Origin of the sequence: Polaribacter marinus (assembly GCF_022662535.1) — a bacterium.
GTDB lineage: Bacteria > Bacteroidota > Bacteroidia > Flavobacteriales > Flavobacteriaceae > Polaribacter > Polaribacter marinus.
In genome coordinates this window covers 230687-288357 of sequence record NZ_JAKQYM010000003.1, presented here as the reverse complement: position 1 = coordinate 288357, position 57671 = coordinate 230687, and the positions used below count along the sequence as shown (strand labels likewise).

Sequence of the window (57671 nt, the reverse complement as noted above, 5' to 3'; positions counted from 1 at the left end):
CACGTAACAGTTTTAGAAATTGATGGAAATGCATTAGAGCACAATCTAAATTATTTTAAACAAAAATTACAAACAGAAACTAAAATTTTAGCGGTAGTAAAAGCTGAAGGTTATGGAAGTGATGCTGTTAAAATTGCAAAATTTTTAGAAAATAGAGTAGATTATTTTGCAGTTGCTTATACACACGAAGGTGTTGCTTTACGAAAAGCAGAAATAAAAACTCCTATTCTTGTTTTACATCCTTTAACACAAAACTTACAAGCTATTGTAGATTATCGTTTAGAACCTAACTTATATAGTTTTAAGATCTTTGAAGCCTTTTTAAAATTAGCGGATGAAATTCCATTGATGAATTATCCAATTCATTTAAAATTTAATACAGGTTTAAATAGACTTGGTTTTTGGCATACAGACATTCCACAAATATTAAGTACACTAAAAGAAACTACTCATGTAAAAGTACATTCTTTATTTTCTCATTTAGCCGCAAGTGAAGATGCTGAAGAACAAGAATTTACACTTCATCAAATACATAATTTCGCCTATATTTCTCAACAGTTCTATAAATACTTAGACTACAAACCAATGTTGCATGTTTTAAATACTTCTGGTATTTTAAATTTTCCAGAAGCACAATTTGATATGGTTAGAATTGGTATAGGCTTATATGGTTTTGGAAATGATGAACAAGAGACATCTCAACTTAAAAATACACATAATTTAAAATCCATTATCTCTCAAATTCATTTCATAGAGCCCGGAGAAACAGTTGGCTACAATAGAGCTTTTATTGCGAAAACTAGAACAAAAACAGCTACAATTCCTATTGGTCATGCAGATGGATTGTCTAGAAAAATAGGGAATAAAAAATGTTTTGTACTTATTAATAACCAAAAAGCTCCCATTATTGGCAATGTTTGCATGGACATGATTATGGTAGATATTACAAAAATCAATTGTGACGAAGGAGATGAAGTTATTATCTTTAATAGTCAAGAAATGATAAAACAAATCTCTAATTCTGCAGAGACAATTCCCTACGAAACTTTAACCGCAATATCACATCGTGTTAAGAAAATGTTAAAATGAATTAATTTTTAGTACTTTTGTATCTTAACAAATTATTAAAAATAAAGAAAAATGGGAATGCTTAAAGAATTTAAAGACTTTGCAATGAAGGGAAACCTTATAGATATTGCTGTAGGTTTTGTTATGGGTGCGGCTTTTAAACAAGTTGTAACTTCTTTTACAGGAGGAATTGTTTCTCCATTAATAGGTTTGATATTTAACACAGATCTAAAAGATTTAAAATGGATCGTTAAAGATGGTATCGCAGACGAAGCCGGTAAAATTACCGGAGAAGTTGCTGTTTTATACGGAGATTTCTTAACTAATGTTATCGATTTTATTATTGTAGCATTTGTAATGTTTATTATTGTAAAAGGTGTAAATGCTACTAAAAAGAAAGAAGAACCAGCTCCAGAAGCTCCAAAAGGACCTAGTCAAGAAGATTTATTAGCTGAAATTAGAGATTTATTAGCTAAAAAATAATATTATAATATTTACAATTATCTTAAATCCCGAGTATTTACTCGGGATTTTTTTGTTTTAAAACAACTCCTATTGTTTTAAGATTATTAAAAATTCCTCTCGAGAAATTTCTTTAGCACCTAAACTTGCCAAATGTTCATTATAAATTTGACAATCAATCAATTTATATTCTTTACTCTTTGCTAAATAAATAAAAGCCAATTTAGACGCATTAGAAACTTTGCTGAACATACTTTCTCCGCAAAAAACATTGTTTATCTCCAATCCATACAAACCGCCAACTAGCTCCTTATTTAACCAAATCTCAATAGATTTAGCAACTCCTTTTTCATATAGATTGATATACGCTTCTTCCATATCATCTGTGATCCAAGTTCCAAAACCATCTTTTCTATCAATATTTTTACAATTATAAATAACCTCTTCGAATGCGTTATTTTCTGTAATTGTAAACTCCTTTTTATTGATGATTTTTCGCATTGATTTAGAGACTTTAATATCACTAGGAAACAGCACCATCCTTTCATGCGGACAATACCAAACAATAGGATCTCCTTTAGAAAACCATGGAAAAATTCCATTCTTATAAGCAAAGATTAATCGTTCTACAGATAAATCTCCTCCCAAGGCAATAACACCATCATCTGTAGTAAGTTTGTAAGATGGAAATTCTATTTTATCTGTAAGCCAAATCATTCTATTTTCTTTGTTGCTAAATTACGGAATTCATAAAAAAACAGGAATCTAAATTATTGTTTCCTTTTATAAAAATTAAGTCCTTATTTTTGTAAACTCTTTTAAAGAAAACTAACAGTCTAAAAATGGCAAAGAAAAAAAGAAAAAAAACAAAAACACATAGAGCTAAGTTAATGCACAGTTACTATCATAGAACAGGATTCTACATGTTTATATGGGAAAGTTTAAAAAAAGCATTCTGGCCAATTGTTGCTGTTGTTATAGGTTTAATTTTATTTAATAGATATGTCTATAATATTAATGATGGTTTACATCATTTTACAGAAACTTTTTCTAGGTTTGCCGTTTTAACAACTTTCTTTATTTCTGAAACTTTACTAGGATTAATTCCGCCAGAAATGTTTATTGCTTGGACAAAAAAAACAGCAGAACCCATTTTAAACTTATCAATCTTAGCAACGTTATCTTATGCAGGTGGTTTGATTTCTTATTTTATTGGAAAAACTGCATTAAAGATAAAATCGGTTAAAGAATATTTAGAGGTAAAAATGGCAAAAAACTTAAAAAACACTCGTAAATGGGGTGGTATTTTAATTTTAGTTGGAGCATTACTACCTTTACCTTTTTCTATTGCTTGTGTTGCGGCAGGAATGATAAAATATCCGTTTAAAAAAGTGGTAGTTTTTGGTTTATTTCGTTTTGCTAGATTTGCAATATATGCTTGGGCAATTTTTCAAGTAGTAGATTAAAAATAATTATATTTGTTCTATGGGATTAACAAACAACGACATTTTAAAGAAATTACGTGTAGCTCATAAATTACGCGACACAGATATTGTAGAAATTTGTGCTTTGGTAGATTTTAAAGTAAGCAAAGCAGAATTAGGAGCTTTATTTAGGAGTGAAGATCATCCAAAATATGTAGAATGCCAAGACCAAATTTTACGTAACTTTTTAAATGGATTGGTTATACATCTGCGTGGACCAATGCCAAAAAAAGAAGATAAAAAGAAATAAAAATTAGTGTCATAAAAAAAGAGAGTTCAATATGAACTCTCTTTTTTATAATCTGTTTTAGAAATATCTATTTCTTAAAATGGTAAATCATCTGGTTCTGCATCAGAAACATTTGACGCTGGTTGAAATTGATCTACAGGAGGTAAATTTCCTTGATTTGGAGCAGATTGCGCTAAACTTTCTATTCTCCATCCTTGAATTGAGTTAAAATATTTTGCTTCTCCTTGTGGATTAATCCACTCTCTTCCTCTTAAATTGATAGATACTTTTACATCTTGACCAACTGAATAGTTGTTTAATAAATCACATTTATCTTGTACAAATTCCACCATAATCATTTGTGGGTATTGCTCATCTGTAGTAACTACTAATTCTCTTTTTCTAAATCCGTTAGATCCAAAAGTTTGAACCTCTCCTATTAATTTAATTTTACCTATAACTTCCATAATATAAATCTTAACTATTTAATTAAAAGCACTTTCCAAGCACTTTCTACATCATTCTTATTTAAAAAATCTTGAGCAAATGTATGTTTTTTTGTGGTTTCTAACCCAATAAAATGTGGATGTTCTTTTGCAAAGTTATTAACAGTTTCTGCTGTTGGCAGTTGTTCTACGTTTCCTAACATCCCTAAATTATTTCCTGTTAAAACATTACTGTTTCTAATTTTAACCGGAATTGCATCTACTCCAATTCCTAAAGTTGATACAGGTTTCGGAATTTCGAAAAAACCATCTCTTGCTCTAGAATAATAACTCCCTCCTGCTCTAGCAACCAAATCTATTTTATGTTGATCTATTGCACCGTTTTCATCTAAAACATCTTTAGAAATATGAATCTTTACAACTTCACAAATTATTAAATTCCCTGCTCCTCCTTCACTTCCAGTAAAAATAACATCATTTACTTTACATTCAAACTGTACAGGAGATTCTGCAACTCTAAACGGTTTTATTATATCTGATTTCAGCATGGTAAACCCTACTTTTTCAAACTCATTTACTCCTTTAGGGTATTCTGTACTACTCAAAGACATTTGCTGAACGATATCATAATTTACCATATTAATCACCACTTCTTTCGTTGCCAAAACATTTTCTAAAGTGTGTTTTGTTGTATTTCCTCTAACTCTTCTTGCTGGAGAAAAAATTAAAATTGGCGGATTTGCACCAAATACATTAAAAAAACTAAAAGGAGATAAATTTGGATTTCCATTTTCATCAATTGTACTAGCAAAAGCAATTGGCCTTGGTGCAACTGCCCCTAATAAATAACCATGTAATTTTGATGTTGGTATTTCTTTTGGATCTATAGAAAGCATACTGAAAAAATTTAGTGTTGTAAAGATACTATCAAATCTTGAAATGAGTTATACAAAGGAAACCTTTATATTTGTTTTAATGAATTTTACAAATAACACTCTTCTATTTAAACGAATTGCTATTTTAGTATCGTTTATAATTGTTTCCTTAATTCTTTGGAACACCTATATTTTCTTTCAAAAATTTAAACACGAAGAACGTGTTAAAATGGAAATTTTAGCCGCGGCACAGAAAGAATTAGCAACGAATACCGATTTAGATGCCAATGTAGATTTGCCTTTAAAAATAATTGAAACCAACAATAATATTCCTTCAATTTTAGTTGATGAAAATGGTAAAATAGAATCGTTTCAAAATTTAGACCCTATTAAATCTTTAAGCCCAAAGTATGTAAAAGATCAACTAGTGAAAATGCAAGCAGAAAATAAGCCTATAGAGATTAGTTATAAAGGGAAAAATAAAAAGCTGATTTATTATCGAAATTCTGATTTATTAAATAGATTAACTTATTATCCGTTAGCATTAATTTTAATATTATTTCTTTTTCTAACAGTAATTTATCTTTTTTACAGTTCTAATAAAGCTGCCGAAACTAATAAACTTTGGACCGGAATGGCAAAGGAAACTGCACATCAAATTGGCACACCGCTGTCTTCTTTATTGGGATGGATTGCCATTTTAAAAATGGAAAAAATTGATGATAAATATGTAGAAGAAATTGAAAAAGATGTCAGTAGACTAAATACAATTGCCAATCGGTTTTCTAAAATTGGCTCTACACCAGAATTGAAAAAACAAAATGTTGTTATCATTACAAAACAAGCTTTCGATTATTTAGAATCTAGAAGTTCTAAACAAATTTCTTTCTTTTTTACTTCTTCTGATGATGAAATATTTACAAATTTAAATACCGAATTATTTGGTTGGGTTATAGAAAATTTGATTAAAAATGCTATTGATGCAATGCTTGGTAAAGGCGAATTGCTATTAAAAATAGAAAACAGTTCTAAAAAAGTAAAAATTACAGTTTCTGATACAGGAAAAGGAATGCCTAAAAAATTATTTAAGCAAATATTTAAACCCGGTTTTACTACAAAAAAACGTGGTTGGGGGTTAGGCTTATCACTTTCTAAACGTATTGTTGAAGATTACCATAAAGGTAAAATATTTGTACAAAAATCTGAAATTGGAAAAGGAACTACTTTTGAAATTTTGTTAAATAAATTTTAGTTTTTTTTATTTACAAATTTTGTCATAATATACCCCATTGCAATCCCTATAAAAGACCAAAAAACAGCACCTATTAATACACTTTTTAAGGTAATTTTCTCGCCAGTAATTAACGGCCAAAAAAATGTCATCATTACAAACATCCAAACAGCCCAACCAAAACCATTTTTAACCCAATCTTTCATTTAATCAAAGTTACTAGAAATACTTCTAGCCAATTCAACAAATTCATCATTTGACAATTTTACTTTTTCTATAAATTGCATGTCGGCCATTCTATTAATAGGAATTAAATGCACGTGTACATGAGGCACCTCTAAACCAACAACACTCATTCCGATTCGTTTGCAAGAAACTGATTTCTCTAAAGCCTTTGCAACTCTGTAAGAGAAAGACATTAATTCTTGATATTCATTTTTAGGCAAATCAAAAATTTTGTTTTCTTCTTTTTTAGGAACTACTAAAGTGTGTCCTTTTGCATTTGGATTGATATCTAAAAAAGCAATAAAACTATCATTTTCAGCAACTTTATAACTTGGCAATTCTCCTGTAATTATTTTTGTAAAAACACTCATAAATTTCGATTTTATGTAAAAATAAAAAACGCTTTTCAATGAAAAGCGTTTTTATAAATTATTCTTGTAAAAAAATTATCTACTAATTTCTACAATTTCAAATTTCATAATTCCGTTTGGAACTTGAATTTCTGCAATATCGCCAACTTTTTTCCCCAATAAACCTTTTCCTATCGGAGAGTTAACAGAAAGTTTTCCATTTCTAACATCTGTTTCAGAATCTGCAACTAATGTGTATCCAAACTCCATTCCATTAGTCATGTTTTTTATTTTTACTTTGGAATGAATTAAAATTTTTGAAGTATCTAGCTGAGATTCATCAAGAATTCGAGCATTAGAAATTACATTTTTTAATTTCGCTATTTTAAATTCTAAATGAGATTGTTCTTCTTTTGCTGCATGATATTCTGCATTTTCACTTAAATCTCCTTTGTCTCTTGCATCTGCAATTTCTGTAGTTACTCTTGGGCGCTCAACTTGCTCTAGATGCACCAATTCATCTTTCAATTTCTTTAATCCTTCTGGCGAATAATAAGATATGTTACTCATAGTTACTTAAATTTAAAAATCCCATTACCTAAACAGGAATGAGATTGTATTACAAATGTACAAAATATTTGTAAATTGCAATCGTTTTAAAAGAAACGAAATACCACTATGTTAAAAAATACATTTATAATTTTAAGTTTCATCGCTTTTTTAAGTTGTACTGGCAATGATAATTTAACCAATTGCATACAAACCTTACCCTTAAGCTTAAATACCGATTTAAACAATCCTCAGTTAATAAATGCACAAACTCCTGGAGGATATGCAGAAATTTCTGGTGGAAATAAAGGTATTTTACTATTTAATAAAAATGGATCTGAATTTGTTGCTTTTGATAAATTATGCCCACGAAACGATTGCAACACTCCTATGACTTTTGAAAACCGATTATTAAAATGTACATGTCATGATAGTTATTACAGTGTAGATTTTGGTGGAAAACCACAAACAGAAGGCTTTGAATGCCCTGCAATAGAATATAAAGTAACAAAAAACGGAACCACAATTCGAATCAGTAATTTTTAATAGTTTTCTAAAGTTTAGATGTTTATTTTTGCTGAAACACAACAATATTGAACGTGAAAAATTACTTTTCTTCAGATTTTAAACTAGGTATTCTTGGTGGAGGCCAATTAGGAAGAATGCTTTTAGCAGAAACTCAAAAATTAGACATTCACACATCTATTTTAGAGAGTAATAAAAATGCCCCTTGTGCTGAAATTTGCAACCGTTTTGTTATAGGAAATTTACTAGATTTTGATGCTGTTTATAATTTCGGAAAAACCGTTGATCTATTAACAATTGAAATAGAAAATGTTAATCTGGATGCATTAGATCAACTAGAAGAAGAAGGCCTAACTATTTATCCAAAACCTAAAGATTTACGCATTATACAAAGTAAAGCTCGTCAGAAAAACTTTTATATAGATCACCAAATACCAACTGCAGCGTTTTCTCATTATGCATATTTAGAAGAATTAAAACATTCATATGAAAATAGTATTGTTGATTTCCCTTTTGTTTGGAAAGCAGCTCGTTTTGGTTATGACGGAACTGGCGTAAAAATTGTTAGAAATTTTGCAGATTTAGAATCTTTACCCAATGTTGAATGTATTACAGAAAAATTAATTCCATTTAAAAATGAATTGGCTGTAATTGTTGCAAGAAATGCAGATGGTAAAGTAAAAACATATCCCGTTGTAGAAATGGAATTTCATCCAGAAGCTAACCAAGTAGAATACGTTATTTGTCCTGCAAGAATTGATTTTAAAACAGCCGAAAAAGCCAAAGAAATTGCTTTAAAAGTTGTGAGCGATTTAGATTTTGTAGGTTTATTGGCTGTTGAAATGTTTCAAACTGTAGATGATAAAATTCTAGTGAATGAAGTTGCTCCAAGACCACACAATTCTGGACACTATTCTATTGAAGCAAGTTACACCAATCAGTTTGAACAACATATAAGAAGTATCTTAAATCTTCCTTTAGGAAATACCGATAGTAAAGTTGCCGGAATCATGGTAAACCTTGTTGGTGAAGAAGGATATTCTGGAGATGTTATTTATGAAAATATAGAAGAAATTTTACAAATAGATGGAGTTACGCCTCACATTTACGGTAAAAAAGAAACGCGTCCTTTTCGAAAAATGGGACATGTTACTATTGTAAATTCAGACATGACTAAAGCAAGAGAAATAGCACAAAAAGTAAAAGAAACAATTAAGGTTATTAGTAAATAATACGTCATTACGAGTATAAACGAAGTAATCTCTGAAATAAAAAATAGATTGCTTCGTCATAAACTCCTCGCAATGACAGTACAAAACAAAAATATGGTAGGAATAATAATGGGAAGCGATTCTGATCTTCCAGTAATGCAAGAAGCGATTGATATTTTAGAGAGTTTTAATATTCAAATAGAAGTAGATATTGTTTCTGCTCACAGAACTCCAGAAAAATTAGTTGATTATTCTAAAAATGCACATAAAAGAGGCATACAAGTTATTATTGCAGGAGCTGGTGGCGCTGCGCATTTACCAGGAATGGTAGCTTCTATGAGCCCTTTACCCGTAATTGGAGTTCCAGTAAAAAGTAGAAATTCTATTGATGGATGGGATTCTATTTTATCTATTTTACAAATGCCAGGTGGTGTACCGGTTGCAACTGTTGCTTTAGATGGAGCGAAAAATGCTGGTATTTTAGCAGCTCAAATAATTGGTGCTTCAGACGAATTGATTTTAAATAAAATTATCGCTTACAAAGAAGAATTAAAGTTGAAAGTTGAACAAGCTTCTGCTAGAGTTAGAAAATAAATTTTGTCACCTCGAGCTCAGTTGAGAGGTTTTATATTTAGGTCTCGACAGCACTCGACCTGACACAAAATAAGATTATATGAACCCACTTTTACAAGATTTTACCACACCTCCTTTTTCTAAAATTTCTAATGACGATTATATTCCAGCAATTAAAAAAGGAATAGAAATCGCTAAAACAGAAATTCAAGAAATAGTTGACAATATTGATACTCCTACTTTTGAAAACACAACAGTTGCTTTAGATTTTACAGGTGAAAAACTAAATAGAATTACAAGTATATTTTTCAACTTAAACTCAGCAGAAACAAACGATGAAATTCAGAAAATTGCACAAGAAGTTTCTCCTTGGTTAAGTGAATTTAGTAATGACATCACTTTAAACGAAGATTTGTTTAAAAGAGTAAAAGCTGTTTATGATGATAGAAAAAATTTAGATTTAACGCCAGAGCAAGACATGCTATTAGACAAGCAATACAAAAGTTTTGCTAGAAATGGAGCTAATTTAAATAAAGAAGACAAAACAAAACTTAGAGAAATTGACGCTCAACTTTCTAAATTATCTTTAAAATTTGGAGAAAATGTCTTGGCAGAAACCAATGCTTTCGAAATGCATTTAACCAATGAAGAAGATGTTGCTGGTTTACCAGAAAGTGTAAAAGAAGCTGCTAAAGAAATTGCAAAATCTAAAGAAAAAGACGGATATATTTTTACCTTAGATTATCCAAGTTATATTCCTTTTTTAACCTATGCTGACAACAGAGAGTTGCGTAAAAAAATGGCTATAGCTGCGGGTCAAAAAGCATATCAAGATAACGAATTTAATAACGAAAAAGTTGTTTTAGATATTGTAAATCTTAGACACAAAAGAGCTAATTTATTAGGATATAAAACACACGCACATTTTGTTTTAGAAGAAAGAATGGCAGAAACGCCAGAAAAGGTCATTGAATTTTCGAATAATTTATTAGAGAAAGCAAAACCTGCTGCATTAAAAGAATTTGAAAATTTAGAAAAATTTGCTAAAAAATTAGACGGAATTGACCAACTTCAAAAATGGGACGGCGCTTATTATTCAGAAAAATTAAAGAAAAAATTATTCGATTTAGACCAAGAAGCTTTAAAACCTTACTTTAAATTAGAAAATGTAATTGATGGTGTTTTTGAAATTGCCAATCGTTTATATGATTTAAAGTTTGAAGAAGTTACCAACATAGATAAATACCACGAAGACGTTAAAACCTATAATGTAACTAATACAAATGGAGATTTTGTTGCTATATTTTATGCTGATTTTCACCCTAGAAAAGGAAAAAGAAATGGCGCGTGGATGACCAGTTATAAATCGCAACAAATAAAAAACGGAATTAACGAAAGACCACAAGTTTCTATTGTTTGTAATTTTACCAAACCAACCGCAACAAAACCATCACTTCTGACTTTTAACGAGGTTACCACCTTATTTCATGAATTTGGACACGCGTTGCACGGAATGTTAGCAAATACAACTTACAACAGCTTATCAGGAACTTCAGTTTCTTGGGATTTTGTAGAATTACCAAGTCAAGTTTTAGAAAATTGGTGTTATGAAAAAGAAGCTTTAGAACTCTTTGCTACACATTATGAAACAGGAGAAATTATCCCGATGGCATATGTGAAAAAAATTAAAGAATCAGCAAGTTTTCATGAAGGAATGCAAACTTTACGTCAGCTTAGTTTCGGATTGTTAGACATGCAATGGCATGGTCAAGATCCATCAGAAATAAAATCTATTAAAGAATTTGAAAACGAAGCTTTTGCCAATACAAAATTATATCCTGATGTTACAGAAAACTGTATGAGTACTGCTTTTTCTCATATTTTTCAAGGAGGATATTCTGCCGGATATTACTCTTATAAATGGGCAGAAGTTTTGGATGCTGATGCCTTTGAGTATTTCTTAGAAGAAGGAATTTTTAACAAAGAAATTGCTACAAAATTTAAAGAAAATGTACTTTCTAAAGGTGGAACAGAAAAACCGATGGTGTTATACAAACGTTTTAGAGGAAAAGAACCAAAACCAGATGCTCTATTAAAAAGAGCTGGTTTGCTTAAGAGTTAACACTAATTAACACAGATTATCATAAAATTGGTTTTTCAATGATTATTTTTATCATATGAAAAACCGATTTTTTCTTATACTACTAATTCTTATTAATGCAAATACTTCAGCTCAATTTATAATTAAGGGAAAAGTCCTTAGCTCCAAAAAAGTTCCCCTGGAAGGAGCTGCTGTATATTTTAATAATTCAATGATTGGTACAACAACAAATGCTGATGGAGAATTTTTAATAAAAACAAAAGAAGGACAATATGAATTGATAGCCTCATACTTAGGTTATAAAACAGTTATTTTTCCTTTAAATACAACAGAGATAAAAAAGTCAATTGTCTTTATTTTAAAAGAAGATGAAAATACTTTAGATGAAATAATTATTAGAAAAACAAAATATGATACCAAATGGAAATACAACCTTGAAACATTTAAAAGAGCTTTTATTGGTATTACAAAGCTATCTAAAAATTGTGAAATTTTAAACCCAAAGGTTTTACATTTTGAGTTTGATCCGTATAAGAACATTTTAACCGCTTTTGCTAAAAGACCTTTAAAGATAAAACACAAAGATCTGGGGTACTTTATTACTTATGATTTGGTATCATTTGTAAAGACAGGTAATTATGTTACTGTTACTGGATACTCTCGTTATCAAAATTTAAAAGGTAGTAAACGAAAACAAAAAGGTTGGAAAAAAAATAGACGAATCACCTATAATGGTTCAACTGTTCATTTTTTTAAATCTGTAATAAATAATAAAATTGAAGAAGAGGGCTTTATTGTTCATCAGTTTAAGCGTATTAAAAATCTCGAAAGACCTTCCGAAATTGAAATAAAAAAAGCTAGAAAATTCGTAAAATTATCTAGAGCAACAATAAATTTTTCTAAAAACTTAGAAAATCCCAAAAACGCAATTGATTCCGCTTTAGTAGTTTTAAGAAAAGTTAAATTACCCAAGTTTAAAGATTATTTATACAAATCAAAATTAAAGAGCAGTGAGCTTTTTAAAATTGATAAGGGAGTGGTTTTTCTAAATTTTAAAGACAATCTAAGTATTGTTTATACAAAAGAAAAAGAAGAAAAGGCTTACATTTTAAGAAACGCCTTCAGTAAAATAAGAGATGCCTTACCTCAAACCTCATCATTAATCCCTTTAAACATGCCTTTAGCTTTAGATAGACTTGGAGTCTTAATACATCCTTTAGATGTTTTATATGAAGGTTATTGGTCTTATGAAAAATTTGCCGATTCTCTACCTTTAGATTATGAACCGGGTAATTAGTACAGTCTTTACTTTAAATAATTTGAGCTATTCTATTGTTTTTTCAAACACATAGAATAGCTCTCTATTAATCTAATTAATCTTCTAATTTTAGTAATGCCATCTTACAAAGGCTTCCATTGCGGCATAATGAGACAAACCTAATTGATCATACAAATCAGCAGTTTCTTTGTTTCTATCTTCCGCACGTTGCCAAAACTCTCTACTATCAGCCCCTTGAAAAACAACTCCATCTTTTTGAGATTGGTGCTTAAAGATTCCTTTTCGTTTTTCTAATACTTGATCTGGCCCCATAGGGACTGCCATTTCTATTTCATCAATTCCCCACTCTTGCCACGCACCTCTGTACAACCAAACCCAACAGTCTTTCATAAACTTTTTTGGTTTCAATTCTTTTACTGCTGCAAAAATAGCATCTAAACAAACCTTATGAGTTCCATGTGGATCAGCTAAATCTCCTGCGGCAAATATTTGGTGTGGTTTAACTTTTTCTATTAAATCTTTTGTTATTTCTACATCACCAACTCCTATTGGATTCTTTTTAATAGCACCCGTTTCATAAAAAGGCAATTCCATAAAATGAATTTGAGCATCTGGCAAGCCAATAAAGTGACATGCAGATTTTGCTTCTCCCTTTCTAATTAATCCTTTAATATATCTTACTTCAGGAGTATCTATTTCACTAGCTTTTTTGTTCTTTAAAAAAGTAGCTGCTTTCTTATAAATATTTTCTGCTTCCGAATTTTCTATTCCAAATTTGTCATTAAAATCACATACAAAACTTGCAAAACGCAATGCCTCATCATCTGCAACAGCAATATTTCCTGAAGTTTGATACCCTACATGAACTTCATGACCTTGTTCGTGCAATCGTTTAAAAGTACCTCCCATACTAATAATATCATCATCTGGATGTGGACTAAAAATTAACACTCGCTTTTTTGCTGGTTCAGCTCTTTCAGGTCTTTTACTATCGTCTGCATTTGGTTTTCCTCCTGGCCAACCAGTAATTGTATTTTGAAGCTTATTAAAAATCTTAATATTAATATCATAAGCTGGACCAGAATCTGCTAATAGGTCACTCATTCCATTTTCAATATAATCGGCATCCGTTAACATTAAAATAGGTTTCTTAAGAAAGAGCGCTAAGCTTAAAACCGCTTTTCTAATCAACTTATCTGTCCAAACAATTTTCTCTACTAACCAAGGAGTATTAATTCTTGTTAGTTTAGATGCCGCTGCCTGATCTAAAATGAAGGTTGCATTGTTATGTTCTTGTAAATAAGAAGCCGGTACATGACTGGTAACTTCATCTTCTACAGATGCTTTAATAATATGAGATTTACTTTCACCCCAAGCCATTAGAATTACTCTTTTAGCTTCCATTATTTTTTTAACTCCTAAAGTAATTGCTGTTCTAGGAGTATTTTCTAAACCAGAAAAATCTCCACTGGCTGCAACTCTTGTAATATGATCTAAAGCAACCAATCTTGTTTTAGAATTTTGTAATGACCCAGACTCATTAAAACCAATATGACCATTTCCACCAATACCTAATATTTGCAAATCAATACCACCTAATGCTTCTATTTTTGCTTCATATTGACTGCAGTAATCTCTAATTTTATTTTTAGGCAAAGTACCATCTGGCACATAACAATTCTCTGGTAAAATATCTATATGATTAAATAATTGCTCTTGCATAAAACGAACATAACTATTTACAGAATCTGGTTCCATAGGATAGTATTCATCTAAATTAAAAGAAACTACATTCTTAAAACTTAATCCTTCTTCTTTATGTAAACGCACCAATTCTGCATACAATCCTTTAGGAGAAGAGCCAGTTGCCAATCCTAGTATACAAGGTTGTTTTTGAGATTGCTTAACCTTAATAAGATTTGCTATTTCTACCGCTATGGATTTTGAGGCAGAAGTTGCATCTTCATAAACTATGGTTCCAATATTTTCAAATCTTTTTTCGAAACCTGTTGCGCTATCTATACTACTCTTTAACATTCTTTTTTATATTTAAAAATAATTATTCTTCGGGGTAAAACTTTCAAATTATCTTCTTTTTCTTTTATTTAGAAACCACAAGCAATTAATATATGGTGTATTTTTCTCTAACTATCTTAAAGCCATTTATACCTTTCTGCCAAGTTGCTTTTATTTCTTTAGACGATAAACCTTGTTCTATTTGTGTTTGTAATTTTTTAGTTCCTGCTAATTTTGGAAAGAACTTATTAAAAAACTTTTCTTTATTTTCTGTATTATTATAAGATTCGATTAGCCAACTTAAGTTTAAACTACTTAATTTCTCTGTACTTCTTAGATCTCTACCTAAACACACTTTTCCTTCGTGTTTTGGATGCTTTGCTCCAAAATTAGGTTGAGGCGTAAAGCTAAAATCAAAAGAATTATTAGATACAAAAGGAGATCCAAAGATTTGAAATTGCATTTCTGTTCCTCTTCCAGCACTTACATTTGTTCCTTCAAAGAAACACAAACTTGGATATAGATTAATTGACTTTGAGTTTGGTAAATTTGGTGATGGTTTTATAGGCAAATCATATTCTGAATTATGTGTATAATTCTTTAACGGAATAACTGTTAAATCACATTGTATCCCATTTTCTAACCACTTTTCCCCATTAATCATTTTACCATACTCTCCAATTGTCATTCCATAAACAGTAGGAACAGGATGCATACCCACAAAACTTTTCACTTCTTGCTCTAACATTGGTCCATCAATATAATGTCCATTAGGATTTGGGCGATCTAAAACTATCAATGGAATATTTAGTTCTGCACAAACTTCCATTACATAATGAAGTGTAGAGATATAAGTATAAAAACGAACACCTACATCTTGAATATCAAACACCATTACTTCGATACCTTTTAACTGATTTTTTGATGGTTTTCGATTACTACCATACAAAGAAATAATAGGCAAACCTGTTTTTGCATCTATACCATCAGCAACATGCTCTCCTGCATCTGCTTTTCCTCTAAAACCATGCTCTGGAGCAAAAACTTTGACAACCTTTATATCTAAAGAAATTAAAGAATCAACAAGGTGAACATTTTTTTCTCCTTTAAAAATAACACTTGTTTGATTTGCAACAATACCAACACTTTTACCTTGAAGTAAGGATAGATATTTCTCTGTTTGATTTGCTGCAACTACAATTTTAGTTTCTATTTTCGAATCTAACAAATTAGATTTTGCTACTTGACTTTCTTTGTTCTTTTTAGAACTACAGCAAATGAAAGTGAATGAAAACAATACTATTATAAAATTTTTCATATTATACGGTTATATTGATGATTTTAGAATTTTGAATGTTTCTTGTCTCCCTGATTCATCAGTTATTTTAAAGAAGTATAGCCCATTTGATAAGTTCGAAATATCAACAGCTTCTTTTGTTACTTCAACATCTTTTATTAATTTACCTAAAATATTATACACATCTATTTTAGCTAATTTTAGATTACTTAAATTAGAAATATTAATAATTCCATTTGTTGGATTAGGGTAAAATGTAATTTTCTCTTTTAAATTGGAATCAACACTAGCTGTAGCACCAAATTTTGTGTTGATTAATTCCCACAATTCTGGTCTAGTTCCATCGTAATTTAAAGCCCAAATTCCAACACCACCTAAATTATTAGAAATTGCTAAATCATATTTTTTAGAGATACTAGTTTCATTGTCTGCCCATACTTGATTCCAATCAGCACCATCATTCCAAGTATACCAAGGAACTTCAAAATCGGCATTCCAAATCCATCCACCGTGAGTTGCTGCATCAGTAGCAGTATTTCTATATCTAGTAGATCCCATAGATGAAGTTGTTGATGATTCAGAAACATTTGTAGCTGTTTTCCAATGTTGTCCGTAATAAGGAACAGCCAAAACTAATTTTTCAGGATGATTTGCTGTTGGACCAGCATAAGTTCCTGTTTCAATGGTTTTTTTAACAAATCTTTTCCAAGAGGTGTGATGTAATAATGGCGCTACAGGTCCTGCATTTGCCGAAGAAGCAGAAGTATAATCGTAAGCCATTACAATTAAATAATCTACACTATCTACCAAATCATTCATAATCCAACCTCCCCAATTCACTGCCGGTCCATCAAAAGAAACTTCTTTTCCAGGTAATTCTGTATGAATATAAGTCGTTAATTCTGACATAAAAGTATTTAGTTCTGCTCCTCTATGAGCACTTGTCATTCCTTCAAAATCTATATTAACACCATCTAAACTATAGGTTTGTATTAGATTTTTAACATTTGCAAAAAAAGTAGTTTTTTTAGCAGCATTTGTAAATAATTCCCAAGCTACTGCATCTGCTCCGTCTGCTCCTCCAAAATTTACAACAGTCATAATAACCTTTGTACCTGCACTATGAGCAGCATTAATTTCTGTTGTCCATGGCCATCCTGCTGGTGTAGAAATAGAAGCATCTAATTGCACTCTAAAATCAAAACAAGCTATGTGTGTTAATAAATCATATTGAATATTACTGTGTGCTCCAGCACTTTGTTCCCAATAAGGCAAAAAGCCAAAAACTTTTTTTGATAATGTTTGAACTGCTCCACTTTGTAATGGAATAATATCAGACACTAATCCCCTTGCTGTATTTTGATTATTAATAGAACTCCCAAACTCTTTTGATTGTAATTCATGAATCCCTTTCTTAATAATTTCCTGTGAAAAAACAGTACTGCAAGTAAAAAATACAAATAAAGATAATAACGTGTAATGTAATGTTTGTTTCATAATCGTGGTTTTTAGTGATTTTTTTTTAAATATTTTTCGCCTTTATAAATTTAATTATTCTAGTATTTTAATTCCATGCCCCGCTTTAAATTCTTGATTCATTGAAGCTGGTAATTTTCCATTAGCTTCTTTGTTCCCAATAAGAACTTGTGCTGAAATTTTTTGAGCTATTTCAGAATTTTCATAAGATATAATAGAAGCATTTAGGTTTTTAAATGATAAATTTTCTAAAGAATATTGACTTGCAAACACATCTAAAATCACATTATTATTTAGTGCAATTGCTTCAATTATCGCTTTATCAGCATTAGATATTTTTACAGTTTTTCTACTATTTAAACGATGATAACCAATTATAACTTGATCATATTTTTTAAGTTTATTAAGTAAATCTTTATGAGGTAAGTTTGAAACTTCATCAATATTTAAGTGCAGTTTTAATTCTTTTAAAAACGCAGAAGAACTACCATCTCCTAAACCTAAAAAAGCTATTTTCTTATTTTTGTCTTTTTTTAATGGAAGAGTATTGTTTTCATTTTTTATGGCGGTTATAGCATTTATAAAAACCTCTTCATTTAAAATGTTATTTGTTTCATCATTTAAATCAGAAATAAGGTTTTGTGTCTTTATAGGTTTAAAATTATGCAATTGAACATCAAATTTAGCAGTAAGGATTTTTTTTACTGAATGTGCTAATCTTTCTTCAGTTAGCTCTTTTTTCTGATACGCTTCCATAATTTTAGAAATTCCTTTAGAGGCATCTTCTGTTAAAACCAAGATGTCATTTCCTGCCATAAAAGCGGCTAAATCTATAGCACCTGTTTCTTTATAATTAGCTGCACCTTTCATATTTAATGCATCGGTAAACACAAGTCCTTTAAAACCTAACTTTTCTTTTAAAAGATCAGAAACAATATGATGAGATAAAGAAGAAGGCACACCAGCTTCTTTTTCTAAACTAGGCACATTTAAATGCGCAACCATAACACCTGCCATGTTATTTTTAAACAATTGTTTATATGGATACATTTCTACAGAATCTATTCTTGCTTTAGAAAGTAAAACTGTAGGAAGTGTTTTATGAGAATCTTTATCCGTATCTCCATGACCTGGAAAATGTTTTGCACAAGCCAGTACATTCTGACTTTGTAATCCTTTCGTAAAAGCCAATGCTTTATTAGTTACGTTATATTTATCTTCCGCAAAAGAACGTACTCCAATGATTGGGTTTTTAGAATTTGTATTGATATCTACTACAGGAGCAAAATTTATATGAACTCCCAAACGATTACAATGTTCACCAATTTTTTCACCAACTCTTCTTATTAAATCATTATCTTTTACTGCACCAAGAGTCATATTATAAGGAAATCTTGCTGTACTATCTAAACGCATATTTAAGCCCCATTCTGCATCCATTGCAATTAGTAAAGGAACTTTAGAAACGGACTGATATAAGTTTGTTTGTTTGGCTTGTCTTACCGGACCTCCTTGAAAAAAAACAAGTCCACCAATTCCATTTTCTTTTATTAATTTCTGAATAGAATCTGTATGTTTTTGATCTTTATTAGAATATGCCGCAATCATAAATAGTTGTCCAACTTTTTCTTTTAAAGTCATTTGATTATAAATACTATCTACCCATTTTTTTTGAGTTGAATTTTCTGATAACTGTATTGAAGTTTCCTTCTTATTACAACTAAATAAAACAGAAAACACGATGATTACTAAAGGAATTGTTTTTTTCATTTTTTTGAAAAATTAAATTTTTATAAATATTTTATTTCTATATAAGACATATACTAAACTCCAAAAAAAGAAAATATGAGCAATGGCAAAAAAGAGTGACCCATTCATATTTCCTGCAAAAGGGACAAATATATTTTGATAAATGTATTTTAATCCCGTTGTTGTTTCTCCTTGTGCATTTGTAATTTTTATGAGATAAATCATTGTTTTTACATACAAACCAGAAAACACAAAAATGAATAAAGGGTTTGTACCAAAATGAATAAAAGGTATGGACCACTTACTATATTTTTTTACATCAATAATCCATATTAACAAAGCTAAAACTACCATTGCTAAGCCTGCTGCAAAACAAACATAACTACTGGTCCAAAGAGATTTATTTATTGGAAAAACAAATCCCCAAACATACCCTAATATCATTAGACTAATTCCGTAACTTAAGAGTGTTTTAATTTTAACACTATTCTTAGATGCATTACTTAAAAAACCACCTGTTAAACTACCTATAAGAACCGTAGAAATTGATGGTAATGTTGACAATAGTCCTTCTGGATCAAAAGGAAAACCAAGACCTTTCCAGACATGATTAGAGCCAAATAAATACAAATCTATTTTACCTACTAAATTTGTTTGTGGTCCAAAAGGATTTTCTGGAACAAAGAAATATAAGATGGCCCAATACAAAACCAAAATACCTATTATGATATAGGCGAGATTTCTTTTCTTAAAAAATAAACAAAGAGATGCTCCAACACCATAAGCAATTGCAATTCTTTGTAAAATTCCAAAGTACCGAACAGTTTCAAAATTAAATTTTGGAAAGAGATTTAAGAATAACCCTATTGCAAAAATGATTATTGTTCTTTTAATTATCTTCTTTAGTGCTTTTTTATTTTCACCTGGCTTAAAATTTTTAAAAGCAAAATGTATCGAAACACCTACAATAAATAAGAAAAAAGGAAAGACAGCATCTGTTGGTGTAAAACCATGCCATTTGGCGTGTAATAAAGGCCAATAAACATAAGACCAACTACCCGGTGTATTTACCAAAATCATTGAAGCGATGGTTATTCCTCTTAGAACATCTAATGCTTTTAGTCTTTCTTTGGTTTCCATTATTTATAAGTTTAGTTCTTTAATTTCTTTTTTATATGCTTCTATCGTTTTTCTAACACTTTTATGTTTTTGTAACAAACTACTAGCCAATTCCTTATCGATTTTAAGTTCGTCCATTACCATTTTAACACCTCTTGACACTAACTTTTTATTGGAAAGTTGCATGTCTACCATTTTATTCCCTTTTACCCTACCTAATTTTATCATTACCGTGGTAGAAATCATGTTTAAAGCTAACTTTTGTGCGGTACCAGCTTTCATTCTAGTGCTTCCTGTTACAAACTCTGGCCCAACAACTAGTTCTACTGGAAAATCTGCTTCAATTGCTAACGGAGAGCCTTGGTTACAAGTTATACAACCTGTAATTATATTTTGCTCTTTTGCTTTTTGCAAACCACCAATTACATATGGAGTAGTTCCAGAAGCCGCAATACCAATTAAAACATCTTTTTCTGAAATAGTATATTCTTGTAAATTTTTCCAAGCTAATTCAGCATCATCTTCTGCATTTTCTACAGCTTTTCTAAGTGCAGAATCTCCTCCTGCAATTATTCCAATTATCCAATTATCGGAAACACCGTAAGTTGGTGGGCATTCTGAAGCATCAAGGACTCCTAATCTACCACTTGTACCTGCTCCTATATAAAACAAGCGTCCTCCTTTACTCATTTTTTCATAGATAACATCAACAAGTTTATTTATTGAAGGAATTGCTTTTTCTACAATATCTGGTACTGTTTTATCTTCTGAGTTCATGTTTGAGAGTAACTCAAACGTGCTCATTTTTTCTAAATTATTATAATCTGATGCTTGCTCAGTAGTTAGTTTGTTAATCATTTTTTTCTCGTATAAGGATTAAACATAATATTGTTAGACAAGCATTTAATAATATATTCATAAAACCTAAATCGAATGAAAACTTATCTTTAACTATGTAATTTAAATAATAGGTTAGTAATGGCATTAAGACACAGATATATGGCACAGCTGCATCTTTTATTTTTACTTTAGTAAAAATACCTAATAGATAAAGCCCCAATAAAGGTCCATAGGTATATCCTGCCACTTTAAAAATTGTTGTAATTACATCTCCTTTACTTTCTGAAAACAGCATTATAATAATGAATATTACTACAGAAAAACCAAACAAAACATAATTTTTAAGGCGTTTTTTTTCTTTTGAATTTTTATGATTGATATCTAAAAAATCGTGTGTAAAAGATGTTGTTAAAGCTGTTAAAGAAGAGTCTACACTTGAAAATGAAGCTGCGGTGATTCCTAAAATAAAACTAATTGCAGCTACGGTTCCAAAACTTCCTAATGAAAGCATAGGAAATAAATTATCTGTATTGATAAATTTACCATTCTCTATTTCTAATTGAATTCCAAATTTTTCAGCATATAAATAAAGCATCACTCCCAATCCTAAAAAAAGAAATTGGGCTAGTGCTAAAAATAAACTAAAGGTTAATATGTTACGTTGTGCTTCTTTTTGGTTTTTACAAGTTAACGTTTTTTGCATCATATTTTGATCTAAGCCAACCATTGCAACGGCAATTAAGATTCCAGAAATAAATTGTTTAAAGAAATTACTTCCAGAATTAAAATCCCAATTAAAAACCTTAAAATATTTGTGATCTGTTACAGAAGTTATTGTTTCTGAAAAACTTAAGTTTAAAGAATTTTTAATAATAAATATAGATACAATTGCAGCCATTAATAAAAAAAATGTTTGCAATGTATCTGTCCATACAATTGTTTTAATTCCGGATTTATTGGTATACATCCATATTAAAACTAATATAATGATTACCGTTAGGTAAAAAGGAACGTTAAAGGCATCAAAAACCGCATACTGTAAAATTTTCGCAGCAAGTAATAATCTTAATGCAGCTCCAAATGATTGAGATATTAAAAAAAACAAAGAGCCTGTTTTATATGCTTTTGGCCCAAATCTGGTTTCTAAATAACTATATATTGAAACTAATTTTAAGTTATAATAAATAGGAATAAGCACATATGTAATAAAAACATATCCTACTACATTACCAAAAACAAACTGTAAATAATAAAAATAATTATTACTTACCATTCCGGGTATAGATACAAATGTTACTCCCGACATTACAGCTCCAATCATTCCAAAAGCAACTACCTGCCATGGAGATTTTCTATCTCCTGTATAAAAGGAATCATCACTTGTGTTTTTTGAGGTAAAGTGTGATATTAACATTAATACCCCAAAATAAGATACTATGATTAATAAAATTATTGTTGAGTTCATTTACATTCTTAGTTTTTAATTCCTATATAAAAAAGCAAACTTCTTTGCATGTATTACTTGTAGTATTTTAATAAATTTTAATTTCATTGAGTTGTAGTTTATAATCATTTAAATTTTCAAATGACTCTAAAGCTTCAACCGAGGTATTATTTTCTACCCAAAATCTTAATTGATCTGTACCATTGATTATATCTATTGGCATTTGAGTATAATTATATTCAAAAGGAGGTTTTTTCCATTCAAAATCATCTCCTAAATGATGATATATTTCTCTTAAAATAAATTGACCAACCCGCCAAGGTTGAAATGTTTTTTTATTTGTAATGTGTATTTGAAAACCACCACATACTTCATTCGTATTTTTATCGAATGTTGGCAAAAATGTTATTGGACGAATAGCAAAACCTTTTAATTTTGATTTTTTAATACTTTCTGATAAATGGTTTTCATAAAATGAAAAAGGCTCAATTTTTGGATGCCCTACTATTTCTAAAGGTTGTGTTGTGCCTCTACCTTCACTTAATAAGGTTCCTTCAAACAAAACAATAGAAGGAAAAGTAAATGCACTCTCTGCTCTAGAAAGATTTGGAGAAGGCAATAACCATGGTAATTTTGTGTCTTCAAAATACATTTCACGTTTCCAATACTGCATTTTAATTACCTTTAGGTTGACTTTTTGGGTTGCCCAAAATTTTTGATGCATTAAAGCAACTTCTCCTATAGTCATTCCATGACGAACAGGAATAGGATGTCTGCCAATAAAAGAAGCAAACTCTATATCTAAAATATTGCCTTCAATATCAACTCCATTTATAGGGTTTGGTCTATCAAGAACAATAATTTGTATGTCTTTATTTATGCATTTTTCTAATAAAAGAGTAAGTGTATAGATATATGTGTACATTCTGCATCCTACATCTTGTAAATCAACAAATAAATGATTTATTCCTTCTAACATTTCGTCTGTAGGAATACGTGTTTCGGAATAAAGGGAATACACAGGGACTTTAAAATAGGGATGTATAAAATGATTGGTTTCAATCATATTATCTTGTGCATCTGTATTAAAACCATGTTGTGGGCCAAATAACTTTACAAACCTTGTGTCAAAAATTTCTTTAAATCTTATTGCGGCATGCTTAAAACCCGAATCAACAGAAGCATTATGACACAATAAGGCTACATTACCTTTAAATGTCTTTTGTAGTTTTACATCTGCAACTAATACATCAAGACCCGTTTTTACTTTATCCAAAATAACATTCTTAAATTTAAAATCTTTCTTAAAAAAATAAGAAGTGAGAGTAGTTTTTTATTTTCCCTCACCTCTTATCACAAATTCAAATTAAACAAAAAATTATATTATATATTTATCTATTAATTTTTATCCCACCACATTCTGGTAGTTAAAAGATCTCCTCCTTGTTGAACAATTGCTGCTTCAACATTATCTGGGTTATTTAATTTTTCAGATGCTGGATATGGGAGTCTTCTTGGAATTTCTCCTCCCGTAAGTGTTGCTGCAACATTTGCAGGAACTAGAACAGGATAACCTGATCTTTTCCAATTAGAAAAAGTCTCTAAACCATTTCCAAAAGTAGCTACCCAATATTGCTCGTTTATCATTTTTAAAGCTTGCGCAGGAACAAAAGGATTGGTGTTTAAATAATCATTGATTTGAGAAGTTGTAATGTTAACTCCATGTCCATACATAGATAAATATTGCATTGCGGCAGTTACACCAGCTTTATAATGTGATTCAACATTAGTAGAACCACCTGCTAAACCCCAACGTTCTGCAGCTTCTGCTAACATAAACTCTACTTCTGCATAAGTTTGAAAGAAAAGTGGTGCATCATAAATAACAACTCCTGATCCTCCAAAAATATTAATATTTGGTTTAGAATTTGCTGTACCTCTTGTAGCATCATTTATATCTTGACCAAATTGTAAAGCAGCAGTTGTATCTCCACTAACAGTAGAACATAAAACAGAAACCCTTGGATCTTGTCTGCTCTTCATGAAATCCATAAATGGTTTAGCTATTTTAACTTGAGTAGAAGCTCTAGAAGTAAAACTCTTTGTAAGTGGATTTACATTTGGACCTCCATCATTTGCAGAGTTTTCATATTGTAAATAAGCGATATCTGCATTACTTGTCATAACCCCTCCGTTAATAGCTTTTGTAGCCCATGCTTTTGCACTTGCGTTATCAACTTTTACCATACGCATAGCTAGACGAAGCATTAATGAGTTGGCAAATTTCTTCCATTTTCCAGTATCTCCAGAATACATTAAATCTGCAGAACCATAAGAACTTGCGCCACCAGAATTTAAAGTTGCTGCAGAAGCTTCTAATGTTTCTAACATATTTGCATAAATATCACTTTGTTTATCATATTTAGGAAAACGAATACCTTCTAAGAAACCTTTACCAGCTTCACTGTATGGAATATCTCCATAAGCATCTGTTATTCTACTAAAAATTAAAACTTTTTGAATTCTAGCAATTGCTAAATCTACAGCAGCTGTAGACTCTGTACTAGCTTCTAATTGTGCTTCTAAATCTGCAATATTCTTAACTGTTGTTTTAAATTGCTCTTCAAATAACCAATGTGTATTTCCTTCTTTATAAAGAAAAGATGCATAAGATGTATTATTTAAATGTTGTACATTTTGCATTAAGTGTATCACATTATAAAATAAATAAGCAACATAACTACTACCTCCAGTATATAATTGAATATAAGTAAGTTTTGTAGATGGATCTAGTTGAACTGGTTTTGTTGGATTTACGTTAAGCTCCTCGAAACCATCGTCACAAAAACTGAACGTAAATAGTATTACTAGTGAAATAATTATTTTTTTCATTTTTTATTTTTTAAAATTTAACGTTTATTGAAAATCCGTAACTTTTAGTTGATGGTGTTCCAAATCTTTCTATACCTTGAGAATTTAAGTTATTTAATGAAGCCTCTGGGTCTACATTATCAATTTTTCTTGAAATAAAGAATAAATTTCTACCAATAACAGATAATCTAACATTACTTATAAATATATTCTTTAACGCTTCTTCTGGAAGGTTGTAAGAAAGACTTAGCTCTCTAAACTTAATAAAATCAGTACTGTATACAAATTCTTCTGAAATACCTGAATTTTCTTCACCTATAAAACCATAATAGGTTCTTAAGTTTTCTGGAGCTACCGTCATAGTAAACGGTTGCCCAGTAGCATCATCTATACCAGAAACTACTAAACCATTTTCACGTCCTTCTAATGTTTTTTTATGAAGCCCTCTCATCATTAACTCTCTATTTGTTCCAGAATGTACACTTCCACCAAACTTAGCATCAATTAAAAAACTTAATGATAAATCTTTATATTTAAATGTATTTGAGAAACCCATTGTATAAGGAGCAACACCTTTACCTAATATTTTGTTTTCTCCTTGTATTGGTTTAGGTATAGATCCACTAATATTGTACATAATATTTCCGTTATCATCTCTTTTATAAGATGATCCCCAAATTACACCATAATTTTCTCCAACAATATGAGAAATAATTGCGGTTCTAGATCTGGTTAAACTACCATCAACATTAATTGCTGTATCCTCATCATCAGTATGAATAATCTCACTATCATTATAACCAAAGTTAAATGATGTATTCCATGAAAAATCTTCTGTTCTAATTGGAGTACCTCCTATTAAGAATTCTACCCCTTTATTTTGTAATTCACCAATATTAAGAATTGACGAAGTAAATCCAGATGATTGAGATGCTGCTGCTCTAACAATATCGTTTTGAGTTTTGTTTGAGTAATAAGCCATATCTAGATTTAATCTATTATTAAAAAATCTACCTTCAAACCCTACTTCAAATTCATTTTTTTGAAAAGGTATTAAATTGGGGTTTGGTATTGAGTTTCCATTTAATTGCCCAAAAGATTGACCTTGAAAAGAACCTGTAATTGCATAATCTAAATTTAAACTATAAGCATTTCTAGCCCCACCAGCTACTTGTGCATAACTAGCTCTTACCTTTGCATAATTAATTACCTCTGGCAAGTCAAAAGCCTGATTTAACAATAAACTCTGACTAACAGACCAGTAAAAACCATCATTAGGTGTTGTTTTTCCAGGAAAAGAAAGAGTAGAAAACCAATCATTTCTTCCAGTAAATGTTAAATAAAGGTATTTATCAAAACTTGTTTCAATAGAACCATAAATAGAATTTGTTTTTGTTTTAGAGTACCCATAACTAGGCTCTGGCAACGTTGTATTATTTAAGTCTTCTAATCCTACAACAATAAAACCTCTACCAAGCGCACTTAAAGATTCATAACTCGAACTTCTACTATTTGCACCTATTATAGAATTAATTGAAATTTTATCAGTTATATCTTTACTAATACCCACCATGAAATCTGAATTCACCAACTTATAAGTAGATTTTATTTGATAAAGCTCTCCTGCTGGTCTATAAGCTGTACCATAAGGCGTTACTCTTTTTCTAGACAAGTCATAAGTATCTATACCTACTCTTCCAGTAACATATAACCATTCATTTACATCGTATTTTAAAGTGGTTGATGCGGTGAATCTATTTTTTGTATCAGCATTATTAAAATCATTTGTTGCCCAATAAGGGTTAGAAATAAATTGACTTGGCTGAAATCTAAGTTCTGTTCCGTCTTCATTAGAACCTGGTCTTAAATCATAAATATCTAAACTACTAGGCAATACATAAGCTACAGTATTTGCATTACCAGGAGTATCTCCAATATTAATACGATTCTTAACATCTTCAATCACATATTTTGTATTAACAGTAGACGTTAACTTTGGATTAATTTTTGCAGAAGCATTTAATGATATCGATTTTCTATTTAATGTTGTATTTGGAAAAATATCTTTATTATCTAAATTAGAAAATGAAAAACGATAATTATATCCTTCTCCTCCTTTTGCAAGCGCAACAGTATTAATTGCCGTTGTACCTGTATTATAAAATTTATCTAAATTATTCCCTGTATAAGAATAAGGTCTTTTAACTCCATCCCAGTTATACACCATTGATCCATCTAAAGGCGCTCCCCAAGACTGTAAAGAACTAACATAAGAATCATCAATAGCATTAGCCTCTAAAGCTATTTCTACAGGATTTCCTGTCAAATCATACTCATAACCTGGTTTCAATCTATTATTCCCTTGGCCGTAAGTTGTTTGAAAATCTTGAAGATCAGTATTGACTTTATCAAAAGTAAAAGAACTAGAAAACTCTACTCCTAATTTTTTTTGATTTTTACCAGATTTCGTTGTAATCATTATTACACCATTAGATGCTAAAGAACCATAAAGTGCTGCAGCCGAACTCCCTTTTAAAACAGATACACTTTCAATATCATCTGGATTTAATGATGAAATATCATCTCCACCATCTCCTGTTCCGTCGTTTGTTGCTCCAACAACAGATCCATTTGTATTATTAATAACAGGAATTCCGTCTATCACATATAAAGGTTGATTATTTCCTGTTAAAGAACTCGCTCCACGAATAATAACTCTACTAGAACCCGCTGCTCCACCACTACCCGTAGAAATATTAACCCCAGCTACCCTTCCTTGCAAAGAATTAACCGCACTTAAACTTTTAACTGTAGATAACTTTTCTCCACCTACCTCAGTAAGTGAATAACCCAAAGCCTTAGACTCTCTTTTAATACCTAAAGCAGTAACAACAATTTCATCAAGGTTAGTTGCGTCTGGCTCCAAAACAACATTTATAACTTGATTTTCACCCGTTAATATTGCTGTAAAAGCCTTGTATCCTAAATAACTAAAAGTTATTTTTTTTCCTTTTAAATTTTCTGCTTTTAGAGAGTAGAGACCATCAAAATCAGTCACAGTCCCTTTATTAATTTGAGCAATAAATACGCTAACCTCAGGCAAAGGGGTTTTACTTCCCTTTTCGGTAACGACTCCTGAAATAGTCTTCAATTGAGCAAATGTACTTTGCACAACCAAAAGCATAAACAAGGACAATAGTAGATTGTAAGTTTTTTTCATCTAATTTGAATTTAAATTAATTAAGGTAAAGATAAGTAAAAAATAAAAACCTGCAAATTATTTGCAAAAAATTGCAGGTTTTATTCAATTAAACAGAAAATATCACTACTTAAAAAACAAAAACACGCAATAAAACAAGGCCACAAAAGAGTAAATATGCTAAAAAAACTAGAAGACACACCATAAACACCTTTTTACCAACCAACTAAAAACAAGACTTAATTAACAATTAAAAATAGACTTGTATAAAAATCAATAAATTATTGCATTTTTATTAAAAAAAACTGCAAAAAATTGCAATATATTTTATTTTAACAAAAAGTTATTTGCACAATACCTTAATAAAATCTTATTTTTGAAGAAATCAATTTTTATGAAGAAAAAGGATAGACAGCAAAAAGTAGTAGATGAAGTTAGTATCAATAGACAGGTTAGCTCTAGCTTTTTATCTGAAAAATTGAATGTCTCAGAAGACACAATAAGAAGAGACATAAAAGAATTAGATAAAAAAGGCCTACTAACTAAAGTTCATGGTGGAGCTATATCTACCATGCAAAAACTTTATCATTACAATGAAGATGTAATTTACAAAAGAGAAGAAAAAGTACTTATCGCCAAAAAAGCGATTACTTTAGTTGAAGACGGAATGGTTATTATTATGAGCGGGGGTACCACAAATTTAATGTTAGCTAAATTACTTCCCAAAAACTTAAAAGCCACTATTTACACTTACAGTTTACCAATTGCAATGCAATTAGCAGAACACCCAACTGTTGAAACTATATTTATTGGTGGGAGAATTCAAAGAAATTCAATGGTAACAACTGGTATTGACGTTATTCAATACTTATCTAATATTACAGCAAACCTTTGTTTTATTGGGGTAAGTGGCTTTAGTTTAGAACAAGGAATTACAGGAGAAGGATATGAAGTTGCCTTAGTTAAAAAAGCCATGATTAGTTCCTCCGAACGTAATGTATACTTATCTACATCAAACAAATTAAATATCAGACTTAATTACGACATTTGTAGCCTTAAAGAAATTGACATCGCTATAACTGACTTAGATGTACAAGATCCTATATTAAAACCTTATGTCGATGCTGGTGTTATGTTAATTTAAATTCATTATTTTATTACCAATAACTCTAAAGCATATTTTAATAAAACCTTAATTTCAAAAAATATGATTTTTAAAAAAATCTATTTTCAAAAAGAAACAAAATATGTATTCCTAATGTTTTTCTTTCTTTTAACTAGTTGCAGTAAAAAAATCTATACTTCAGAAATTAAAGAAAGTAATATTCCTCCTATTGAAAGAGAATTTAGAGCAGCTTGGATTGCAAGTGTAGCTAATATCAATTGGCCAAGTAAAAAAGGACTTTCTACCGATCAACAAAAAAAAGAAGCAATTGACTTATTAGACCTTCTTAAAGACAACAATTTTAATACCGTTATACTACAAGTTAGACCTCAAGCAGACGCCTTGTATAAAAGCAGTCTAGAACCTTGGTCATATTACTTAACAGGAACCCAAGGTAAAGCACCATCTCCTTATTACGATCCCTTAGAATTTTGGATTAAAGAAGCACATAAAAGAGGGCTTGAATTACATGCGTGGCTGAACCCATACAGAGCACACCACACAACTGGTGGAGAAGTTACAGAAGCATCAATCGTTAGCAAACAACCAGAATTGGCCGTAAAACTAGAAACTGGTTATTGGTGGTTAGACCCTGGAAGTAAAAAAACACAAGACCATAGCTACAAAGTTGTTATGGATATTGTAAAAAGATACGATGTTGATGGCATCCATTTTGATGACTATTTTTACCCATATCCTTCATACAACAACAATAAAGATTTTCCTGATGAAAATAGCTGGCAAGTTTATTTACAGTCTGGGGGAGATCTAAAAAGAAATGATTGGAGAAGAGAAAATGTAAACACATTAATAAAAAGAGTTTATACAAATATTAAAAAAGAAAAACCAGCTGTAAAATTCGGAATTAGCCCATTTGGTTTTTGGCGTCCAAACCACCCTTCTTCCGTAACTTCTGGTTTTGACCAATATAATGAGCTTTATGCCGATGCTAAACTTTGGTTAAACGAAGGATGGATAGACTACCTTACACCACAACTATATTGGCCAATTAATAGAATAGATGTTAGTTTTCCTGTTTTGTTAAATTGGTGGAAAAGAGAAAACACAAAAGGAAGACATCTTTGGCCAGGAATGAGTATTGGCAGAAAAAAAGGAGAAGAAGCAATTGATGAAGTTATCAATCAGATTATGATTACCAAGGGGATGTTACCAAATTCTCCAGGAGCAGTACATTGGAGTATTGCACCTCTACTTAACTCTCCAGAACTTACAAAAGCAATTTCTGATGGACCTTATAAAAAACAAGCACTAGTACCTAAATCAATTTGGTTAAACAAAACTAAACCACAAAAACCAACTTCTAATTATTCTATAGAAAAAGATAGTTTGCAAATAACTTGGACTCATAAAAATGTTGAGAAAATAGCCAATTGGGTAATACATTATAAATACAACTCAAAATGGAGCTATCGTATTCTTGGAAGGTTTAGTAGGTCACAAAAAATACCTTTAACGATAGAAAATCCTAACAATTTAAAGTCTCCAAAAAAGATATTAAATACCATTGCTGTTTCTGTTATTGATAAATACGGTAACGAAAGTATCATTGAAGAAATTTCGGTTCAATAAACAATTGTATTAACCTTTATTCTTTTCTTCAATCCATTTACTCATGTATTTTGTTGCTTGAAAAGTTTGATATTGCAACAAGCTTCCAAGGAAATTCTGAGTTCTATGAATTGCTAAATTATTTTGAATTGCTTTTATTTGGTTGACAAACAATAATCCCAGTTTTTCTTTATCATAAAGATTATTGATCACATTAATTCCATTTTTTTGAGACTCAATCCACTTTTCTTTATCTGTAAAAAGTTGAACTGCTTTTTCAGAAAACAACTCAAAGTCATCTTCTATATAACCATTCCAAGGAAAACCATCACACATTCCTTCAGAACCAATTCTTGTAGTTACACTTGGAGTTCCGCAAATCATAGCTTCTGTTAGTTTTCCTTTAATTCCAGCTCCAAAACGTAAAGGAGCCAAAACAACTCTTGCACTACCAACAACCTCTTTTGCATCGTCTGCAAATCCTTTGATAATAAAACCTTCTTTTTTATTATTTAATTGATTTATTTGTTGACTTGCATAAGCACCATAAATATGAATTTCAGCTTTAGGTAAATGCTTTCTAATTTTATTCCAAATTTCATTTTTCAAAGTTAAAACAGCATCTACATTTGGTTTGTGAAAGAAATTCCCAATAAAAACAAAATGCGCTCTCTCTTCAAAAGACTTCCATTTATGTTGTTGACTTGCATCAATTTTATTTAATAAAAAAGGTAAATAATATAGAATTTTTTCATCAACCTTAAAAACAGATTTTAACAAATCCATTTCATAATCAGAAATAATTAAAGACAAATCACATCTTAGTATTGCTGCAATTTCTCTTTTTGCATCATCAGATTTCAACAAAGCTTCTACAGTAAATTCTTCTCCTTTCTTTAATTGCTGATAACGCGTTTTTCTTAAAAAATGTAAATCTTCTGTATCTAAAATCCGAATTGCATTCGGACAGTTTTCTGCAACCCGCCAACCAAATTGCTCTTCCATCATAAACCGATCAAACAACACAACAGTTGGTTGAAGTACTTTTATAAAATCATTAAAAGAAGGATTATTTAGATCAATAGAAACCTCATCAACTCCAATCGAATTTAAACTCGTCGCTTTCTCACTTTTTTGAGCAGGAGAAGCAAAAGTTATTTTCCAACCTTGCAATAAAAATTGCTCAATAAGTTGCAACATCCTACTACCTGCTGCAGAAGAATTAGGCTCTACCCAAACATAACCAATAATTAAAATTTGTTGCACTTTCAATTACTTCGCATTCATTTGTTGCTTGTAATTTTCTTGTGTTTTTTTTCCCCAATCAACAATAACAGCAATTTGATCTAGTGTTAAATTTGCTTCAGAATGCGTATAAGTATAAGATTCTAAGGGCATGTTTTTTTCTTCAACCTCTTCATATAACTCTTCCATTTTATGCTCTTTTCTTTTTAAAGAATATTCTGGCCATTTAGAAAAATTCAATTTCTTTTTACCAACCTTTACATGATCATCCATCCAATAATTTACAGGTGTAATATTGCTATACCAAGGATATCTTGTAACATTAGAATGACAATCGAAACAACTTTCTTTTAAAATATTAAGCACATTTTCTGGTGGATTTGTCTCTGCAATAAAAGCATCTAAAGACGTGATTTCTCCTTCATTTTTTTCTGGCCCAAAAAATTGAGCAACTACCAAAACTAATAATAAAGCCCAACCTATTTTTTTAAGTATTTTCATTTGATGTATGTTTTAGATTTTAAAGATACTAAATCTACACAATTCTCTTATAAATCTATAAAAATATATGTATTTTTGTATTCAAATTTATTTACAATGAAATACGATATTATTGTTATTGGTTCTGGTCCTGGAGGATATATTGCTGCAGTTAGAGCATCTCAATTAGGAAAAAAAGTTGCAATTATAGAAAAATATTCAACTTTAGGAGGAACATGTTTAAATGTAGGTTGTATTCCGTCTAAAGCATTACTAGATTCTTCTCATCATTATTACGACGCTGTTCATCATTTTGAAGAGCATGGAATTTCTGTTGAAAAACCTTCTTTTGATTTTGGGAAAATGGTTGATAGAAAAGCAAAAGTTGTAGAAACTACAACGGGAGGAATTAAATACCTAATGGACAAAAACAAGGTTGATGTTTTTGAAGGACTCGGTTCTTTTGTTGATAAAACTCACGTAAATATTGCAAAAAACGATGGAACTTCTGAAGTAATTGAAGGTACCAATATTATTATTGCAACAGGTTCTAAACCCTCTACTTTACCTTTTATTAAGTTAGACAAAGAGCGTGTAATTACTTCAACAGAAGCTTTAGAATTAAAAGAAGTTCCAAAGCATTTATTAGTAATTGGCGGTGGAGTTATTGGCTTAGAATTAGGTTCTGTATATAAAAGATTAGGTGCAGATGTTACTGTTATAGAATACGCTCCTAAAATTACACCAACAATGGATGCCGATATTTCTAAAGAATTACAAAAAGTTCTAAAGAAACAAGGTATTAAATTTGCCGTAAGTCATGGAGTTACCTCTGTAGAGAGAAAAGGTGATGAAATTACCGTAAAAGCAACCAATAAAAAAGATGAAGAAGTAGAATTTATAGGAGATTATTGTTTAGTTGCTGTTGGTAGAAAAGCATACACACAAGGTTTAGGTTTAGAAAAAATTGGAGTTGAAGTTAATGAACGCGGACAAGTTGCAGTAAACGATCATTTACAAACAAACATAAATAATGTTTATGCAATAGGAGATGTTATTAAAGGGGTAATGTTAGCACACAAAGCAGAAGAAGAAGGTGTTGTTGTGGCAGAATATATTGCCGGTGAAAAGCCACATATTGATTATAATTTAATCCCTGGAATTGTATATACATGGCCAGAGGTTGCAGCAGTAGGTAAAACTGAAGACGAACTAAAAACAACGGGAGTAAATTATAAAGTTGGTAAATTTTCGATGAGAGCTTTAGGTAGATCTAGAGCCAGTGGAGATTTAGACGGTTTTGTAAAAGTTTTAGCCGATAAAAATACAGATGAAATTCTAGGAGTTCATATGGTTGGAGCACGTGTTGCTGATTTAATCATGGAAGCAGCAGTTGCCATGGAATACAGAGCTTCTGCTGAAGATTTAGCAAGAATTTGCCATGGCCACCCAACATATTCTGAAGCGGTAAAAGAAGCTGCAAAAGCTGCTTGGGACGGAATGCCATTAAATGCATAATTAATAATTTTAATCAATTTAGAATTTTATTATAAATACCAAAAAAGCAACCTAATTTAGGTTGCTTTTTTCTTTACAAACTTTAGCCTATTTTTACAAAATGATAAAAAAGAATCTCTTTTTTTTATTAATATTTGTCTCTATTTTTTCTTTCGGGCAAAAGCAAGATTCTATTTCTTTAAAAAATGGGATAGACAAACCTAGTATGTTACCAATTCATCATTTTGGAATATTTTCTTCTAGAATAAACCAGAATTTTAAAGTTCGCCCATCAGATAAACCTACTTTAAACATTTCTTACGCTAGCGCAAATATATTTCACCCTTTTGTAGAAATGTATCTTCCAAAAAATGAAATTACAAGGAAAGAAATGAGTCAGAAAATTTGGTATGATAGGAATTTTTATATCGATCAAGAAACAACTCCAGCCGATTATGAAAGTATTATTGTTGATGCTGTTTTTAAAAATTTAAGAATAGATTACAATACTAAAATTAGTAAAAATCACGAATTAGGAATTACACTTCGATCTTATTTAGTAACTAAAGGGAAGTTTCCTTTTTCTGTTTTTGTAGGCGATGAGACTCTAGAATGGTTTCATAGTAATATTGCAGGAGGAGAAGATCCTTTTGGAAGAAAATATTATGGTTTAAACCAAGTAAATATTCATTATAAAGATAGAAACGGAAACGAAATAACATTAAACGATGGTCAATTTATTTTTGGAGGAATTGAGTTAAATCATTTTTATTACCCAGACTTTGTCAACCTAAAAAAGAAAAATATTTTTGTGAATTTAGGTTCTCATCTAGGCATCAATACTTCTAAATACAATCCATCAATAGATATTGGTATTTCTGGAAACATTGTTAAAAAATGGACTTTAAATAGCAGGTCTTCTGAAATTAGAAGCTCTTTGGGATCAAGTATTTTAAGAAAAAATGTCATCGATTTTAAAGATAATTTAGTCAATTTTGGCAACAATAAATTTCTAGGTAGTTTAGAAGCAATGTTTGAATATACGAAATACACTAGAAAGAAAAATTATCATTCTGTATCTGTAAATTATCAAATTCAATCTCGATTTAATAAAAGACAAGAAGCAGAATATTATCAATTAGTTGGTCTTTGGCAAGAAATCCATTCTGGTTGGCAAAATGGTTTCGAAAAATTGTACGAATATCAATCTGCATGGAGTTGGCTTTATACTTACGGTAGAAAAAACTACAGTTTTACCCTTTATATTAAAGAAGATTTGTATTTAAATAATTCTCCAGACTTACAAACTGGAATCAGTTTAAAAATACCTCTTTCTAACCAATAAGATTCGTATTTTTGTTACGAATATGCAAAGAACCCTTCGTACTTTTTCTGTTGATAATATTGATGCTTTTAAGCAAAATATTTTGATTTGGGCACAACAATTTGACAGCGCAATTTGGTTAGACTCTAACAAATTTAACCAGAAATATTCTAGTTTCAACTGTGCTTTGGCTGCTGATGAGTTTACTTCAATAAAAACAGATTCTTACCATGCTTTCGAAAAACTAAAAGAATACCAAAGCATTACCAAAGATTATATTTTTGGATATATTTCTTACGATGTTAAGAATGATGTAGAACGACTTTCTTCTAACAATTTTGATGGTTTAGACTTTGCTGACTTGTATTTTTTTCAACCTAAAAAACTTATTTTTATCAAAGGTAATTCTATAGAGTTTCAATACTTAAGAATGGTTGATGATGAAATTGATTTTGATTTTAATGAAATTCAACAGTTTGAAAATCAAAAAAAGCAAGAACAAAAAAAAGAAATCAAAATAAAGCTTAGAACTCGCAAAGACGAATATCACTCTAGAGTTTCAGAAATTTTAGATCATATAAAAAGAGGCAATATTTACGAAGCCAATTTTTGCCAAGAATTTTATGCAGAAAACGCTACTATAAACCCCATAGAAGTATACAATCATTTAAATACAATTTCGGAGCCTCCGTTTGCTGTTTTTTTAAAATTAGAACATCAATACTTACTATCTGCTTCACCAGAAAGGTATATTAAAAAAGAAGGAACAAAAATTATTTCTCAACCTATAAAAGGAACTACTAAACGTTTACGAAGTAAAATTGATGATAAAAAAATTGCATTTGATTTAATGCGAGATGAAAAAGAACGTTCGGAAAATGTAATGATTGTTGATTTAGTAAGAAACGATTTATCAAAAACTGCTAAAATAGGTAGCGTAAAAGTAGAAGAATTGTGCAAAGTATATTCTTTTAAGCAAGTACATCAATTAATCTCTACAGTAGTTTCTGAAGTAGAAGAAAATATAAATCCAATAGATATTATTCAAAGTACTTTTCCAATGGGAAGTATGACTGGAGCGCCAAAAGTTTCTGCAATGAAAATTATTGAAAACTTAGAAAAAACAAAACGCGGTTTGTATTCGGGAACCGTTGGCTATTTTACTCCAGAAAATAACTTCGATTTTAATGTTGTTATAAGAAGTATCTTGTATAATGAAGAAACAAAATACGTTTCTTATTCTGTAGGCGGAGCTATTACCGCGAAATCTATTATAGAAAAAGAGTACGAAGAGTGTTTATTAAAAGCAAAAGCAATGAAATACGTTTTGCTAAATTCGAAATAAGCCAAATTTATTTACATTTATAGTTTTATAACCTAAAGCAAACTAAACATGTCATTTCCAAAAAATAAAATTACTTTTCTTCTAATTGGAAGTTTATTTATTTCCTGTTTTGTAATTGCCCAAGACAAAATCAATCAAAAAATTTCTTACGGAAATCCATCAGAAGTAAATATGGATTCTCTATATATTCATACAAAAGTAGATTCAATAGTAAATGACGGCATACAAAACGAGGCTTTTCCTGGAGCGCAGATTTTAGTGGTAAAGAATCATAAAATCATTTTCAATAAAGCTTATGGCTATCACACTTATGATAGCATTCAAAAAGTTAGTTTAGATGATATTTACGATTTGGCTTCGGTAACAAAAATTATAGGTCCCTTACCTGCACTTATGAAATTACATAGTGAAGGAAAATTAGATTTAGATAGCCCTTTTAGTAATTACTGGAAACCTTGGAAAAGAAGAAAAGACAAGAAAAATCTTACTGTTAGAGAAATATTAGCACATCAATCTGGCTTAAGTCCTTATATCGTTTTTTTAAATGAAGTTTTGAAAAAGAACGGAAAAATTAAAAAACGATTTATTCAAAACAAATCGAATAAACGATATAAAAACGAAGCCTATGAAGGCCTTTTTGTAAAAAATAGATTTAAAAATAAAATGTTTCGACAAATTAACAGGTCGAAAGTTTCTAATGTCAAAAAATACAAATATTCAGGTTTAAGTTTTTTAATTTACCCTGATTTAATTACTCAAATTACTCAAAAAAATTACACAGAATATCTACAAGAAAATTTTTATACTCCTTTAGGAACAACAACTTTAGGTTATAGACCAAAAACTAAAAACTTTAAGAATCTTATTGTACCTACAGAAATAGACACCCTTTTTAGGAAAGGTCTCACTAAAAATTGGGTTCATGATGAAAACGCAGCTCTTTTAGGGGGGATTTCTGGAAATGCGGGGCTGTTTGGAACCTCTTTAGATTTAGCAAAAGTTATGCAAATGTATGCTAATTATGGTGTTTATGACGGGAAAAGATACATCTCGGAAAGCATACTAAGAGAATTTACAAAAATTCAGTATCCAGAAAACGAAAACAGAAGAGGTCTTGGTTTTGACAAACCTTTAATAAACAATGCTACACTATCTATCAAAGAAGCATATCCTGCACCAGAGGTTAGCCCTGAGAGTTTTGGTCATAGTGGTTTTACAGGTACTTTTGTTTGGGCAGACCCTAAAAATGATATGATATTTATTTTCTTATCAAATAGAGTATATCCAAATAGAAAACACAGAAATATTTACAATCTAAATATTAGACCAAAACTTCAACAAGTTTTTTATAAAGCTATCCAAAATTAAAAAACCCAATTTATCTATGCTATTTGACAAAGAAGAAAAGTTTAAAGTTATTTTTGATAAAATTCAAGAAAAACAGACAGAACAAAACATGTTTAATATGTTTTTAGAAACGTATCCAACAGAATGGAAACAACTAAAAGTAACTTTTTCTAAATTTAATAGAAGTAAACAATTTGGTAAAACAATTCCGTTGCCTAAACCAGAAATGTCTCTAAGAAAAGAGATCAGAGTTTGGTTAAAAAAGCAGTAGATACCTGATTTAATAGCCCAAATTCTAGAATTATACCTAGATAACAAACTAACAATAGATTATGACACATTCAGAATTTAATTTCAACATTTATAAGACCGATTTTTACGGACAAGTATGGAAGGCCGAAAAAACAAAAGCTGTTGTGGTTTTAGTTCATGGTATGGGAGAATATTCTGGACGTTACAATCATGTTGCAAAAAAACTAACGGAAAATAATTTTTCTGTAGTTGCTTTCGATCAATTTGGCCACGGTAAAACATCAGGAAAGCGAGGACATAATCCAGGTTTTGAAGCTGTTTTAGAAAGTGTTACTACAACAATTAATAAAGCCAAAGAATTATTTCCTAACAAACCTGTTTTCTTGTACGGTCATTCTATGGGAGGCAATGTTGTTGTTAATTATTCTTTACGCATAAAAAACACTTTAAGTGGAGTTATTGCTACAAGCCCATTTTTAAAACTTGCTTTTCAGCCTCCTGCAATAAAATTAGCAGTAGGCAAAATTTTACAAAAAATCGCTCCATCTTTAACCATGGGAAATGAGTTGAATGCAAATGATATTTCACGTGATAAAAAAGAAGTAGAAAAATACATTAATGATCCTTTAGTTCACAATAAAATTAGTCCAAATTTTTCTTTAACTTTTATTGATTCTGGTAAATGGGCCATTAAAAATGCTCAAAATTTAAAAATTCCAATGTTTTTAGTGCACGGTACAGATGATAAAATTATTGATTATAAAGGAACAGAAGAATTTGCAAATAAAACTACAAATGCAACCCTAAAATTATATAAAGGAGGGTACCATGAATTACAAAATGATTTATGTAAAGAAGAAATGTTACAAGATCTTGTAAATTGGTTGAATTCCAAAATTTAGTTTCTTCAATATTTTAGCTTTAAAAAACAAATAATAAATAAAAAGTAAGCTACTTTTATGATTCTAACAAAAATTAAAAACCGTTAACCGTTATCATAACAAATATGTTATTTTTAAATAAAAAATGATTAAAAATTTCGAAGAACACCTCAAAAAAAACTTTCCTTTTTTAAAGGACAAAAAAATATTAATCGCAATTTCTGGTGGTATAGATAGTATTGTTTTGTGTCATTTATTACATCAACTAAAATATGATATTTCATTAGCTCATTGTAATTTTAATTTACGTGGAGAAGAAAGTGATGGTGATGAAAAATTTATTATAGAACTATCTAAAGAATTAGGTCTACAACTTTTTAGAATTCAGTTTAAAACAGAAAAACACGCAAAAGAAAACAAACAATCTATACAAATTGCAGCTAGAAATTTAAGATACAATTGGTTTAAAGAAATTTTAGAAAACCACAATTTTGATTATGTTGTAACAGGACATAATACAAATGATAATTTAGAAACTTTTATTATTAACCTTACTAGAGAAACTGGTTTAGAAGGCTTAACAGGGATTCCTAGCGTAAACGGAAAAATAGCCAGACCTTTATTAGCCTTTTCAAGAAACGACATCTTAATGTATGCCATTAAAAACAATGTTACTTGGAGAGAAGATAAATCGAACGCCAACATAAAGTACATTAGAAATAAAGTTAGACATAAAATTTTACCCATTCTAGAAGAAATTAATCCTAATATTTTAAATTCTTTTAAAAATACTTTAGAGCATTTAAATGAAAGTCAATCTTTTATTAATGAAAAAGTTTCTAAAAATGCAGAAAAAATCGTTGTTGATAATGAAAGTGGTTTACTTAAAATTAGTCTTAAAAAATTATCGAGTATAGAAAATAAAAAAACTTTTTTGTTTCAACTTCTAAAGAAATATAATTTTACAGAATGGAATGATGTAAACGATCTAATTGCTGCACAATCTGGCAAACAAATTTTTTCTAAAACACACCGATTAATTAAAGATCGAAGTTTTTTAATATTAGATACATTAAAGACAAATACAGAAGCTAAAGAATATTTAATTAACACTACCACCACAGAATTAATAGAACCTATTCATTTAAAAATAAAAACAACAAATGAATTATGTACAACAAACAAACAAGCTATTTGCGTTGATAAAGATTTGTTAAAATACCCTTTAACTGTAAGAACTTGGAAAAATGGAGACTATATTTACCCTATTGGAATGGAAGGTAAAAAGAAACTAAGCAAATATTTTAAAGACGAAAAATTTTCACTCTTAGAAAAAGAAAATACTTGGTTGCTTTGTAATGCCGATAATGAGATTATTTGGGTAATTAATCATCGTCAAGACAAAAGATTTTCGGTAACAAAGAAAACGAAAAACAGTTTGAAAATCGCTTACAAAAGTTAGTTTTTATATCTTTACAATTCAATTTAAAACATTTAAATTTCAACTTAATTGTCTTATGAAGATAAAGTATTTTATTTCACTATCAATCTTTCTTTTATCGTTCTCTATTTTTTCTCAAACGGCAAACAACCCGATTAAAATTGAGACTTCTATTAAAAAGGTATCAGACACAGAATATGATGTTATTTTTAATGCAAAACTATATAAAGGTTGGTATTTGTACTCACAATACAATCCAGAAAATGCTTCTTTACCTTTGGTTATTTCTTTACAAGAAAATGAAACAGGTTACGAATTAGTTGGTAAAGCAGATGAAAAAGATACTTTTAAGAAGTATTCTGATATATGGGAAAAAGAAGAAATTGTTTTTAAAGAAAAAGCCACCATCACCCAAAGAATAAAACTCACTAATAAAGATATTACACAAATAAAATTAAACTTCTTTGGTCAAGTTTGTGAAACTGCATGCATAAACGTTGATGAAAATTTTACTTTTACCTTAAAAGGAAATGCGATAAAAGAAGTCATTCATGTAGATGAAAAAAGTAAAAATTTATCAGAAAATCTAAAGTTAGATTTAAAAAACACTTCTCTTTTAAAAAACTCTAACAAAAACAATTCTAAGGATGATAACGGATTATTCAACATCTTCTTTTTAGGTTTTATTGGAGGATTATTAGCATTATTAACACCATGCGTTTTCCCGATGATTCCTTTAACCGTTTCATTCTTTACAAAACAATCTCAAAACAAAAGAAAAGGAAAATTTAATGCTATTTTATATGGCGCTTTTATAGTAATTATCTACATTTTATTAAGCTTACCTTTTCATTTTTTAGACAATTTAGATCCAGAGATTTTAAACACAATTTCTACTAATGTTTGGTTAAATATTTTCTTTTTTACCATTTTAGTATTTTTTGCTTTTTCTTTCTTCGGATTCTATGAAATTACACTTCCAAGTTCTTGGGGGAACAAAATGGATTCCGCATCTAGCGTTGGTGGTATAATAGGAATCTTTTTTATGGCTTTAACCTTAGCTATTGTTTCCTTTTCATGTACAGGTCCTATTTTAGGATCGTTATTAGCTGGTTCTTTAACCTCAGATGGTGGCGCAATGCAACTAACAGCAGGTATGAGTGGTTTTGGTTTAGCACTTGCTTTGCCTTTTGCACTATTTGCATTATTTCCTAGCTGGTTAAATTCTTTACCAAAATCTGGTGGTTGGTTAAACACCACCAAAGTTGTTTTAGGATTTTTAGAATTAGCATTGGCTTTCAAATTCTTATCAAACGCAGATTTAGTTGCTCATTGGGAACTGTTTAAACGCGAAATTTTTATAGGGATTTGGGTTGTTCTTTTTACCGGACTTGCATTATATTTATTTGGAAAAATAAAATTCCCTCACGATTCTCCTATCAAAAAGCTATCCTTTTTTAGAATTTCTTTTGGTATTTTAGTTACTGCTTTTGTCATTTATTTAATCCCGGGAACTTTTAAAAATCCTACTTGGAATTTAAGCTCATTAAGTGGATTTCCTCCACCTCAATTTCACAGTATTTACGGACAAGAAAGTGATTGTCCTTTAGGTTTAAATTGTTATAAAGATTTTGATGAAGGTTTAGCTGCTGCAAAAGAAAACAACAAACCTATTTTATTAGATTTTACCGGTTGGGCATGTGTAAATTGCAGAAAAATGGAAGAGAATGTTTGGGTAGATCCTAGTATTTATCAAATATTAAAAGAAAAATATATTTTAATTTCTTTGTATGTAGATGACAATGAAAAAGCACTTCCAAAAGATCAGCAATTCGACTTTTTAAAAGCTAACGGAAAAGTTAAAAAAATTAAAACTTTTGGAGATAAATGGTCTACTTTTCAAGTAATTAATTTTAAAAATGCATCACAGCCTTATTATGTTTTAATGAGCCCTGATTTAGAAATTTTAAACAAGGCACAACAATACACCGACAGAGACACCTACTATAATTGGCTAAAAGAAGGTTTAATGAATTTTGAAAAAAAATAATCGTTTCTACAATAGATTTGATTTTAAAAATTTAAAAATCACAAATACAATAAACACTAATAAAAATTAAACATAACTTTAATATTTATATCGTTTTCGTAATTAAAAACCTTTTATTAGTAAAAACGCAACTGCTTTAATTTCTCTTTTTTGTACTTTCACCAAGTAAAACTGAAGAGATGTCTGCACAACCAAAACTAAAACGATTTAACGACAACGTTTTGTCTAAATATCAAATTTACAATAGTATTTTCATGACGCTTCCGTTTGATACTATTAGTAATACTGGTGTATTATTACCATTATTTCATTCAATTTGCAAAAAAGGGTTTGAACAAGGAAAAAACCCTACGGAAATTGTTGAGCTATTCTTTAAAAAATATCAAGAGAATCCATCAGAGGATGAAAAAATAAGTTTACTTTTTAAATTTATTCAATACATAGAACGTCAGGTCGTTTTGTTTGACGCCATTGAAGACACTGCCTTTCCAGTTGTAAATAATATGGATGGTATTGGAACGCTACGTAACTCAAAAGAAATTGCATTTTCTAGCGATAAAAAAGAAGAGTTACAACGCTATCTAGAAGAATTTAAGGTACGTATTGTACTAACTGCACATCCAACACAATTTTACCCTGGAACAGTTTTAGGTATTATTACAGACTTAGATAACGCCATTAAAAATGACGATTTATTATTAATTAAAAGTTTATTAGCACAATTAGGAAAAACACCTTTTTTTAAAAAAACAAAACCAACTCCGTATGATGAAGCTGTAAGCCTAATTTGGTATTTAGAAAACGTGTTCTATCATTCTATAAGTGATATTTACAACTACATTCAGCACAATATTTTTGATGGAGAAGCTACCGAAAACGAAATCATAAACCTTGGTTTTTGGCCTGGTGGAGATAGAGATGGAAACCCATTTGTAACAACACAAATAACTTTAGATGTTGCAGAACGATTAAGACAAACTATTCTTAAAAATTACTATTTAGACGTTAGAAAACTTAAAAGAAGACTAACCTTTGATGGCATTGCAGAAATATTAGCAAATCTAGAAAAAAGGTTACTAAAACATGTTCGAAAAAGTTATGAAAATGTCACTTTTTCGCAAAAAATTTTATTACAAGAATTACATAAGGTAAGAAATATTCTAACCAAAGATCATCAATCTTTATTTTTAGATGAACTAGATGATTTTATAAATAAAGTACACATTTTTGGCTTCCATTTTGCAACACTAGATATTAGACAAGATAGCAGAGTGCATCATGATGCTTTTACTCAAATAGTAAAAGATTTATTGGCAAATGGAGACACAACTTTTCCAAAAAACTATATCGATTTGTCTGCTGATGAACAGGTCGAAATTTTATCAAAAGTAAAAGGAAAGATTAACCCTGAGATTTTAACAGATGAAATGTCTGTAAAAACAATTGAATCTATATACGCTTTAAAAAGAATACAAAAAAGAAACGGAGAGCGTGGCGCCAATAGATATATTATTAGTAACAATCAGACAGAGTTAAACGTAATGCAAACCTTTGCAATGTTAAATCTTTGCGATTTTGGAGATAACCTTTCTGTAGATGTTGTTCCTCTTTTTGAAACTGTTGATGACTTACAAAATGCAGATAATGTTATGCGTACCTTATACTCTAATAAGAATTACAGAAAACATATAGCTAGTAGAAATAATAAACAAACTATAATGCTCGGTTTTTCTGACGGAACAAAAGATGGTGGATATTTAATGGCAAATTGGGGAATATTCAAAGCAAAAGAAGCATTGACAAAAATTTCTAGAGAATTTGGAATCACTGTAATTTTCTTTGATGGACGTGGAGGGCCTCCTGCGCGTGGGGGTGGAAAAACACATCAATTTTACGCATCACTTGGTCCAACTATTGAAGACAAAGAAATTCAACTTACCATTCAAGGTCAAACCATAAGCTCTAATTTTGGAACTTTAGATTCATCTCAATATAACTTAGAACAATTGTTAAGTTCTGGAATAAAAAACGAAGTTTTTACCAAAGATCAACTTTCGGATTCTCATAGAGAAATAATGAATGATTTATCTGAAACAAGCTATAAAACCTATGTCGATTTTAAAAATCATCCAAAATTTTTACCGTATTTAGAAAAAATGAGTACGTTAAAATACTATGCAAAAACCAATATTGGAAGCAGACCAAGTAAACGTTCTAAATCTGATAAATTAGACTTTGCAGATTTACGCGCCATTCCTTTTGTAGGAAGTTGGAGTCAGTTAAAGCAAAACGTTCCTGGTTTTTTTGGAGTTGGTTCTGCCTTAAAAAAATATGAAGACGCAAAAAGATTTGAAGAAGTAAAAGAATTTTACAATTCCTCAGATTTCTTTAAAACTTTATTAGAAAATAGTATGATGAGTTTAACAAAATCATTCTTTGAACTTACAGCTTACATGGCCAATGATGAAGAATTCGGAGATTTTTGGAAATTGATTTATGAAGAATACAAAACGACCAAAAGATTACTTTTAAAACTATCTGGTTATGCAGAGTTAATGGAGAATCATCCCGAAGGAAAAGCTTCTATAGAAGTTAGAGAAAACATTGTTTTACCTCTACTTACTATTCAGCAATTTGCCTTAAAAAGAATTCAAGAATTACAAAAATCATCCGGCAATGAAAAAGAGATTCTTATTTTAGAAAAAATGGTAACTCGTTCTTTATTTGGTAATATCAATGCTAGTAGAAATTCGGCTTAATTAATTTTTTTTATTTATTTTTAAAATAAAAAAATGTTGGTTAAGGTTTTTGGTTCTGCCGTTTTTGGCATAGAGGCAACTACAATTACAGTAGAAGTAAATATAGACAAAGGAATTGGTTATCATTTAGTTGGTTTACCAGACAACGCCGTACGTGAAAGTTCTTATAGAATTTCTGCAGCTTTAAATAATAATTCTTACAAACTTCCAGGTAAAAAAATTATTATTAATATGGCACCAGCAGACATCAGGAAAGAAGGTGCTGCTTATGATTTAACACTTGCTATTGGGATTCTTGCTGCTTCCAATCAAATAAAATCTACAAATATTGATAATTATATTATTATGGGAGAGCTTTCTTTAGATGGAAGTTTACAGCCCATCAAAGGAGCGCTACCTATTGCCATTAAAGCAAGAGAAGAAGGTTTTAAACATTTCATCCTACCTAAAGAAAATGCCAAGGAAGCTGCAATTGTAGATAATTTAGAAGTTCTTGGAGTTGATAATATTTTAGAAGTCATCAATCATTTTAACGATGATCAAAAAATTAAACCAACCGTTGTTGATACTCGTGCAGAGTTCTATAAAAACATCGATTTTCCTGAATTTGATTTTTCTGATGTAAAAGGACAAGAATCTATAAAACGTTGCATGGAAATTGCAGCTGCAGGAGGACATAATATTATTTTAATTGGCCCACCAGGTTCTGGAAAAACCATGTTAGCAAAAAGATTGCCTTCTATTTTACCACCAATGACATTGCATGAAGCATTAGAAACTACAAAAATTCATTCTGTGGTTGGTCAAACAAAAAATTACGGGTTATTATATCAACGTCCATTTAGAAGTCCTCATCATACAATATCAGATGTTGCTTTAGTTGGTGGCGGACAATATCCACAACCAGGAGAAATATCATTATCTCATAATGGTGTTCTTTTTTTAGATGAATTACCTGAATTTAAACGAACGGTTTTAGAAGTAATGAGACAACCTTTAGAAGATAGAGAAGTTACTATTTCTAGAGCAAAATTTACAGTTACTTATCCAAGTAGTTTTATGTTAGTAGCTAGCATGAATCCAAGTCCTAGTGGTTTTTTTAATGACCCAAATTCACCTATGACTTCTTCTCCACAAGAAATGCAACGCTATCTAAGTAAAATTTCTGGACCTTTATTAGACAGAATTGATATACATATTGAAGTAACTCCAGTTCCCTTTGAAAAGCTTTCAGAAGAACGAAAAGGAGAATCTTCTGTTGAAATCAGAAAGCGTGTTACAGCAGCAAGAGAAATTCAGTCAAATCGTTTTAAAAAATTAGAAAATGTACATTATAATGCACAAATGAATGTAAAACAAATTCGTGAATTTTGTAAACTTTCTCATGAAAGCTTAGCATTATTAAAAACTGCAATGAAACAACTAAACCTATCTGCAAGAGCTTATGACAGGATATTAAAAGTTGCTAGAACCATTGCCGATTTGGCAAATGAAAAGAATATTTTTCCAGATCACATTGCAGAAGCCATACAATACAGAAGCCTAGATAGAGATGGTTGGTTGGGATGAAATTATTAAGATTCTTATTTTAAAATACTTTTTATAATTTTTAAATGATGATTTGTATGGGCATTTAAAAAACGCACTACTCTGGCCTTATTTACATTGCCAAATAATGGGTGTTTAAAATATGCTTTTTCATCTAATTTTAAAATTTCTTTTATGTTCTGTCTCGCTTCTGCTAACTGCGTAATAATATCTTCCTTTAAAATTATTTCTGGTGGCTTTACATCTTTTGGTGCTTTTGCCCTTCCTCTTGGAAAAAAATTAAACTGTAAAAGTAGTTTCCCTAAAAAACTAAAGTTATCTACATATAAAGTTGGATCTGAATTCTGCATATTTTTTACTACAGCATTCATAACTTTTAAACTATGATCTATGTGCCATGCAACGTTTGCTTTTGAAATAGCCGTATTTATACGATCACTACTTGGAATATAATTTTCTAAAAGATTTAATTTGTTTTCTAAACTAATAGTATTTAATGTTTTCATTCAGAATTTATTTTTTTGAAAGGTAATAAAACTAATCTTTGAAAGAAAGTTTGCGTTAAGGATTGAACGGTTTGTTTGAGCTCTTTTTGTTTTTTTAAACAAAAAAGCGAGTAGTGAAAGCCTGTTAAAACGCCCAAAAAGAAAAACCCTTACAAATTAATTGCAAGGGTTTTAAATATTTATGAGATTCCTGTTTTTCACAGGAATGACAATTTCGTTTTAAATTTTAATTGCTAATAACTTAGCTTTAAAAACTCAAAACTACTTTTCTAGTATCTATAGTGTTCTGGCTTATAAGGACCATCTACAGTAACACCAATATAAGCTGCTTGCTCTTCGCGTAATTCCGTCAACTCTACTCCTATTTTAGCTAAGTGTAATTTTGCTACTTTTTCATCTAAATGTTTTGGTAACATGTACACATCATTTCCATATGCATCTGCATTTTTCCAAAGTTCGATTTGCGCTAAAGTTTGGTTTGTAAATGAGTTAGACATTACAAAACTTGGGTGACCTGTTGCACAACCTAAATTTACTAAACGTCCTTCTGCCAAAATAATAATATCTTTTCCGTTAATATTATATTTATCAACCTGAGGTTTAATAGTATCTTTAGTATTTCCGTGGTTTTTATTTAACCAAGCCATGTCAATTTCATTGTCAAAGTGTCCAATATTACAAACAATCACCTTGTCTTTCATTGCTTCGAAATGACGACCTTGAATAATATCTTTGTTTCCTGTAGTTGTAATAATAATATCAGAATTTGCAACAACAGTTTCTAATTTCTTCACTTCAAAACCGTCCATTGCAGCTTGTAAAGCACAAATAGGATCAATTTCTGTAACTGTTACAATAGAACCTGCTCCTTTAAAAGATGCTGCAGTTCCTTTACCAACATCACCATAACCACAAACAGTTACACGTTTACCGGCTAACATAATATCTGTTGCTCTACGAATTGCATCTACTGCAGATTCTTTACAACCATATTTATTATCAAATTTCGATTTTGTAACAGAATCGTTTACATTAATTGCTGGCATTGGTAAAGTACCGTTTTTTACTCTTTCATAAAGTCTATGAACTCCTGTAGTAGTTTCTTCTGATAAACCATTGATTCCTCCAGCTAATTCTGGATATTTATCCAAAACCATATTGGTTAAATCTCCACCATCATCCAAAATCATGTTTAAAGGTTTTCTATCTTCTCCAAAGAAAAGTGTTTGTTCTATACACCAATCAAATTCTTCTTCTGTTAATCCTTTCCATGCGTAAACTGCTGTTCCTGCTGCTGCAATTGCTGCTGCTGCTTGATCTTGTGTAGAAAAAATATTACAAGAACTCCAAGTTACTTCTGCTCCTAAAGCTTGTAAAGTTTCTATTAAAACCGCAGTCTGGATAGTCATGTGTAAACATCCTGCAATTCTTGCCCCTTTTAAAGGTTGCTCATTTTTGTATTCTTCTCTTAAAGACATTAATCCTGGCATTTCTGCTTCTGCTAATGTAATTTCTTTTCTTCCCCAAGCTGCCAAAGAAATATCTTTAACTTTATTTGGAACGTAAGCTACTTTTGTGCTCATATTATGTATATTTATATTCTAATTTTTCGAGCTGCAAAGTTACGACATAGATTTTAAAAAAGTATGCCTCTTTACAAAAGTTTAACGGTTAACAAAAACACCAAAGTATTTATTTGGAAAATTGAAGAGTCTTTTAATGAATTAAATACGAACGTTTTACTTACAGATAAAAGTCAGACTCGTTTAGATGGAATGAAATCAGATTTGCATCAGAGAGGCTTTTTAAGTGTACGTCATTTATTAAAAGAAGCTGGTTATTCTGATACCGATTTAATTTATGATGAATTTGGAAAACCACACTTAAAAGATGGAAAATATATTTCTATTACACATTCATTCACTTTTTCTGGTTTAATAATTTCTGATACTTTACATGTTGGTATTGATATTGAGATGCAACGTGATAAAATTTTAAAAATCGCTCATAAATTTACACCTATTGAAGAATACAAAACCATTGCAAATCACGAAGCATTAATTCGTAAATTAACTATTGTTTGGGGAGGAAAAGAGAGTCTGTATAAAATATATGGAAAAAAAAGATTACGCTTTTTAGAACATATTTATATTGAAGACTTTAAGTTTGAAGATAATAAAACGGCAGGTGAAATTAGATATGAAGGAGATACTTATTCTTACAATATTCGGTTTTTAGAATTTGATGGTTTTACTTGTGTATTTGCTTTTTAAAAGAATCACAAAGTTTTGAAAATCAAAAATTTGCAAAACAATCTAATATTAAAAAAAACACCTTTACAGAATCAATTCTCTATTAATTAGAGTAAAACATATAAACCCAAATAGATCTAGAAACTCTTAGATTAAAGGTGCTTAATAATATAACAGTTGTAATCGCTAAAATAGCAACGGATATATAAGAGAAATCAAATATCAGTTTAAATAAAACTATATTCGCTATCATTTCTGCAGATATTAGCGCATAACTTACAAACATAGCCCCAAAAAAGAAACCGGGTTCTTTTTCAAATTTAAAATTACATTCATTGCAGTGAGTATTCATTTTAGGGACTCTAAACAAAAGAAGGTTTCCTAATTGATTATACATTTTTCCGTTTTTACAATTAGGACATTTACATTTTAAAACATCAATTACATTTGCCATACTATCTAATTTATTAATACAACAAAATTAAGTTGATAAAACTGCATTTACCATATAGTATAATCGCTATTTTTTGTACTTTTAGGACATTCTTATGAAGATACCTGTTTTAAAAATTGATCAATTTCAAGAATCCGAATCGTTAAATGATTTGTATATCAATTCTTTTTCAAATCATATTGAGTTGAACAAAAAATTAATTGACAAACCTCACAGTCATAATTTTTACTTATGCGTTCTTTTTACCGAAGGATTTGGTAAGCATGAAATTGATTTTAATTCTTATCAAGTAAATCCAGGTAAGGTTTTCTTTTTAAAACCGGGTCAAACTCATTCTTGGCAGTTTGATACAAAACCAGAAGGTTTTATCTTTTTCCATTCTCAAGAATTTTATGAAATTACATTTTTAGATCATACCCTCCACTCATTTCCTTTTTATTATTCGAATCAGAATCCGCCTTTCTTAGAATTGTCTCCATTAAAAATGGATGTATTAAAACCAAAGTTTGAAGAAGTTTTTGCAGAATATCAACAACAAAACTTGTTAAGAGAATTAAAAATAATAAACCTAATAAATAGTATTTATATAGATTTAGCAAGAGCGTATACTTCAAATGTTAATTTAGAAAAACTGGTTTCACCTAGCTACTCTATGATACTCGAAAAATTAGAACACTTAATACATCAATATTTTTATAAAGAAAAATTGCCTAAGTTTTATTCCGATCAATTAAACATCACTACGAAACACCTAAATAGAGTTGTAAAAAAAACACTAAACAAAACTACAAGTCAATTAATTTCTGAAAGAATCATCTTAGAATCTAAAAGATTAATTATTCATTCTGGAAATAACTTGGCTGCTATTGCAGATACGCTTCAATTTTCTGATTACGCTTATTTTTCAAGGTTCTTTAAATCTAAAACAGGTTGTACTCCAATGGATTTTAGAAAAAAATATACTTCCTAAATAGGCAATTAGTCTCTCTACGAAAAATAAACCTCTTTAAGATTAATCTCCTTGTAATTTCTTATTTTCGCAATCGTGAACATTTACCAAAATATTTTACTAGCTCAAAAAGAAGGCAAAAAACTGTTGGCAGTTTTAATCGATCCAGAAAAGATTGAACTAGAAAATATTTCTTCTTTTTTTGAAAAAGTACACCAATCTATTACAACACATATTTTTGTAGGTGGTAGTACAGATAAAAACAACTTAACAGATAAAGTTGTAGCAATAATTAAAAAAGAAACTCATTTACCTGTTATTTTATTTCCTGGTGATGTTTCTCAAATCTCACAAAAAGCAGACGGAATTTTATTTTTAAGTTTACTTTCTGGTAGAAATCCGGAATATTTAATAGAGCAACAAATTAAAGCAGCTCCATTTTTAAAAAGCTCTAATTTACAAATCTTACCCACGGGTTATATTTTAATTGATGGCCAAAAAGAAACGGCTACCCAAAAAGTAAGTAATACAAAACCTATTGATCAAGAAAATAGAGAACTCATTTTAAATACCGCTTTAGCTGGCGAATTTTCTGGTAAAAAACTTATTTATATAGAAGCCGGTAGTGGTGCCACAGTGCCTGTAAACACAAATATTATTACTCTTGTAAAAAATCATTTATCAATTCCTTTAATTATTGGTGGTGGAATTCGCACAAAAAAACAACTAGAAAACGCTTTTTATGCAGGAGCAGATTTAGTGGTTATTGGAACTGCTTTTGAAAATGATGAATCCTTTTTTGAAGATTTGAAAAAATAGACTTCAATTAATGTTCAAATGATAGAAAACATTAAATTTACAACTTCAAATAAAATTCAATGTCAGAAATTATTGACTTCCTTTTTGGACAATACAGAACCTACGAAACCGTAGATATTGTTCTAGAAATTATTGCCGTTATTTTTGGTTTTTTATCTGTTTGGTATTCTAAACAAAATAAAATTTGGGTGTTCCCAACAGGAATGGTTAGCACAGCTATTTTTGTGTATTTACTTTTAAAATGGAGTCTTTTAGGAGATATGATGATAAATGCATACTATTTTATAATAAGTATTTACGGTTGGTATATTTGGACTTATAAAAGTGATGGGGAACACGAAACACCAATTACCAAAACTACTTTAAAAGAAAAAAAATTAAGTGTTTTCATTTTTATTGCAACACTTATTTTTGTATATGCAGTGTATACTTATTTTGAAAAATGGACGAGTTGGACTGCTTATGTTGATACAATTACTACAGCAATTTTCTTTGTAGGAATGTGGTTAATGGCAAAACGAAAAATAGAAAATTGGATTTATTGGATTATTGGAGACATTATATCTGCCCCTTTATATTTTTATAAAGGATTTACTTTTACCAGTTTTCAATATTTAATATTTACATTTATAGCAATATTTGGTTATTTAGCATGGAAAAAAAGCTTAAACAAAAACCTATCAATATCTTAAAGGTAGTTTTATTTGGACCTGAATCTACAGGAAAAACAACTCTTTCTAGACAATTAGCGCGTTATTATAATACGGTTTGGGCACCAGAATTTGCCAGAGAATACCTACAAAACAAATGGAATAACGAACGTAAAACATGTGAAAAGGAAGATTTAATTCCGATTGCTGTTGGACAAATGAAACTAGAAAACAAATTGGCAAAAAAAGCCGATAAAGTTTTAATTTGTGATACCGATTTACTAGAAACTAAAGTATATTCAGAAGAATATTACGGAGGATTTGTTGATGAAAACTTAAACAAAGGGGCAAACCAAAATCAATATGATTTATACCTATTAACCTACATAGACACACCTTGGGAAGAAGATGATTTACGAGATAGACCAGAATTGCGTTTAGAGATGTTTCTTGCCTTTGAAAAGGCTTTAAAAACACATCATAAAAACTATATTTTATTAAAAGGAGACAAAGAAACTCGCCTAGAAGAAGCAACAAAAGCAATTGATAAAATGATTGCTGAAAAAGAAAATTTATACTCTTTCTCTGACACCCTAATTGATTTAGATATGCATTTTTTACATCAAAATATAGACGATTTTGGTAATTCTTATGACTATTAATGAATTCAGAAGAAATTGTAAAAGAACTCTATTTTAAAGCTATTAAAAGTTCTGGTGCTGGTGGGCAACATGTAAATAAAACTTCTTCTAAAATTGAACTAACCTTTGATTTAAATACTTCAAATGCTTTATCGGATATAGAAAAACAACTTCTATCTCAGAAACTATCTTCTCGATTAACTAAAGAAAATATACTTATTTTAGCTTGTGATGAGAGTCGTTCTCAACACAGAAATAAGGAGGTTGCAATCAAACGTTTTCTAGAATTATTAAAAACCAATTTAATTCGCCCTAAAAAAAGAAGACCTACAAAACCGAGTAAATCTTCTGTTAGAAAGAATACCGAAAAGAAAAAAAGAGCTTCATTAAAAAAAACTTTAAGAAAAAAACCTAAACTCGATTAAGAATTCATTTTTTGTAAATATTCTCCCATTTTTTGATGCACAACATTGACTGCTTTTAAAGGACGAATCATTACTTTAATTTCTTTTAACTTTCCTTCTTTAGTAAATTTAATCATATCTATTCCTTCTACAGAAATTCCATCAATTTCAGTCACAAATTCTAGCATAGCATTTTCATCATCACAAACTTCTCTAACATACTTAAAGTTATTATTAGCAATAATTTCTGCAGCAGCCATTAAATACATACTTACCATAAAACTTCCTTCAATTGGTTTAAAAACAATTGGAGAATATAAAACAGCTTCATCATCTAAAAAATCTCCTAAATTTTCGTGGTTTTTATTTTTTACAAATTCATGCCAAGTTTCCAATCCTTTTAAAGTGTTCATCTTATATTTTTTTAAGTTAAAAATCAAATCTACAAAAAAATGATTTAGTTGTTTTCTAATTCAAAAATCCAAATTACATTTGCACCGTTCTCATAAAGGGGTGCTTTAAAAGGCTGAGATCATACCCAATGAACCTAGAACAGGTAATGCTGTTTAGGGAAATAATAGTATCAAAATTGATGCTATATAACTAATTATTCAATATTAATCACAAGAATAATTACCTCTTTTTATTCGTTTTAATTTTTTTAAAATGAAAAAAATTACCATTTTTTTATTCTTGTTTGTAAGCTTACTTGCAAACGCCCAGACATTTACACTTAAAGGAAAAGTAGTAAATGAAAACAATGAACCTTTACCAGGAGCTACTATTTTGGTAAAAGAAAGTACAAAAGGAACTTCCTCTGATTTTCAAGGGATATTCACACTAAACCTTACAAAAGGAAACTACACTATTAAAGTATCTTTTCTAGGTTACAAGACCGTTTCGAAAGAAATTTCATTAACAAAAAATGAAGATATTACTTTTTCTTTAGAAACAAATTCAACTATTTTAGAAGAGGTTTTAGTTTCTGCGGTTCGTGTAAATGCAGATGTTCCTGTTACGTTTTCTAACTTATCTAAAAAGGAAATCTCAAAACGTAATTTAGGTCAAGATATTCCTATTCTGCTAAACTATATGCCTTCTGTAGTTTCATCATCCGATGCTGGTGCAGGCGTTGGTTACACTTACATGAGCGTACGTGGTTCTAACGGAGAACGAATCAATGTAACTGTTAATGGAATTCCATATAACGACGCAGAAAGTCATGGTTCTTTTTGGGTAAACTTAAGTGATTTTGCTTCTTCTACTCAGAACTTACAATTGCAACGAGGAGTTGGAACATCAACCAACGGTTCAGGTGCTTTTGGCGCAAGTTTAAATATTTTAACCGATGCAGTTTCTGATGAAGCTTCTGCAGAAATATCAAATTCATTTGGTTCATATGCTACAAGAAAACACACTGTAAAATTTAGTACAGGAAAAATAAATGATCATATAGAAATTGCAGGACGTTTGTCTAACATTTATTCTGATGGTTATGTAGACAGAGCTTATTCTGATTTAAAATCTTACTATTTACAAGGAAGTTATTCCGATGAAAATACGTTGATTAAAGCGATTACTTTTGGAGGAAAAGAAAAAACCTACCAAGCTTGGGAAGGCTTAACAGCTAATCAATTAAAAGAAAACAGAAGGCAAAACCCATATACTTACGAGAATGAAGTCGATGATTATGACCAAAACCATTATCAATTGCATTGGAATGAAAAACTAAACGAAAACTGGTCTACAAACTTAGGCTTAAACTACACAAAAGGTTCAGGTTTTTTTGAGCAGTACAAAGAAGATAGAGATGCTGCCGATTACAATAATTTAATTATTGATGGTACAGACGTAATTGTAAGACGTTGGTTAGACAACAATTTTTACGTTGTAAATTTCAACACAAATTACAAAACAGAAAAACTAAATTTTATTACTGGAATTTCATATTCTAATTATTCTGGAAATCATTTTGGTGAAGTAATTTGGGGAGAAGACTTAGCTCCAAACGTAAACATAAGAGATCGTTATTATTTTTCTGATGCAAAAAAAATAGATTTTTCGATTTTTGCAAAAGCTACTTTTGAAATTAACGCAAAGCTTTCTGCTTATGCAGATGTACAAGGGCGATTTGTAAATTATCAAACAAAAGGGATTACCTCTAAAATAGTACCTATCGATGTAGATACAAACTTTAATTTTTTTAATCCAAAATTTGGTTTAACATATAGAATTAACCAAGATAATAATTTATACACTTCTTTTGCCGTAGCAAATAGAGAACCAAATAGAAATGATTTTGAAGGAGGAGTAACAACTCCTGAAACTTTAAATGATTTAGAATTTGGTTGGCGTTTAAAGAAAGAAAACATCAAATTAAATACCAATATTTATTATATGAATTATAAAAATCAATTGGTATTAACAGGTGCCATAGATGGTGTTGGTGCACCTATAAGAGCTACTTCTGGTAACAGTTATCGGTTAGGTCTAGAAATAGATGCAGATATTACTTTATCTGATAAATTTTCTATAAAACCTAATGCTGCTTTTAGTACAAATAAAAATAAAGATTTTTTTGCTCAAATTGATGGGAAATTACAAAACTTAGGAAACACGAATTTATCTTTCTCTCCTGATGTTGTTCTTGGAAACATTTTTGTTTATCAGCCAAAAGAAAATTTACAAATTTCATTTTTATCTAAATTTGTAGGAAAACAGTATATGAGTAATTATAGTAGTAAAATTTCTAAAGATGATATTTTAAAAAGTTTTTTTACTTCTGATTTAAATGTTGTTTATGAAATAACACCAAATAAGATTTTTAAATCTATTGTGTTTTCTGCTTTAGTAAACAACATATTCAACAAAAAATATGTAGATAGAGGTTACTATTACACATATGATGACACTTGGTCTACTCCAGGAAACACAACAACTATAGATGGCGCTGGTTATTATCCACAAGCCACAAGAAACTTCTTAATTGGAGCTACATTGAAATTTTAAAAAAACTTCATTTATAGTCCTTTTTAAGTCAAAAACAATAAAAATAAGCCATTTTTTAGCAAAAATGGCTTATTTTTTGTACTTTTGGCATCTATGAAAACATCTACAATTTATCAAAATCGAAATACTAGAATCTATAACTTTGGTTTTAGTGTCTTCAAAAATCAGTCTGATAAATTTATTCCTCCAGCTTTCTAGCTACTATTTTTGCACTTTTTCTGCAAAACTTTTTACTTCACATTATTTATTCTAAAAACAATCATTGGAGTGTATTTATATGCATTCCCAAAAACTAATATTATGAAAATAATTAAATTTAAAAGAAACACAAAACACGAAAAATATTATTCATCTGCAATGGGAACCTTAAATTCTAGAGTTACCTATATCAAAAAATATGTTTTAGGTTTCCCTATCAAAACAATTCATAAATATAGAGAAACCTATTATGGAGAAGTTAAAAAT

General features: G+C 29.9%; 52 protein-coding genes (2 of these 52 running past the window's edge). 30 read left to right on the top strand and 22 right to left on the bottom strand.

The genetic code is table 11. From position 1 onward, the window contains the following. On the top strand, window positions 1-1089 hold the 3' portion of the coding sequence (gene alr, locus MC378_RS06330) for an alanine racemase (protein ID WP_242177905.1). Its footprint begins 9 nt before the window's first position; 1089 of the gene's 1098 nt are visible here — the last part of the coding sequence; its start codon lies beyond the left edge, outside the window; it ends in the stop codon at window positions 1087-1089. A gap of 57 nt (window positions 1090-1146) precedes the next feature. After that, window positions 1147-1551: a large conductance mechanosensitive channel protein MscL gene (gene mscL / locus MC378_RS06325; protein ID WP_242177966.1), complete on the top strand. Its 405-nt coding sequence runs from the start codon at window positions 1147-1149 to the stop codon at window positions 1549-1551. Window positions 1552-1620: 69 nt separating this feature from the next. Here mscL and aat read toward each other — a convergent pair whose 3' ends face one another. After that, window positions 1621-2247 (bottom strand): leucyl/phenylalanyl-tRNA--protein transferase, encoded by a 627-nt coding sequence (aat, locus tag MC378_RS06320; RefSeq protein ID WP_242177904.1) that lies wholly within the window; start codon window positions 2245-2247, stop codon window positions 1621-1623. Between the two features lie 125 nt (window positions 2248-2372). Between aat and MC378_RS06315 the strand changes: the two genes are divergently transcribed. Further along, window positions 2373-2996, top strand: a complete 624-nt coding sequence (locus tag MC378_RS06315) for a YqaA family protein (RefSeq protein WP_242177903.1) — start codon at window positions 2373-2375, stop codon at window positions 2994-2996. A 19-nt stretch (window positions 2997-3015) separates the two neighbouring features. Further along, window positions 3016-3264: a DUF1456 family protein gene (locus tag MC378_RS06310; RefSeq protein ID WP_242177902.1), complete on the top strand. Its 249-nt coding sequence runs from the start codon at window positions 3016-3018 to the stop codon at window positions 3262-3264. 74 nt (window positions 3265-3338) lie between these two features. On the opposite strand, the gene MC378_RS06305 is transcribed toward MC378_RS06310, so the two are convergent. Both MC378_RS06305 and MC378_RS06300 read right to left on the bottom strand, forming a co-directional pair. Next, window positions 3339-3710, bottom strand: a complete 372-nt coding sequence (locus tag MC378_RS06305; protein WP_242177901.1) for a DUF3127 domain-containing protein — start codon at window positions 3708-3710, stop codon at window positions 3339-3341. A gap of 14 nt (window positions 3711-3724) precedes the next feature. Beyond that, a complete protein-coding gene (locus tag MC378_RS06300) occupies window positions 3725-4585 on the bottom strand; it encodes a flavin reductase family protein (protein ID WP_242177900.1) in 861 nt (286 codons plus the stop codon). A 79-nt stretch (window positions 4586-4664) separates the two neighbouring features. Between MC378_RS06300 and MC378_RS06295 the strand changes: the two genes are divergently transcribed. Continuing rightward, window positions 4665-5816, top strand: a complete 1152-nt coding sequence (locus MC378_RS06295) for a sensor histidine kinase (RefSeq protein WP_242177965.1) — start codon at window positions 4665-4667, stop codon at window positions 5814-5816. Here the strand turns inward: MC378_RS06295 and MC378_RS06290 are convergent. From MC378_RS06290 to greA, 3 genes are all read right to left on the bottom strand, one after another. Beyond that, window positions 5813-6001 (bottom strand): hypothetical protein, encoded by a 189-nt coding sequence (locus MC378_RS06290; RefSeq protein ID WP_242177899.1) that lies wholly within the window; start codon window positions 5999-6001, stop codon window positions 5813-5815. The two genes, MC378_RS06295 and MC378_RS06290, sit on opposite strands and share 4 nt — an antisense overlap. Beyond that, window positions 6002-6391, bottom strand: a complete 390-nt coding sequence (locus MC378_RS06285) for an HIT family protein (RefSeq protein WP_242177898.1) — start codon at window positions 6389-6391, stop codon at window positions 6002-6004. 75 nt (window positions 6392-6466) lie between these two features. Then, window positions 6467-6940: a transcription elongation factor GreA gene (gene greA / locus MC378_RS06280; protein ID WP_242177897.1), complete on the bottom strand. Its 474-nt coding sequence runs from the start codon at window positions 6938-6940 to the stop codon at window positions 6467-6469. A 108-nt stretch (window positions 6941-7048) separates the two neighbouring features. Between greA and MC378_RS06275 the strand changes: the two genes are divergently transcribed. The 5 genes from MC378_RS06275 (at window position 7049) to MC378_RS06255 (ending at window position 12626) form a co-directional block, all read left to right on the top strand. Then, complete coding sequence (locus MC378_RS06275) at window positions 7049-7465, top strand: Rieske 2Fe-2S domain-containing protein (protein WP_242177896.1); 417 nt, start codon at window positions 7049-7051, stop codon at window positions 7463-7465. Window positions 7466-7518: 53 nt separating this feature from the next. Then, on the top strand, window positions 7519-8676 hold the full coding sequence (locus MC378_RS06270) for a 5-(carboxyamino)imidazole ribonucleotide synthase (RefSeq protein ID WP_242177895.1): 1158 nt from the start codon (window positions 7519-7521) through the stop codon (window positions 8674-8676). Between the two features lie 93 nt (window positions 8677-8769). Continuing rightward, window positions 8770-9249, top strand: coding sequence for a 5-(carboxyamino)imidazole ribonucleotide mutase (gene purE, locus MC378_RS06265; RefSeq protein ID WP_242177964.1), 480 nt, complete (start codon window positions 8770-8772; stop codon window positions 9247-9249). A 79-nt stretch (window positions 9250-9328) separates the two neighbouring features. After that, window positions 9329-11350 (top strand): M3 family metallopeptidase, encoded by a 2022-nt coding sequence (locus MC378_RS06260; RefSeq protein WP_242177894.1) that lies wholly within the window; start codon window positions 9329-9331, stop codon window positions 11348-11350. A gap of 55 nt (window positions 11351-11405) precedes the next feature. Next, on the top strand, window positions 11406-12626 hold the full coding sequence (locus MC378_RS06255; RefSeq protein ID WP_242177893.1) for a carboxypeptidase-like regulatory domain-containing protein: 1221 nt from the start codon (window positions 11406-11408) through the stop codon (window positions 12624-12626). Window positions 12627-12716: 90 nt separating this feature from the next. Here MC378_RS06255 and nagB read toward each other — a convergent pair whose 3' ends face one another. From nagB to MC378_RS06205, 10 genes are all read right to left on the bottom strand, one after another. After that, a complete protein-coding gene (nagB, locus tag MC378_RS06250; protein ID WP_242177892.1) occupies window positions 12717-14645 on the bottom strand; it encodes a glucosamine-6-phosphate deaminase in 1929 nt (642 codons plus the stop codon). Between the two features lie 85 nt (window positions 14646-14730). Then, the gene (locus MC378_RS06245) at window positions 14731-15942 is read right to left on the bottom strand and encodes an exo-beta-N-acetylmuramidase NamZ family protein (RefSeq protein WP_242177891.1); all 1212 of its coding nucleotides are present in this window, start codon (window positions 15940-15942) and stop codon (window positions 14731-14733) included. Window positions 15943-15951: 9 nt separating this feature from the next. Then, window positions 15952-17418, bottom strand: coding sequence for a glycosyl hydrolase family 18 protein (locus MC378_RS06240; protein WP_242177890.1), 1467 nt, complete (start codon window positions 17416-17418; stop codon window positions 15952-15954). A 54-nt stretch (window positions 17419-17472) separates the two neighbouring features. Then, window positions 17473-19167: a glycoside hydrolase family 3 protein gene (locus MC378_RS06235; RefSeq protein WP_242177889.1), complete on the bottom strand. Its 1695-nt coding sequence runs from the start codon at window positions 19165-19167 to the stop codon at window positions 17473-17475. 12 nt (window positions 19168-19179) lie between these two features. Beyond that, complete coding sequence (locus MC378_RS06230) at window positions 19180-20286, bottom strand: acyltransferase family protein (RefSeq protein ID WP_242177888.1); 1107 nt, start codon at window positions 20284-20286, stop codon at window positions 19180-19182. Window positions 20287-20289: 3 nt separating this feature from the next. After that, a complete protein-coding gene (murQ, locus tag MC378_RS06225; RefSeq protein WP_242177887.1) occupies window positions 20290-21123 on the bottom strand; it encodes an N-acetylmuramic acid 6-phosphate etherase in 834 nt (277 codons plus the stop codon). Continuing rightward, complete coding sequence (locus MC378_RS06220; RefSeq protein WP_242177886.1) at window positions 21116-22570, bottom strand: sodium:solute symporter; 1455 nt, start codon at window positions 22568-22570, stop codon at window positions 21116-21118. The genes murQ and MC378_RS06220 overlap by 8 nt, the downstream gene beginning before the upstream one ends. A gap of 67 nt (window positions 22571-22637) precedes the next feature. Continuing rightward, window positions 22638-23825, bottom strand: coding sequence for an exo-beta-N-acetylmuramidase NamZ family protein (locus MC378_RS06215; protein WP_242177885.1), 1188 nt, complete (start codon window positions 23823-23825; stop codon window positions 22638-22640). A gap of 122 nt (window positions 23826-23947) precedes the next feature. Then, entirely contained in the window at window positions 23948-25441 is a 1494-nt protein-coding gene (locus tag MC378_RS06210) for a SusD/RagB family nutrient-binding outer membrane lipoprotein (RefSeq protein ID WP_242177884.1), read from the bottom strand. 10 nt (window positions 25442-25451) lie between these two features. Further along, window positions 25452-28640 (bottom strand): SusC/RagA family TonB-linked outer membrane protein, encoded by a 3189-nt coding sequence (locus MC378_RS06205; protein ID WP_242177883.1) that lies wholly within the window; start codon window positions 28638-28640, stop codon window positions 25452-25454. Between the two features lie 373 nt (window positions 28641-29013). Between MC378_RS06205 and MC378_RS06200 the strand changes: the two genes are divergently transcribed. Both MC378_RS06200 and MC378_RS06195 read left to right on the top strand, forming a co-directional pair. After that, on the top strand, window positions 29014-29763 hold the full coding sequence (locus MC378_RS06200) for a DeoR/GlpR family DNA-binding transcription regulator (protein ID WP_242177882.1): 750 nt from the start codon (window positions 29014-29016) through the stop codon (window positions 29761-29763). A gap of 63 nt (window positions 29764-29826) precedes the next feature. Further along, window positions 29827-31374, top strand: a complete 1548-nt coding sequence (locus MC378_RS06195; protein WP_242177881.1) for a glycoside hydrolase family 10-like protein — start codon at window positions 29827-29829, stop codon at window positions 31372-31374. A 9-nt stretch (window positions 31375-31383) separates the two neighbouring features. Here the strand turns inward: MC378_RS06195 and MC378_RS06190 are convergent, their stop codons facing one another. Further along, the gene (locus tag MC378_RS06190; RefSeq protein WP_242177880.1) at window positions 31384-32625 is read right to left on the bottom strand and encodes a glycosyltransferase family 4 protein; all 1242 of its coding nucleotides are present in this window, start codon (window positions 32623-32625) and stop codon (window positions 31384-31386) included. Continuing rightward, the gene (locus MC378_RS06185) at window positions 32626-33099 is read right to left on the bottom strand and encodes a heme-binding domain-containing protein (protein WP_242177879.1); all 474 of its coding nucleotides are present in this window, start codon (window positions 33097-33099) and stop codon (window positions 32626-32628) included. 96 nt (window positions 33100-33195) lie between these two features. Here MC378_RS06185 and lpdA point away from each other — a divergent pair, with 96 nt between their 5' ends. The 10 genes from lpdA (at window position 33196) to MC378_RS06135 (ending at window position 47543) form a co-directional block, all read left to right on the top strand. Then, the gene (gene lpdA, locus MC378_RS06180; protein WP_242177878.1) at window positions 33196-34596 is read left to right on the top strand and encodes a dihydrolipoyl dehydrogenase; all 1401 of its coding nucleotides are present in this window, start codon (window positions 33196-33198) and stop codon (window positions 34594-34596) included. A gap of 100 nt (window positions 34597-34696) precedes the next feature. Next, window positions 34697-35920, top strand: a complete 1224-nt coding sequence (locus MC378_RS06175) for a hypothetical protein (RefSeq protein ID WP_242177877.1) — start codon at window positions 34697-34699, stop codon at window positions 35918-35920. Window positions 35921-35942: 22 nt separating this feature from the next. Continuing rightward, on the top strand, window positions 35943-37244 hold the full coding sequence (locus tag MC378_RS06170; protein ID WP_242177876.1) for an anthranilate synthase component I family protein: 1302 nt from the start codon (window positions 35943-35945) through the stop codon (window positions 37242-37244). A 48-nt stretch (window positions 37245-37292) separates the two neighbouring features. Continuing rightward, window positions 37293-38612 carry a serine hydrolase domain-containing protein gene (locus MC378_RS06165; RefSeq protein ID WP_242177875.1) on the top strand — a complete coding sequence of 440 codons (1320 nt, stop codon included), beginning with the start codon at window positions 37293-37295 and terminating at the stop codon, window positions 38610-38612. A 16-nt stretch (window positions 38613-38628) separates the two neighbouring features. Further along, complete coding sequence (locus MC378_RS06160; RefSeq protein WP_242177874.1) at window positions 38629-38862, top strand: hypothetical protein; 234 nt, start codon at window positions 38629-38631, stop codon at window positions 38860-38862. A gap of 61 nt (window positions 38863-38923) precedes the next feature. After that, window positions 38924-39745 carry an alpha/beta hydrolase gene (locus MC378_RS06155; protein WP_242177873.1) on the top strand — a complete coding sequence of 274 codons (822 nt, stop codon included), beginning with the start codon at window positions 38924-38926 and terminating at the stop codon, window positions 39743-39745. 124 nt (window positions 39746-39869) lie between these two features. Then, complete coding sequence (tilS, locus tag MC378_RS06150) at window positions 39870-41186, top strand: tRNA lysidine(34) synthetase TilS (RefSeq protein ID WP_242177872.1); 1317 nt, start codon at window positions 39870-39872, stop codon at window positions 41184-41186. Window positions 41187-41241: 55 nt separating this feature from the next. Further along, window positions 41242-43215, top strand: a complete 1974-nt coding sequence (locus MC378_RS06145) for a protein-disulfide reductase DsbD family protein (protein WP_242177871.1) — start codon at window positions 41242-41244, stop codon at window positions 43213-43215. Between the two features lie 179 nt (window positions 43216-43394). Then, the gene (locus tag MC378_RS06140; protein WP_242177870.1) at window positions 43395-45974 is read left to right on the top strand and encodes a phosphoenolpyruvate carboxylase; all 2580 of its coding nucleotides are present in this window, start codon (window positions 43395-43397) and stop codon (window positions 45972-45974) included. A 33-nt stretch (window positions 45975-46007) separates the two neighbouring features. Continuing rightward, a complete protein-coding gene (locus tag MC378_RS06135; protein WP_242177869.1) occupies window positions 46008-47543 on the top strand; it encodes a YifB family Mg chelatase-like AAA ATPase in 1536 nt (511 codons plus the stop codon). A gap of 14 nt (window positions 47544-47557) precedes the next feature. Here the strand turns inward: MC378_RS06135 and MC378_RS06130 are convergent, their stop codons facing one another. Both MC378_RS06130 and ahcY read right to left on the bottom strand, forming a co-directional pair. Continuing rightward, window positions 47558-48028 carry a DinB family protein gene (locus tag MC378_RS06130; protein ID WP_242177868.1) on the bottom strand — a complete coding sequence of 157 codons (471 nt, stop codon included), beginning with the start codon at window positions 48026-48028 and terminating at the stop codon, window positions 47558-47560. Between the two features lie 269 nt (window positions 48029-48297). Next, window positions 48298-49611, bottom strand: a complete 1314-nt coding sequence (gene ahcY, locus MC378_RS06125; RefSeq protein ID WP_242177867.1) for an adenosylhomocysteinase — start codon at window positions 49609-49611, stop codon at window positions 48298-48300. 63 nt (window positions 49612-49674) lie between these two features. Between ahcY and MC378_RS06120 the strand changes: the two genes are divergently transcribed. Continuing rightward, window positions 49675-50301, top strand: a complete 627-nt coding sequence (locus MC378_RS06120) for a 4'-phosphopantetheinyl transferase family protein (protein WP_242177866.1) — start codon at window positions 49675-49677, stop codon at window positions 50299-50301. A gap of 82 nt (window positions 50302-50383) precedes the next feature. On the opposite strand, the gene MC378_RS06115 is transcribed toward MC378_RS06120, so the two are convergent. Then, window positions 50384-50734 carry a DUF983 domain-containing protein gene (locus tag MC378_RS06115; protein WP_242177865.1) on the bottom strand — a complete coding sequence of 117 codons (351 nt, stop codon included), beginning with the start codon at window positions 50732-50734 and terminating at the stop codon, window positions 50384-50386. A gap of 94 nt (window positions 50735-50828) precedes the next feature. On the opposite strand from MC378_RS06115, the gene MC378_RS06110 reads away from it, so the two are divergent. From MC378_RS06110 to arfB, 5 genes are all read left to right on the top strand, one after another. Further along, window positions 50829-51704 carry a helix-turn-helix domain-containing protein gene (locus MC378_RS06110; protein ID WP_242177864.1) on the top strand — a complete coding sequence of 292 codons (876 nt, stop codon included), beginning with the start codon at window positions 50829-50831 and terminating at the stop codon, window positions 51702-51704. Between the two features lie 72 nt (window positions 51705-51776). Then, window positions 51777-52502 (top strand): phosphoglycerol geranylgeranyltransferase, encoded by a 726-nt coding sequence (locus tag MC378_RS06105; RefSeq protein ID WP_242177963.1) that lies wholly within the window; start codon window positions 51777-51779, stop codon window positions 52500-52502. Window positions 52503-52561: 59 nt separating this feature from the next. After that, window positions 52562-53194 carry a nicotinamide riboside transporter PnuC gene (gene pnuC / locus MC378_RS06100; RefSeq protein ID WP_242177863.1) on the top strand — a complete coding sequence of 211 codons (633 nt, stop codon included), beginning with the start codon at window positions 52562-52564 and terminating at the stop codon, window positions 53192-53194. Further along, entirely contained in the window at window positions 53155-53814 is a 660-nt protein-coding gene (locus MC378_RS06095) for an AAA family ATPase (protein WP_242177862.1), read from the top strand. Before pnuC ends, MC378_RS06095 begins: the two co-directional genes overlap by 40 nt. Further along, window positions 53814-54218 carry an alternative ribosome rescue aminoacyl-tRNA hydrolase ArfB gene (arfB, locus tag MC378_RS06090; RefSeq protein WP_242177861.1) on the top strand — a complete coding sequence of 135 codons (405 nt, stop codon included), beginning with the start codon at window positions 53814-53816 and terminating at the stop codon, window positions 54216-54218. Before MC378_RS06095 ends, arfB begins: the two co-directional genes overlap by 1 nt. Here the strand turns inward: arfB and MC378_RS06085 are convergent. Further along, window positions 54215-54610, bottom strand: a complete 396-nt coding sequence (locus MC378_RS06085) for a hypothetical protein (protein ID WP_242177860.1) — start codon at window positions 54608-54610, stop codon at window positions 54215-54217. The genes arfB and MC378_RS06085 overlap by 4 nt on opposite strands. A 253-nt stretch (window positions 54611-54863) precedes the next feature. Between MC378_RS06085 and MC378_RS06080 the strand changes: the two genes are divergently transcribed. Both MC378_RS06080 and MC378_RS06075 read left to right on the top strand, forming a co-directional pair. After that, a complete protein-coding gene (locus tag MC378_RS06080; RefSeq protein WP_242177859.1) occupies window positions 54864-57206 on the top strand; it encodes a TonB-dependent receptor in 2343 nt (780 codons plus the stop codon). A gap of 300 nt (window positions 57207-57506) precedes the next feature. Next, window positions 57507-57671: the 5' portion of a hypothetical protein gene (locus MC378_RS06075; RefSeq protein ID WP_242177858.1), read on the top strand. The gene runs 27 nt beyond the window's last position; the window shows 165 of its 192 coding nt (coding positions 1-165); its start codon is at window positions 57507-57509; the stop codon falls past the right edge of the window.

Coding starts and splice junctions, on each gene's coding strand:
- MC378_RS06305 (WP_242177901.1), bottom strand. CDS start 3,710: ATGGAAGTTATAGGTAAAATTAAATTAATAGGAGAGGTTCAAACTTTT.
- MC378_RS06260 (WP_242177894.1), top strand. CDS start 9,329: ATGAACCCACTTTTACAAGATTTTACCACACCTCCTTTTTCTAAAATT.
- MC378_RS06315 (WP_242177903.1), top strand. CDS start 2,373: ATGGCAAAGAAAAAAAGAAAAAAAACAAAAACACATAGAGCTAAGTTA.
- MC378_RS06290 (WP_242177899.1), bottom strand. CDS start 6,001: ATGAAAGATTGGGTTAAAAATGGTTTTGGTTGGGCTGTTTGGATGTTT.
- MC378_RS06295 (WP_242177965.1), top strand. CDS start 4,665: ATGAATTTTACAAATAACACTCTTCTATTTAAACGAATTGCTATTTTA.
- MC378_RS06155 (WP_242177873.1), top strand. CDS start 38,924: ATGACACATTCAGAATTTAATTTCAACATTTATAAGACCGATTTTTAC.
- MC378_RS06145 (WP_242177871.1), top strand. CDS start 41,242: ATGAAGATAAAGTATTTTATTTCACTATCAATCTTTCTTTTATCGTTC.
- MC378_RS06135 (WP_242177869.1), top strand. CDS start 46,008: ATGTTGGTTAAGGTTTTTGGTTCTGCCGTTTTTGGCATAGAGGCAACT.
- pnuC (WP_242177863.1), top strand. CDS start 52,562: ATGTCAGAAATTATTGACTTCCTTTTTGGACAATACAGAACCTACGAA.
- MC378_RS06220 (WP_242177886.1), bottom strand. CDS start 22,570: ATGAACTCAACAATAATTTTATTAATCATAGTATCTTATTTTGGGGTA.
- MC378_RS06200 (WP_242177882.1), top strand. CDS start 29,014: ATGAAGAAAAAGGATAGACAGCAAAAAGTAGTAGATGAAGTTAGTATC.
- MC378_RS06130 (WP_242177868.1), bottom strand. CDS start 48,028: ATGAAAACATTAAATACTATTAGTTTAGAAAACAAATTAAATCTTTTA.
- MC378_RS06165 (WP_242177875.1), top strand. CDS start 37,293: ATGTCATTTCCAAAAAATAAAATTACTTTTCTTCTAATTGGAAGTTTA.
- MC378_RS06235 (WP_242177889.1), bottom strand. CDS start 19,167: ATGAAAAAAACAATTCCTTTAGTAATCATCGTGTTTTCTGTTTTATTT.
- MC378_RS06085 (WP_242177860.1), bottom strand. CDS start 54,610: ATGAACACTTTAAAAGGATTGGAAACTTGGCATGAATTTGTAAAAAAT.
- MC378_RS06275 (WP_242177896.1), top strand. CDS start 7,049: ATGTTAAAAAATACATTTATAATTTTAAGTTTCATCGCTTTTTTAAGT.
- MC378_RS06205 (WP_242177883.1), bottom strand. CDS start 28,640: ATGAAAAAAACTTACAATCTACTATTGTCCTTGTTTATGCTTTTGGTT.
- aat (WP_242177904.1), bottom strand. CDS start 2,247: ATGATTTGGCTTACAGATAAAATAGAATTTCCATCTTACAAACTTACT.
- MC378_RS06255 (WP_242177893.1), top strand. CDS start 11,406: ATGAAAAACCGATTTTTTCTTATACTACTAATTCTTATTAATGCAAAT.
- MC378_RS06310 (WP_242177902.1), top strand. CDS start 3,016: ATGGGATTAACAAACAACGACATTTTAAAGAAATTACGTGTAGCTCAT.
- MC378_RS06230 (WP_242177888.1), bottom strand. CDS start 20,286: ATGGAAACCAAAGAAAGACTAAAAGCATTAGATGTTCTAAGAGGAATA.
- MC378_RS06210 (WP_242177884.1), bottom strand. CDS start 25,441: ATGAAAAAAATAATTATTTCACTAGTAATACTATTTACGTTCAGTTTT.
- greA (WP_242177897.1), bottom strand. CDS start 6,940: ATGAGTAACATATCTTATTATTCGCCAGAAGGATTAAAGAAATTGAAA.
- MC378_RS06115 (WP_242177865.1), bottom strand. CDS start 50,734: ATGGCAAATGTAATTGATGTTTTAAAATGTAAATGTCCTAATTGTAAA.
- MC378_RS06080 (WP_242177859.1), top strand. CDS start 54,864: ATGAAAAAAATTACCATTTTTTTATTCTTGTTTGTAAGCTTACTTGCA.
- MC378_RS06175 (WP_242177877.1), top strand. CDS start 34,697: ATGATAAAAAAGAATCTCTTTTTTTTATTAATATTTGTCTCTATTTTT.
- arfB (WP_242177861.1), top strand. CDS start 53,814: ATGAATTCAGAAGAAATTGTAAAAGAACTCTATTTTAAAGCTATTAAA.
- MC378_RS06160 (WP_242177874.1), top strand. CDS start 38,629: ATGCTATTTGACAAAGAAGAAAAGTTTAAAGTTATTTTTGATAAAATT.
- MC378_RS06285 (WP_242177898.1), bottom strand. CDS start 6,391: ATGAGTGTTTTTACAAAAATAATTACAGGAGAATTGCCAAGTTATAAA.
- nagB (WP_242177892.1), bottom strand. CDS start 14,645: ATGTTAAAGAGTAGTATAGATAGCGCAACAGGTTTCGAAAAAAGATTT.
- MC378_RS06170 (WP_242177876.1), top strand. CDS start 35,943: ATGCAAAGAACCCTTCGTACTTTTTCTGTTGATAATATTGATGCTTTT.
- tilS (WP_242177872.1), top strand. CDS start 39,870: ATGATTAAAAATTTCGAAGAACACCTCAAAAAAAACTTTCCTTTTTTA.
- MC378_RS06120 (WP_242177866.1), top strand. CDS start 49,675: ATGCCTCTTTACAAAAGTTTAACGGTTAACAAAAACACCAAAGTATTT.
- MC378_RS06240 (WP_242177890.1), bottom strand. CDS start 17,418: ATGAAACAAACATTACATTACACGTTATTATCTTTATTTGTATTTTTT.
- murQ (WP_242177887.1), bottom strand. CDS start 21,123: ATGATTAACAAACTAACTACTGAGCAAGCATCAGATTATAATAATTTA.
- MC378_RS06140 (WP_242177870.1), top strand. CDS start 43,395: ATGTCTGCACAACCAAAACTAAAACGATTTAACGACAACGTTTTGTCT.
- MC378_RS06185 (WP_242177879.1), bottom strand. CDS start 33,099: ATGAAAATACTTAAAAAAATAGGTTGGGCTTTATTATTAGTTTTGGTA.
- MC378_RS06095 (WP_242177862.1), top strand. CDS start 53,155: ATGGAAAAAAAGCTTAAACAAAAACCTATCAATATCTTAAAGGTAGTT.
- mscL (WP_242177966.1), top strand. CDS start 1,147: ATGCTTAAAGAATTTAAAGACTTTGCAATGAAGGGAAACCTTATAGAT.
- purE (WP_242177964.1), top strand. CDS start 8,770: ATGGTAGGAATAATAATGGGAAGCGATTCTGATCTTCCAGTAATGCAA.
- MC378_RS06110 (WP_242177864.1), top strand. CDS start 50,829: ATGAAGATACCTGTTTTAAAAATTGATCAATTTCAAGAATCCGAATCG.
- lpdA (WP_242177878.1), top strand. CDS start 33,196: ATGAAATACGATATTATTGTTATTGGTTCTGGTCCTGGAGGATATATT.
- MC378_RS06245 (WP_242177891.1), bottom strand. CDS start 15,942: ATGAAAAATTTTATAATAGTATTGTTTTCATTCACTTTCATTTGCTGT.
- ahcY (WP_242177867.1), bottom strand. CDS start 49,611: ATGAGCACAAAAGTAGCTTACGTTCCAAATAAAGTTAAAGATATTTCT.
- MC378_RS06195 (WP_242177881.1), top strand. CDS start 29,827: ATGATTTTTAAAAAAATCTATTTTCAAAAAGAAACAAAATATGTATTC.
- MC378_RS06300 (WP_242177900.1), bottom strand. CDS start 4,585: ATGCTTTCTATAGATCCAAAAGAAATACCAACATCAAAATTACATGGT.